This is a genomic window from Streptococcus sp. LQJ-218, assembly GCF_003428885.1.
GTDB lineage: Bacteria > Bacillota > Bacilli > Lactobacillales > Streptococcaceae > Streptococcus.
The window spans coordinates 115344-173014 of the sequence record NZ_QQRU01000002.1; the positions used below are offsets into that span (position 1 = coordinate 115344).

The 57671-nt window shown below is 40.5% G+C and carries 50 protein-coding genes and 2 pseudogenes (2 of these 52 cut by a window edge); 11 read left to right on the plus strand and 41 right to left on the minus strand.

What is annotated here, in order from left to right:
- The 9 genes from mnmG to D2908_RS02270 all read right to left on the minus strand — a co-directional run.
- Window positions 1-1055, minus strand: partial view of a tRNA uridine-5-carboxymethylaminomethyl(34) synthesis enzyme MnmG gene (gene mnmG / locus D2908_RS02220; protein ID WP_117304515.1) — the 5' portion only. The gene continues 859 nt to the left of window position 1, outside the view; only the first 1055 of its 1914 coding nucleotides appear in the window; the start codon lies at window positions 1053-1055; its stop codon lies off the left edge, out of view.
- A 9-nt stretch (window positions 1056-1064) separates the two neighbouring features.
- On the minus strand, window positions 1065-1520 hold the full coding sequence (locus tag D2908_RS02225) for an NUDIX hydrolase (RefSeq protein WP_165847416.1): 456 nt from the start codon (window positions 1518-1520) through the stop codon (window positions 1065-1067).
- A gap of 140 nt (window positions 1521-1660) precedes the next feature.
- Entirely contained in the window at window positions 1661-2782 is a 1122-nt protein-coding gene (mnmA, locus tag D2908_RS02230; protein WP_049543159.1) for a tRNA 2-thiouridine(34) synthase MnmA, read from the minus strand.
- 717 nt (window positions 2783-3499) lie between these two features.
- On the minus strand, window positions 3500-3805 hold the full coding sequence (locus tag D2908_RS02245) for an SPAR17_0115 family bacteriocin-like peptide (RefSeq protein ID WP_000424423.1): 306 nt from the start codon (window positions 3803-3805) through the stop codon (window positions 3500-3502).
- A 413-nt stretch (window positions 3806-4218) separates the two neighbouring features.
- Window positions 4219-4431 carry a hypothetical protein gene (locus D2908_RS02250; RefSeq protein WP_117304521.1) on the minus strand — a complete coding sequence of 71 codons (213 nt, stop codon included), beginning with the start codon at window positions 4429-4431 and terminating at the stop codon, window positions 4219-4221.
- A gap of 7 nt (window positions 4432-4438) precedes the next feature.
- Window positions 4439-4810: an SPH_0218 family bacteriocin-like peptide gene (locus tag D2908_RS02255; RefSeq protein WP_117304523.1), complete on the minus strand. Its 372-nt coding sequence runs from the start codon at window positions 4808-4810 to the stop codon at window positions 4439-4441.
- Between the two features lie 145 nt (window positions 4811-4955).
- Entirely contained in the window at window positions 4956-6308 is a 1353-nt protein-coding gene (locus tag D2908_RS02260) for an HlyD family efflux transporter periplasmic adaptor subunit (protein WP_117304525.1), read from the minus strand.
- The gene (locus tag D2908_RS02265; protein WP_117304527.1) at window positions 6305-6772 is read right to left on the minus strand and encodes an AraC family transcriptional regulator; all 468 of its coding nucleotides are present in this window, start codon (window positions 6770-6772) and stop codon (window positions 6305-6307) included. The genes D2908_RS02260 and D2908_RS02265 overlap by 4 nt, the downstream gene beginning before the upstream one ends.
- Window positions 6765-8984 carry a peptidase domain-containing ABC transporter gene (locus tag D2908_RS02270; protein WP_117304529.1) on the minus strand — a complete coding sequence of 740 codons (2220 nt, stop codon included), beginning with the start codon at window positions 8982-8984 and terminating at the stop codon, window positions 6765-6767. The genes D2908_RS02265 and D2908_RS02270 overlap by 8 nt, the downstream gene beginning before the upstream one ends.
- 464 nt (window positions 8985-9448) lie before the next feature.
- Here D2908_RS02270 and D2908_RS02275 point away from each other — a divergent pair, with 464 nt between their 5' ends.
- The gene (locus tag D2908_RS02275) at window positions 9449-10312 is read left to right on the plus strand and encodes a helix-turn-helix transcriptional regulator (RefSeq protein ID WP_117304531.1); all 864 of its coding nucleotides are present in this window, start codon (window positions 9449-9451) and stop codon (window positions 10310-10312) included.
- 290 nt (window positions 10313-10602) lie between these two features.
- On the opposite strand, the pseudogene argH reads toward D2908_RS02275, so the two are convergent.
- The 6 genes and pseudogenes from argH to D2908_RS02305 form a co-directional block, all read right to left on the minus strand.
- A pseudogene (gene argH, locus D2908_RS02280) lies at window positions 10603-11622 on the minus strand (argininosuccinate lyase); the annotation flags it as partial.
- Window positions 11623-11727: 105 nt separating this feature from the next.
- Window positions 11728-12369, minus strand: coding sequence for an ABC transporter ATP-binding protein (locus tag D2908_RS02285; protein WP_117304533.1), 642 nt, complete (start codon window positions 12367-12369; stop codon window positions 11728-11730).
- Entirely contained in the window at window positions 12366-14474 is a 2109-nt protein-coding gene (locus tag D2908_RS02290) for a bacteriocin-associated integral membrane family protein (RefSeq protein WP_117304535.1), read from the minus strand. Before D2908_RS02290 ends, D2908_RS02285 begins: the two co-directional genes overlap by 4 nt.
- A 54-nt stretch (window positions 14475-14528) precedes the next feature.
- The gene (locus D2908_RS02295) at window positions 14529-14813 is read right to left on the minus strand and encodes a lactococcin 972 family bacteriocin (RefSeq protein WP_117304537.1); all 285 of its coding nucleotides are present in this window, start codon (window positions 14811-14813) and stop codon (window positions 14529-14531) included.
- Window positions 14814-15228: 415 nt separating this feature from the next.
- Complete coding sequence (locus D2908_RS02300; protein ID WP_117304539.1) at window positions 15229-16086, minus strand: helix-turn-helix transcriptional regulator; 858 nt, start codon at window positions 16084-16086, stop codon at window positions 15229-15231.
- A 138-nt stretch (window positions 16087-16224) separates the two neighbouring features.
- A complete protein-coding gene (locus D2908_RS02305; RefSeq protein WP_117304541.1) occupies window positions 16225-16875 on the minus strand; it encodes a LysM peptidoglycan-binding domain-containing protein in 651 nt (216 codons plus the stop codon).
- A 241-nt stretch (window positions 16876-17116) separates the two neighbouring features.
- Here D2908_RS02305 and sdaAB point away from each other — a divergent pair, with 241 nt between their 5' ends.
- From sdaAB to D2908_RS02320, 3 genes are read left to right on the plus strand one after another with little or no spacing between them, the layout of a single operon-like run.
- On the plus strand, window positions 17117-17788 hold the full coding sequence (sdaAB, locus tag D2908_RS02310; protein ID WP_117304543.1) for an L-serine ammonia-lyase, iron-sulfur-dependent subunit beta: 672 nt from the start codon (window positions 17117-17119) through the stop codon (window positions 17786-17788).
- 8 nt (window positions 17789-17796) lie between these two features.
- Complete coding sequence (gene sdaAA / locus D2908_RS02315; protein WP_117304545.1) at window positions 17797-18669, plus strand: L-serine ammonia-lyase, iron-sulfur-dependent, subunit alpha; 873 nt, start codon at window positions 17797-17799, stop codon at window positions 18667-18669.
- 21 nt (window positions 18670-18690) lie between these two features.
- The gene (locus D2908_RS02320; protein WP_117304547.1) at window positions 18691-19320 is read left to right on the plus strand and encodes an HAD hydrolase-like protein; all 630 of its coding nucleotides are present in this window, start codon (window positions 18691-18693) and stop codon (window positions 19318-19320) included.
- A 110-nt stretch (window positions 19321-19430) separates the two neighbouring features.
- Here the strand turns inward: D2908_RS02320 and D2908_RS02325 are convergent, their stop codons facing one another.
- From D2908_RS02325 to D2908_RS10260, 3 genes and pseudogenes are all read right to left on the minus strand, one after another.
- Window positions 19431-21281, minus strand: coding sequence for a nucleoside-diphosphate sugar epimerase/dehydratase (locus D2908_RS02325; protein WP_117304549.1), 1851 nt, complete (start codon window positions 21279-21281; stop codon window positions 19431-19433).
- Window positions 21282-21366: 85 nt separating this feature from the next.
- Window positions 21367-22167: a glycosyltransferase gene (locus D2908_RS02330; protein ID WP_346426289.1), complete on the minus strand. Its 801-nt coding sequence runs from the start codon at window positions 22165-22167 to the stop codon at window positions 21367-21369.
- Window positions 22147-22294: pseudogene (locus tag D2908_RS10260) on the minus strand (glycosyltransferase family 2 protein); the annotation flags it as partial. The pseudogene D2908_RS10260 and the gene D2908_RS02330, both read right to left, overlap by 21 nt.
- 57 nt (window positions 22295-22351) lie before the next feature.
- Here D2908_RS10260 and D2908_RS02335 point away from each other — a divergent pair.
- From D2908_RS02335 to D2908_RS02355, 5 genes are all read left to right on the plus strand, one after another.
- A complete protein-coding gene (locus tag D2908_RS02335; protein WP_117304553.1) occupies window positions 22352-23518 on the plus strand; it encodes an MFS transporter in 1167 nt (388 codons plus the stop codon).
- Between the two features lie 138 nt (window positions 23519-23656).
- Complete coding sequence (locus tag D2908_RS02340) at window positions 23657-23983, plus strand: PadR family transcriptional regulator (RefSeq protein WP_000273855.1); 327 nt, start codon at window positions 23657-23659, stop codon at window positions 23981-23983.
- On the plus strand, window positions 23970-24563 hold the full coding sequence (locus D2908_RS02345) for a DUF1700 domain-containing protein (RefSeq protein WP_117304555.1): 594 nt from the start codon (window positions 23970-23972) through the stop codon (window positions 24561-24563). The genes D2908_RS02340 and D2908_RS02345 overlap by 14 nt, the downstream gene beginning before the upstream one ends.
- Window positions 24556-25467 carry a DUF4097 family beta strand repeat-containing protein gene (locus tag D2908_RS02350; RefSeq protein ID WP_117304557.1) on the plus strand — a complete coding sequence of 304 codons (912 nt, stop codon included), beginning with the start codon at window positions 24556-24558 and terminating at the stop codon, window positions 25465-25467. Before D2908_RS02345 ends, D2908_RS02350 begins: the two co-directional genes overlap by 8 nt.
- A gap of 57 nt (window positions 25468-25524) precedes the next feature.
- Window positions 25525-26598, plus strand: coding sequence for a DUF6574 domain-containing protein (locus D2908_RS02355; protein WP_117304559.1), 1074 nt, complete (start codon window positions 25525-25527; stop codon window positions 26596-26598).
- 207 nt (window positions 26599-26805) lie between these two features.
- On the opposite strand, the gene D2908_RS02360 is transcribed toward D2908_RS02355, so the two are convergent.
- The 15 genes from D2908_RS02360 to D2908_RS02435 all read right to left on the minus strand — a co-directional run bounded on the left by D2908_RS02360 (window position 26806) and on the right by D2908_RS02435 (window position 43561).
- A complete protein-coding gene (locus D2908_RS02360; protein ID WP_240628267.1) occupies window positions 26806-27105 on the minus strand; it encodes a cysteine peptidase family C39 domain-containing protein in 300 nt (99 codons plus the stop codon).
- Window positions 27098-27679: a hypothetical protein gene (locus D2908_RS02365; RefSeq protein ID WP_117304561.1), complete on the minus strand. Its 582-nt coding sequence runs from the start codon at window positions 27677-27679 to the stop codon at window positions 27098-27100. The genes D2908_RS02360 and D2908_RS02365 overlap by 8 nt, the downstream gene beginning before the upstream one ends.
- An 8-nt stretch (window positions 27680-27687) precedes the next feature.
- On the minus strand, window positions 27688-28380 hold the full coding sequence (locus tag D2908_RS02370; protein WP_117304564.1) for an ABC transporter permease: 693 nt from the start codon (window positions 28378-28380) through the stop codon (window positions 27688-27690).
- 23 nt (window positions 28381-28403) lie between these two features.
- Complete coding sequence (locus D2908_RS02375) at window positions 28404-29267, minus strand: ATP-binding cassette domain-containing protein (protein WP_117304566.1); 864 nt, start codon at window positions 29265-29267, stop codon at window positions 28404-28406.
- A 31-nt stretch (window positions 29268-29298) separates the two neighbouring features.
- Window positions 29299-29520: a hypothetical protein gene (locus D2908_RS02380; RefSeq protein WP_117304568.1), complete on the minus strand. Its 222-nt coding sequence runs from the start codon at window positions 29518-29520 to the stop codon at window positions 29299-29301.
- 94 nt (window positions 29521-29614) lie between these two features.
- Window positions 29615-30538 carry an XRE family transcriptional regulator gene (locus D2908_RS02385; RefSeq protein ID WP_117304570.1) on the minus strand — a complete coding sequence of 308 codons (924 nt, stop codon included), beginning with the start codon at window positions 30536-30538 and terminating at the stop codon, window positions 29615-29617.
- A 179-nt stretch (window positions 30539-30717) separates the two neighbouring features.
- Entirely contained in the window at window positions 30718-31581 is an 864-nt protein-coding gene (locus D2908_RS02390; protein WP_117304572.1) for a DUF4299 family protein, read from the minus strand.
- A 235-nt stretch (window positions 31582-31816) separates the two neighbouring features.
- Window positions 31817-32803, minus strand: coding sequence for a rhodanese-related sulfurtransferase (locus D2908_RS02400; RefSeq protein ID WP_117304574.1), 987 nt, complete (start codon window positions 32801-32803; stop codon window positions 31817-31819).
- 267 nt (window positions 32804-33070) lie between these two features.
- Window positions 33071-34552, minus strand: coding sequence for an ABC transporter substrate-binding protein (locus D2908_RS02405; protein WP_117304576.1), 1482 nt, complete (start codon window positions 34550-34552; stop codon window positions 33071-33073).
- Window positions 34553-34655: 103 nt separating this feature from the next.
- Window positions 34656-35579 (minus strand): carbohydrate ABC transporter permease, encoded by a 924-nt coding sequence (locus D2908_RS02410; protein ID WP_049495411.1) that lies wholly within the window; start codon window positions 35577-35579, stop codon window positions 34656-34658.
- A gap of 13 nt (window positions 35580-35592) precedes the next feature.
- Window positions 35593-36522 (minus strand): sugar ABC transporter permease, encoded by a 930-nt coding sequence (locus D2908_RS02415; RefSeq protein ID WP_117304578.1) that lies wholly within the window; start codon window positions 36520-36522, stop codon window positions 35593-35595.
- 209 nt (window positions 36523-36731) lie between these two features.
- A complete protein-coding gene (locus tag D2908_RS02420; RefSeq protein WP_117304580.1) occupies window positions 36732-38612 on the minus strand; it encodes a beta-N-acetylhexosaminidase in 1881 nt (626 codons plus the stop codon).
- A complete protein-coding gene (locus tag D2908_RS02425) occupies window positions 38606-39475 on the minus strand; it encodes an ROK family protein (protein ID WP_165847422.1) in 870 nt (289 codons plus the stop codon). Before D2908_RS02425 ends, D2908_RS02420 begins: the two co-directional genes overlap by 7 nt.
- Window positions 39476-39558: 83 nt before the next feature.
- Window positions 39559-42204 (minus strand): alpha-mannosidase, encoded by a 2646-nt coding sequence (locus tag D2908_RS02430; protein ID WP_117304583.1) that lies wholly within the window; start codon window positions 42202-42204, stop codon window positions 39559-39561.
- Window positions 42205-42280: 76 nt separating this feature from the next.
- Window positions 42281-43561 (minus strand): glycoside hydrolase family 125 protein, encoded by a 1281-nt coding sequence (locus D2908_RS02435; protein WP_117304585.1) that lies wholly within the window; start codon window positions 43559-43561, stop codon window positions 42281-42283.
- A 170-nt stretch (window positions 43562-43731) separates the two neighbouring features.
- Between D2908_RS02435 and D2908_RS02440 the strand changes: the two genes are divergently transcribed.
- A complete protein-coding gene (locus D2908_RS02440; protein ID WP_117304587.1) occupies window positions 43732-45816 on the plus strand; it encodes a GH92 family glycosyl hydrolase in 2085 nt (694 codons plus the stop codon).
- Between the two features lie 45 nt (window positions 45817-45861).
- On the opposite strand, the gene D2908_RS02445 is transcribed toward D2908_RS02440, so the two are convergent.
- The 3 genes from D2908_RS02445 to D2908_RS02455 all read right to left on the minus strand — a co-directional run bounded on the left by D2908_RS02445 (window position 45862) and on the right by D2908_RS02455 (window position 52402).
- A complete protein-coding gene (locus D2908_RS02445; RefSeq protein ID WP_117304589.1) occupies window positions 45862-47544 on the minus strand; it encodes an alpha-L-fucosidase in 1683 nt (560 codons plus the stop codon).
- A gap of 1 nt (window position 47545) precedes the next feature.
- Complete coding sequence (locus D2908_RS02450) at window positions 47546-51334, minus strand: sugar-binding domain-containing protein (protein ID WP_117304591.1); 3789 nt, start codon at window positions 51332-51334, stop codon at window positions 47546-47548.
- Window positions 51335-51517: 183 nt separating this feature from the next.
- Window positions 51518-52402 carry an SPFH domain-containing protein gene (locus tag D2908_RS02455; RefSeq protein ID WP_165847423.1) on the minus strand — a complete coding sequence of 295 codons (885 nt, stop codon included), beginning with the start codon at window positions 52400-52402 and terminating at the stop codon, window positions 51518-51520.
- 257 nt (window positions 52403-52659) lie between these two features.
- Between D2908_RS02455 and D2908_RS02460 the strand changes: the two genes are divergently transcribed.
- Window positions 52660-53517, plus strand: coding sequence for a 5'-nucleotidase, lipoprotein e(P4) family (locus tag D2908_RS02460; protein ID WP_117304596.1), 858 nt, complete (start codon window positions 52660-52662; stop codon window positions 53515-53517).
- Window positions 53518-53805: 288 nt separating this feature from the next.
- On the opposite strand, the gene adcA is transcribed toward D2908_RS02460, so the two are convergent.
- The 5 genes from adcA to dltD form a co-directional block, all read right to left on the minus strand.
- Window positions 53806-55311, minus strand: a complete 1506-nt coding sequence (adcA, locus tag D2908_RS02465) for a zinc ABC transporter substrate-binding lipoprotein AdcA (RefSeq protein ID WP_117304598.1) — start codon at window positions 55309-55311, stop codon at window positions 53806-53808.
- A gap of 9 nt (window positions 55312-55320) precedes the next feature.
- Complete coding sequence (locus tag D2908_RS02470) at window positions 55321-56127, minus strand: metal ABC transporter permease (RefSeq protein ID WP_000950030.1); 807 nt, start codon at window positions 56125-56127, stop codon at window positions 55321-55323.
- Window positions 56120-56824, minus strand: coding sequence for a metal ABC transporter ATP-binding protein (locus tag D2908_RS02475; protein ID WP_049495400.1), 705 nt, complete (start codon window positions 56822-56824; stop codon window positions 56120-56122). The genes D2908_RS02470 and D2908_RS02475 overlap by 8 nt, the downstream gene beginning before the upstream one ends.
- Window positions 56824-57264 (minus strand): zinc-dependent transcriptional regulator AdcR, encoded by a 441-nt coding sequence (gene adcR / locus D2908_RS02480; RefSeq protein WP_117304600.1) that lies wholly within the window; start codon window positions 57262-57264, stop codon window positions 56824-56826. Before adcR ends, D2908_RS02475 begins: the two co-directional genes overlap by 1 nt.
- A 149-nt stretch (window positions 57265-57413) precedes the next feature.
- A protein-coding gene (dltD, locus tag D2908_RS02485) for a D-alanyl-lipoteichoic acid biosynthesis protein DltD (protein WP_117304602.1) crosses the window boundary here: on the minus strand, window positions 57414-57671 show its 3' portion. The gene runs 1011 nt beyond the window's last position; only the last 258 of its 1269 coding nucleotides appear in the window; the start codon falls outside the window, past its right edge — the gene reads right to left on this strand; the stop codon is at window positions 57414-57416.

The window sequence follows — 57671 nt, forward strand, 5'->3', positions numbered from 1 at the left end:
AAGACCATGTCATACTCAATGGCATAACCTGTTCGCATCATTTCAGCATTTTCCAACCCTTTGATGGAATGAACCAAGTCACGTTGCACATCTTCAGGCAGACTGGTTGAAAGACCTTGCACATAGACTTCCTCTGTATTGCGCCCCTCTGGCTCAAGGAAGAGTTGGTGGCGTTCCTTGTCTGCAAAGCGCACAATCTTGTCCTCAATCGATGGACAGTAACGAGGCCCCACTCCCTTGACCACACCTGTAAACATAGGCGCACGGTGGAGGTTATTTTGGATAATTTCATGACTAGTACCATTGGTATAGGTCAACCAGCATGGCACCTGATCCTTGACATAATCCTCATCACGTGAAGTATAAGAGAAGTGATTAGGCGCTTCGTCTCCTGGCTGAATCTCTGTCACATCGTAGTTGATAGAAGAAGCTTTGACACGTGGAGGGGTTCCCGTCTTGAAACGACCGATTTCGAGGCCCAATTCCTTAAGATTATCAGCTAGGTTAATCGAAGCTAGGCTGTGGTTAGGACCTGACGAATACTTAAGATCTCCGATGATAATTTCCCCACGGAGGGCTGTCCCTGTGGTCACGATAACAGCCTTGGCAGCATACTCTTGATGGGTCGCTGTACGAACACCGACAACCTTGCCATCTTCAACCAAAATCTCATCAATCATGGTTTGACGAAGGGTCAGATTGTCTTGATTTTCAACTGTCTTTCGCATCTCCTTAGAGTAAAGCTCCTTGTCAGCCTGCGCACGAAGGGCACGAACAGCTGGACCCTTACCTGTGTTGAGCATCTTCATCTGGATGTAAGTCTTGTCAATGGTTTTGGCCATCTCGCCACCGAGGGCATCAACTTCACGCACAACAATCCCTTTGGCAGAACCACCGATAGAGGGGTTACAAGGCATGAAAGCCAGCATTTCAATGTTGATAGTCGCAAGTAAGACCTTACAACCCATACGGCTAGCGGCTAGGGATGCTTCTACCCCAGCGTGTCCAGCACCAATTACAATAATATCGTATTCTTCAGTAAAATGATAAGTCATATTTCTCTCCTATTCTTCAAGATGAATGTGTCTTAGTTGGCCGTCCCAATCTGGTAGGGCTGTTTTTAAAAAGGCTGGAACTAGTTGAATATTCTGGAGCTGATCCAAGTCAATCCACTCACAATGCTGCCTTTTTTCGTCTTCCTGCATGGTCAATGGGGCATCCTCAAGCAAGTCCACCAGATAATGAAACTCGATATTGTGATAGGAAACACCGTCCTGTTCAAAACGATTTTCAACCACAAAAGCTAGCTGCAAAGCCTCAGCTTTGACACCCAGTTCTTCCCTCACTTCACGGACTACCGCGTCTTCCGTGCTTTCATTGACTTGAATCGCACCGCCAATAGTGTAATACTTACCCTTATCTTTGGTAACTAGAAGCTTGCGATTTTGGACAATCAAGGCTGTCGCCCGAACACCAAAAACCGTATTTCCCACTTTTGTCCGAAAGTCTTGCTGAGTCATTTTTGTCCTTTCCTCTAAACGACACAAAAACAGTCAAAACTCCAAAGAAGTGCAGGACAAAAAAGCCTGCAACATCCATGAGCTTTGACCATCATTTCTATTGCTTTTATTATTGTAGCAAATTGAGAAAATTTGTCAATCTAAATGTACTGACAAACTTGTCCATCGCGGTAAGCATTGTCAATCAAACCGCCACCTAGACACTCTTCGCCATCATAAAAGACAACTGCCTGTCCTGGTGTGATCGCGCGTTGCGGTTCTGCAAAGATAACCTCTGCCTTGTCTCCTTTGACATGGACGGTCACCTTAGAATCAGGCTGACGATAGCGGAATTTAGCCGTGCATTCTAGCGTAAATTCCTCGGGCATGTCACGAGTAAAGTGGACTTGGCTAGCCTCTAGGCTGGTTGACATGAGCGAATCATGGTAGAAACCTTGGCCGACATAGAGGATATTCTTGCTGAGGTCTTTTCCGACAACGAACCAAGGAGCATTATCTCCACCGTGTTGTCCACCGATACCGAGTCCACCACGCTGACCAATCGTATAGTACATAAGGCCTGCATGCTCGCCCATATCGCGACCATCTACAGTCATCATGCGACCAGGCTGAGCTGGCAGATAGTTGCTGAGGAAATTTTTAAAGTTCTTTTCTCCGATAAAACAAATCCCTGTCGAGTCTTTCTTCTTAGCAGTCGCAAGGCCTGCTTCTTCTGCTAGTTTTCGAACTTCAGGCTTTTCCAAATGTCCCAAAGGGAACATGGTTTTTTGAAGTTGTTCTTGTGAAAGTTGGCTAAGGAAATAGGTCTGATCCTTGCCATTGTCCACGCCACGAAGCATGTGAACTGTCCCATCCTCATCACGCGCTACTCGGGCATAGTGCCCAGTCGCTACATAGTCTGCCCCCAAGGTCATGGCATAGTCCAAAAAGGCCTTGAACTTGATTTCCTTGTTACACATAACATCTGGATTTGGCGTGCGCCCTGCACGGTATTCCGCTAGGAAATACTCGAAAACGCGGTCCCAGTACTCTTTTTCAAAGTTGACAGAGTAGTAGGGAATGCCAATCTGGTCTGCTACCGCAGCCACATCCTTATAATCTTCGGTCGCCGTACAGACGCCGTTTTCATCTGTGTCATCCCAGTTCTTCATGAAGATACCGATCACATCGTAGCCCTGCTCCTTGAGCAAAAGAGCCGTCACCGACGAATCAACACCACCACTCATCCCCACAACAACACGTGTTTTAGAGTTATCACTCATGGTAAGTCTCCCATCTATTCGTTTATTCACGATTGAAGGTCGTGTGTGCCTCACGATTGAAGGTCGCTTGAGCAGTTTTCATTATAACATGCTTGGTTAGAGAAGACAAGGAAAGGAGCCAATCTTGACTCCTTTGTTGAAAAAATTGTTTTAACCTTGTCCTTTCTTTTCTAAACCGAAAATGAAACGGTAATCGATAAAGATGCCCATGGTTGAATAGGCACATAAAAACATCCTACACTTACTTTGCATTATTCCGTGATTGAATGTATTTAACAACAATATAGATAAGAAAGGCAAGCATGACTGCCAGATAGCTCACTATAAGGAAAACATGCTTAAAAGTACTAGTATCAAATAAACTCACGATAGCTAATAATAGATTTATAATAGATTTATAATAAATACTATAACCGCAAATAGTTGTACTTTTTTATCTTTCATAACTAGCTCCAACCTAAATTAGACTTCCTTCCTTTATCTTATTTTAAATATTTAAAACCAGTTACTGCTTGAAGCTTAACAGTTTACTTAATTCAAATAACAGCTAATCACTGATTCCCTGATTTTATCAAATATACTAATAACAACAATTGTGATACGATCATCATTATAAGAACAACATTTAACGAATCAAAGTTTTTCCGAGATAATAATAAAGCAACAGCAAGCAGTATTATTACTAAAGATTGAATAACTACTATTACTCTTAACATTTTATCCTCTACCAGTAACCAAAGCATAGTATCTATTTTCAAAACCGAGCATAACTATTGCACCTATTGCTCCAAATGCAACCAGCATTGCTCCCCTAATACCCCACTTATTTTTTTGATAATCAGAGTTTTTATATCCTGAATAGTAGACTCTTTCTCCTAACACATATCCTGTGCTATACGATGCGCCACCAATTGTGATAGCCAAGGCAACAATGGCCGAAATTGACATTGGTTCTCCGCCATCAAGATACATCATCTCTTCTTGTTCAAGATCAACATAATTATTTGGCAATACGAGTTCCATTTATTTTCTCCTTTTTTATTAAGCATAGTTAGGATAGTTTCCTAACAGGTAATCGTCGACTTTGTTTATAGCACTTAGTTACCTAGATAAGATATCCTTTAGCTTGCTTCCAAAATTTAAGTCCGCACCTATAATATAAATGTGCATTACTACTGCTAAATCCTATCTATAGTAATATCAAACACCTAAATAAAGTCATCTCTCCAATGCATTCAAGAAATGAAGAAAGGCAAAAAATCTTTAAATAAGAAAAATGCATATTATCAGGTGTTCAAAAATCTTGATAATATGCGTTATATAATAGAAAAATTTACTCAATTTCATTTTCAAATTGAGTTTTTTCCCAGCCTCATTTTTAATTTATATCTTCAATAGAATCTAATGACCGAGCTACTGTATTACACAGATTAATATTATTTAGTCTGTAATTTTTTTAAAAAACTTAATAGTAAATTTGCTCCACTGATTGCTATCAATATTTCAATTGGTAAAAAATAGTAATTCCAAATAAAATGAGAAATAAGAAATGATAGAAAAATAACAATATCAATTTTCCTGTTGTTGACATACTCTGTAATTTTATGGTACAGGAATGCAACAATAACTGAAATTAAAATAATCAACATAAGATTATTAACCTATTCTCAATTGATTATCACGTCGCCCATCCCAGCCATCAATAATATTGGTAAAAATCCAATCAGCTCCAGCACCAATTCCACCAGATGCAATACTTCTAATAACAGTATTTGCAAAAGCATTTCCAATATGAATTCCTAATACTCCTAAACCTTTAACAATCCCAGCTACCAGTGCGGAGCGTAACCCATAAGATGCAAGAACTAGTTGAAGTCCTCCACCTCCTGCTGCTGCTAATGCTGTATATGCTGCACCAGTAATGGCTCCTGTAATTGCCCACTTGGGTATATATATAGCCCCCCCATCAAGATACATCATCTCCTCTTGCTCAAGAGCAACATAATTATTTGGTAATACGAGTTCCATTTATTTTCTCCTTTTTTATTAAGCATGGTTAGGATAGCTTCCTAACAAGTGATCGTCAACTTTGTTTATAGCACTTAGTTACCTAGATAAGATATCTTTCCTTTATCTTACTTTATTTTATAGGTAACTTAATGTTTAAAACCAATTATTGCTTGAAACTTAACATTTCCAAAATCCAATCAAGATAGGTTTCTTTATCATAGACAATCCGCACTTCAACTGGCATATCCTTTTGGAGGACGACTGTCTCACTTCCATGTTTTAGAGTTAAGGTTTCTAATTCTATCATGACTTTATAAAGGCTAATATTCCCCTCTTTCGTTTCTTGGGAAATTGTTCCTGAATCAATCTGTCTGACTTGTCCCTTTAGTGTTCCATATTTTTGACTATTTACACCAGTAATAGCAACATCAACTTTTGCTCCTTTTGAAACACGAGAAATATCACTCGCAAGTACAAAAGCCTCCACATAGTAACCTTTTTCTTTCCCTGAAACTTCTGCTATCGTTTGCCCCTGCTGAATAGACATTCCTTGTTTCAAAGGTACCAGATAATGCAGAGTACCTTCATTTGGCGCTAATATACTATGAGCTTTATCTTGACCTGTTGCCACTCCAAGATTAGCCTCAAGCTCTGTAATACTTTTATTGTTGTTTGAACGAGCAGTACCTAACTCACTAATTAATTGAGCATAAATATTATAAGCCTGAGAAGTTGGATTATTATAGGTACGGTTCATATCCTTAATATTGCTTTGTTGACTATCAATCTCGCTATTTTTAGATGTAATATTTGTTTTTAATGCTTCGATTTTTGTTGTTATTTCTGATATCTTAGTTTCTAACTTAGCTTTGTTATCAGCTGATGTCGTATCTGATAGAGGAGGTGAGTCTCCTTGCTGTTGAAGTTGAAGCAATTCATTTTGTAGAGTTTGCAAGTCGGCATCTAACTGATTTCTTTCAGCTGTTATTTTATTCAACTTCGTATATTCATCCTGAATCTTTGAATACTGGGTACCATTATTATAATTTTCCGAATTTAACTGAGATAGGTAGTATTCAACTTTCCCATAATATTCCTGTTCTTCACCAGAATTAGACATATGGTTGTATTTCTCATTTAATGATTGTTCAAATTTTTGAAAGATAGCTTCTTTTGCGCGTAACTTCTCCAATTGTTTATTTAAAGAGCTCGCTTGTAAACCTTCTTGTCCACTTGATAACGAAATAATGACATCTCCAGCATTTACCATATCTCCTTCTGACTTATGTAAAGTAACTACCTTCCCTGAACTAATTGCTGATAGGAACTCTGTACCTGTTATAACTGAATTCCCATTCGCTTTTACAATATAGTTTTTGGGTATATAAGCTGCGCCAATCAATGCACCGCTTAAGACAATAGCAGTTGAAATAATGAGAATAAACGCAAAAGCTGGTGGTCTCTTATCAAAGAAAATACGAGAATAACGCAATTCTGATTTATTATATAATTTCATAGGCTTACAATAGGTCTAAAAATATCTACTACCATTTTTTCAGGAGAAGAATTAACATAAACTGTATAGACAATCCCGTCCGTTTGAATATCATTTTCATAGACATATAGGTCCAATTTAGAATACGCATACTGCAGATACTCAGGGCTATCTTCAAAACGAACATATAAACAATATGGAACAGAGATGGAATCTTGTACATCATAAATGTTACTGTACTGTTGAGCATTATAGGCTTGAATATAAAACTCAAAATCAGTCGTTATTAATCCATCATCATGAATAGTAGTACCACAACTTTTTACAATTAATGGACCAAAAATTTGTGCTTTTAACAACTGCAAATGTTGATAAAACTTTTCAATCTCTTGATTTATATTTTCTACTTTTATATCATACAACTTTTTACAGATAACTGACTTTAGTACTAGTTTTTTATTATCTTGAATCTCTAGTTTAGCCATAAGTAACCTCCTCTGCATCTAACATAACCGACGGTTCTACTTGTTGCTTCATATAAAAACTCTGTAACTCGACCATTCTAGCATATTTTCCATTTTTAGCCATTAATTCCTCATGAGTCCCATATTCTACAATGGAACCATTCTCCAAAAAACATATCTTATCACATCGAAGAATTGTAGACAGCCTGTGGGCTACTACAATTGTTGTCTTATCTATTATTTTATTAAAGATTAAATCCTGAATAATCTGTTCACTAAATGAATCTAAGTTAGAGGTTGCCTCATCAAATATATACAAGTCAGCTTTACTCAGCAGTGCTCTTGCAATAGCCAATCGTTGTTTCTCTCCACCCGAGAAATTTTGACCGCCTTCTTCTACGAAGGAACCATAACGATTTTGAAGACGTTGAATCGTATCATGAATACCAACAATACGACAAACTCTCACCATATCCTCATATGTGACAGAAGGATTACCAATTTTTAGATTATCAATAATTGTCCCTGTAAAGAGTTCTATGGTCTGTGGAATGTAGGAAATTTTCTTACGTAGTTTACCATAGTCAAGATCTGATAAGTCATTTTCTCCTATACAAATTTTCCCCTCACTCGGATTTATAAATCTTAATAACAAACGAACTAGCGTACTTTTTCCTGCTCCGCTTTCTCCAACAAAAGCTATTTTTTCTCCTTGTTTAATTCGCAAATTAAAGTCCTTGATAACAGGAGGGCGTGAACCATAGGCAAATGTTACATCTTTAAATTCAATGTCATCACATAAGGTGAAGTCTCTAATACTATAATCCAAGGAGCAATCTTCACGATTTACTTCCATCAATTCTTGAAGTCGACTAACCGCAACCTGTACCTCTTGAAAGGTTAACTGCAAGCCAACTAGATTCTGAATAGGTTCTGTAAAATATTGACTTAATGTCTGAAAAACCAAGAGGTCCCCAATAGTCATTTTTCCATCAATGATAAATAAGGCGCCCACTCCCATAAATAATAACCCACCCATGGTTGAGGTCATTGAGGATATTGTAGACTGAATATTCTGCAAAACACCTTCTTTATAACCAATTTCTAAAGTATGAACAAATTTTTCTTCAATTTTGTTTAAACGTTGTTCCTCGTCATGTTGAGACTTAATGGTATCAATGTTACGAATGGATTCAATTAACTGTGAATTAAGAAGTCCATTTGCTTCCATTTGTTCATGATTAATTTTTTTATAAGGCTTTTTAAAACAGTATATAAGAATGATGTTAACAATAACCATAAAAACTAATATCAGAAATAAAGATTGATTAATAGTCCAAAGGACAACCGCACTAATAACTGACAAGGTGATATCCATGACTAATGAAATAGAGACTGACGTAAACACATTCTTTATCGTCATCGCATCTTGAAATCTTGTTAAAACATCACCAACTCTACGACTTCCAAAAAAACTATAAGGAAGATGAATAATATGGTCATAATATCCCATTAAAACTGGTATATCAATTTTTCGAGATAGAAACAAAAGAACGTGCTGACGAAATGCAGATAGAAGAGTCTGTAAGAACGACACTATTCCAAATACTATCAAGAACATATACAGACTATTTTTTAAAGCATATGGAATCACCTCGTCCATGATAACTTTTGAAAAGAGACTCGATAAAATACCAATGATACTTAAAACAAAGGAAGCTAATATAACTGTACTAATCAAGCCTTTTTGATTAAAAATTAACCTTCCAAATAAATCAAGAAGTCCTTTTCCCTTTAGTTTCCCTCTTTCAAAATCCGAATTTGGAACCATAAAAAGAGTAATACCTTGATAAATTTCTCCCAATTCGTCACTTGACATCTTGCGTATGCCACTAGCAGGGTCTGCTACGTAGAATTTACTATTCCTTTTGATACTATGTAGTACCACAAAATGATTTTGACCTAAATCATTCTTAACTTGAAGAATCGCAGGAAATGTTAATTTTGGAGTCAAATCTTCCAGTGCTACTCGAACAGCTTTTACTGTAAAATTCAACTTATTCAGACCTGAAACAATACCACTGACAGTCGTTCCATACATGTCTGTACCAATAATTTCCCGAATCTTCATGATTGATAGTTCCTTTTTGTAAGATAAAAGAACTGTTGAAACAACTGCCGCAGCACAATCTGACTGATCATGTTGCATCGTACAAGGATATTTTTTTAACATAGAAATACTCAATTCTTTAGAATTAATCTAACTTTTCTTTGATGTCACCCAAACCTCAATCACTGCCCAGTAGTTCTTGAATCAGTTTATTTTCAACCGTATCATTCTTTGTTCTTGATATCTTTCCAAGCATTGTAGTACAGCAGATTTTTGTCCAAGGACTGAGCTTCCTTTAACAACCCAAGCTCCCTTATATTATATCGGCCAGCCCCATGGAAAGATTATGGCCAGACTAATCAATGATATAATACATACTAGAATACAAAATATTTTTTTATTCATACTTTTCTCCTATCTTTATTTTCTACCTACATAGTACCTCTTATTAAGCTCATTTCAAAATTACGTTAACTTTTTTCACAACTTTATTTCGACTTTCTTTTTTACTTTTTACACTGCTATGATACAATATTTTTAACAAGATTTTATTGTTTGTTAACTTTTTTCACGGAAAGGAGAAAATCATGCGTTATGATTTCGGAAAGGTCTATAAAGAAATACGTGAGTCAAAGGGGCTGACCCAAGAAGAGGTCTGTGGGGGTGTTCTCTCAAGAACCAGCTTATCAAAAATCGAAAGTGGCAAGACAACCCCAAAATATGAAAATATGGAATTTCTTCTCCGGCAAATCAATATGAGTTTTGAAGAGTTTGAATATATCTGTCAACTTTATCAACCAAGTCAACGTACAGAAATTATGCAAGCCTATCTCAATATGCGTTCCATTATCGGAACCAGCGATCTTGCCAATTTATTTCAAAAATGCCAAGACTACCTCAAGACCCACCACGATCTCCCTATAGAAGAAATCAGAGACATGCTTGAAGTTGTCATTTATATCCGTCAACACAGGACAGGGGAACTATCAGATCACGCAGCACAGGTTGTCAAGAAACTTTGGAGGAAAATTGAAAAACAAGATACATGGTATGAGAGTGACCTAAAAATCCTCAATACCATTCTTTTCAGTTTTTCCATTGAATACCTCCATCTCATCACTGGAAAAATATTGCAACGCCTAGAAGTCTATAAAAACTATCAACATTTATATGAATTGCGAATGACAATTCTATTAAACCTTTCTACACTCTATCTATACAATCAAGATAAAAACATGTGTAAGCAAATCTGCTACACTTTACTGGAGGATGCCAAGAATAAGAAAAGCTATGATAGGCTTGCTATCTGCTATGTCCGTATTGGGATTTGTACAAACGATTCTAAACTTATCCAAAAAGGGTTCTCCCTTCTGGAGCTAACCGAGGAAACTTCTATGCTGTCTCATCTCAAAAAAGAAGTAGAGACCCATTATCAACCAAAGAAATTATAAAAAAGTCGAGGGGGTTCCTCGACCTTTTCATATTATTCCATTCATTATTTCTTAATACCAGCTGTTGTTAAGCCAGAAGCTTTTAGCTCTGCCAAGTCACATAGTTTGCTTACTACTACGTGTCCATGTCACCATGAATCGCCGAACGATTTAACGAGAAAGTATGACTTTTACGTTTATCCCAACTCAATTATGACATTTTTTTCAAAAGTCAATATATCTCACTTTTTTAACGACAAGAAAGAGGCTGATAAATCATCTCAGCCTCTCTTTCTTACTTTGCAAACGAATCAATTTTTCCCTTTAAGTTCTTTCTTAGCTTGTTCTATCTGGTATTTCACTTGGTCAAATCCTGTACCTCCCAAAGAATTTCGTCTTTGAACAGCAGTTTTAGGTTGCAAGTAGACATAGATATCCTCGGCAATGAGGGAATGATAGGTTTGTAATTCCTCCAAAGTCCAATCTTGAATATTTTTAGCAGACTTGATAGAGTCTAGCACTAATCTTCCTACAACCTCATGAGCTTCTCTAAATGGCAAGTCTTGCCCTGCCAAATAATCTGCCAACTCAGTCGCATTTGAAAAGTCCTTCTCTGTCGATTCTTGCATTTTTTCCTTGTTTACCTGCAAGCTAGATAACATACCTGCCAATACATCAAGGGAATTTAAAATCGTTTCGACCGTGTCAAACATTCCTTCCTTATCCTCTTGCAGATCCTTATTATAAGCTAAAGGCAAGGACTTCATGACTGTCAACAGTCCAAACAGATTCCCATAGACTCTACCAGTCTTTCCTCGAATCAACTCAGCCATATCTGGATTTTTCTTTTGGGGCATAATAGAGGAACCTGTTGTAAACGTATCTGACAAGGTAATGAATTGGTACTCAAAACTACACCCGTTTATCATTTCTTCACAAAAACGGTTCATATGCATCATGAGTATACTGGCATTGGATAGAAATTCTAAGATAAAATCGCGGTCACTAACAGCATCCAAAAAATTTGTATACGGTTGCTTAAACTCCAACAAATCACTAGTCAAGTAGCGATCAATGGGGAAAGTCGTCCCTGCCAAAGCTGCTGTACCTAGAGGGCATAGGTCTGTATGCTTCTGGTTGAATTCAAAACACTCACTGTCTCTCTGAAACATATTGTAGTAAGCCATCAGGTGGTGGGCAAAACTAATAGGCTGGGCATGTTGCAGATGGGTATAGCCCGACATGATAGTCTCCACATGATTTTCCGCCAAGTCTAATAAAACACCTTTGAGATGAGCCAGTTTATCTAGGACATGGCCAAGTTGTTCCTTAAAAACCTAGGAAAACTACATAAAAATTTCATTCCTAGGCTTATTGATGCTATTTATCTATGGGGAAACATGAGTATTCAGTCAGTCAAAATAAGCAGAGCTAACTCATTTCCCCTCGCCCAATTCAATGATACGATGACATTGTTGGGCTACATAAGCATCGTGGGTCACAATAATAACTGTTTTCCCTTCTCGATTCATCTCTAAGAGAAACTTCAAGACCAAATCTCTATTTTCAGGATCTAGCGAACCTGTCGGTTCATCGGCTAAAATCAGCTGGCTGGGTTTTAAGATGGCTCTAGCAACTGCAATTCGTTGTTGTTCCCCACCAGACAACTCGGAGACCTTTTGATGCAAAGTAGCTGACAAACCTACCCTCTCTAAAATCTCTTCCACCTTTTTGAGCTTGTCTTTCTTGGACAATTTCACATATTTCAGCGCCAGCATGAGATTGTACTCGACCGTTTCATCATCAATCAGGGCAAAATTTTGAAATAGATAAGAGATATGTTCACGGATTATTGTTTGCGACTTAGCAGAATTAACCGCTAGATTTGTCTGACCAAAAATCTCATACCGTCCGCTATAATCACCATCTATCAAACCTAATAAATTTAACAAGGTCGACTTACCACTACCACTCTTGCCAACAATGGCTACCAAATCACCCTGATCAATCCTAAGAGACAAGTGATCCAAAATCACTTTTCCCCCAATGGTTTTGGTAATATTTTTCAACTTTATCATAAGTGATCCCCTTTCAATAACTGCACTACATTTCGTTTTTCCATCTTAGAACCCAAGAAAAGTACAAACAGAATATCTAAGCCTGTAAATCCTGCAAAAAGTAGGAGCGGAAAAAGTGCCTGTGTAAAGAATAGCAGGACTACAAAAGGAAGGCTATATACCAATAAGAGAAGCCTCAAGAAAGAACGATACCGATCTATCAATTTCCAACCCATAAACTTCTTGGTGATGATATCTGTTCGCTTCAATAAGAAAGTTGTTACTAGTAAGAAGTAGGAAATCATCATGCTAAGGAGACCAAACAAAGCAAAGAGTATATTAAAATTGCGAACTGCATCTCGATAAGAATCCACTTTCTCTTGTTGAATGGCTTGAATAGATGAAAATTTTAAATAATTTCCATCTGACAATTTCTCAACTAACTCTGTAATCTCTTTTTGATGTTGAACCGTATTTTCAATTTTAATCGGATTATTTAAGCCAGTTGTTGACAGGGAGGCTTTCTCATCCCACATCATATCAGAATCATTGACCAAGCTAATAATTGGATTGGAGAGATTTTTCTTTCGCTTATCACTATATGGGAAAAATGACCAATCTCCTTCATAATAGGCAATCTCGACATCCATCTCCTCTATCGTTCGTTTTTGCTGCTCTTCATACTTCATCGAATGAAAGGCAATTAACTTCCCCAAGAGCTGATTTTTATCTTCTTGTCCTTTATCACTGGCTGGCATCAAAATAACTTTTTTAATACCGGTATCTGGTAGCTTGAATCCCTTGCTCTTTAGAAAATTGCGATTGGCATAGTAAACATCCACCGTATCTGTTAACTGATATTGCTGAATCTGTTCTGATTGGACAAAATTTTTTACAGGAAGACTGCTACTCTGCACATAGCCCGCCTGCGTTTTTTCTACCAAATCCTGATAAAATCGATAGAAATAATCTGTAGATTTCCCTGAACCGGCTAGCTCTTCTTGCCACAGGTTATCATTGAGTTTGAAGGTTTCTAAGGTCAGGTAATTACCTTGGCTTACCCACTGTTGCTGATAAGCAAGTTCTTTGTTTTCTTGTTCTAAACTTCTGCCCACCCCAATCAGTAAGGCCGTCAGTAAAATAGTGGTTCCAATTTTCATCACATAATTGAAGATTAAACCAAATTTGAAAGATGAAAAACCTTTCAACAGAGAGCTGATTGTCATTTTTTGGATCAAGAGATAAGTCAACCAACTAATAAAGAGATAAAGTTGCAAAAGCAAAAAATACGACAACCATAACATTGGGAATAAATCTTTTGGCTTGTAATCAAGTAAGAAACACACTCCCAGATTGATCACGAGCGCCCCACCTAGGAGGAGGTAGAGGTTGCCTTTAACAACATCAGCTAAAACAGCCCGATCTTGAAACCCAAGTAACTTTTGAACCCCAACTCTTTTCATCTCCATCATCGGCTGATACACTGTTACTAACACAAGAAGTAAAATAGCCAAGACAAAGACAATGGCAGATAAAAGCAAATCTCGATTTATGACTTCCACTGCACTTTTGTAGGTTGGCTCTAGCAAGGTCGCCTGGTCTATCTTGAAAAAATCGCTCCATTTCTGTACAATCCTGTCCTTGTCCATCTCTTGTGTAGAAGTTATCGTATAGCGACCATTTAAACTACGAGATGTATCCTTGATATAGGTTTGAAAAGTCATAAGCTGAATAGGCTTGGCTTTTAGAAAGGTCGGAATCGTACCAAGTTTATTGGAAATTTCTTTATTACTGTAGACTCCTTCACCATCTGTAGTAAAATCAAGAGAAGAAATCCCAAACTCTTGGTAGGGGAAGGTATCTTTATCAAAAACACCAGACTTGATTACCTCATCACCACTGTCTGTTTTGATGATGGAGACCTTGTACTCCTTTGATACATCCTCAAAAAATCGAAGAACAGACGCTGCAGGTTCGTTAATATCTTTCAAATACAAATCCAAAGAATCTACAGTCTTTCCCATTTCCCGAATCCGAACCGCTTCACGTGTGTAGTTTACATTAAAAACAAAAAAAGTGGTACACAGCAACAGCAGAAACATACAAAGATGACTGATTTTTTTCATAAAAGTACCTCCACTAAAGTTCTCCCTCCCCTAATAGGAGAGGGAAAATTTCACTTAAAATCCATAGAAATATTCTAATCCTGTTGGCGGAATTTTATTAAGGGAAGCTTTAGCCCAAACCTCGGGATCTTCACGATCCTTAGAGATTCTACCTCCATGCTTGACAGTTGCTGTATGAGATCGAGTAGAATGTAAATAATCAGAATATCCAAAAGTTCCTGTCCAACCTACTCCATAGTTCCATTGACCACCATCAACCCATACTGCTAAAGCATTTGTAGTAGCAAGTATACCACATACCATTAAAGATGCAACACCAATTTTAACTAATTTTCTCATGATTTATTTCTCCTATTATCGAGAGCTGTTCCGTAAAAACAGCTATAGTAATTTATCAACAAGTATCGTAGTCCATTGGAGTCACCTTCCTTCTATCTCATTCTTTAACAACGAACTTATTTTTAACCGGGAGAATAGTACGCTCCTGTATCAATACCTTGAGTAACTAGAGTAGTACTAATAAAACTTCGACTATTACTCAGTAGAATTAGCACAATAAGCAACAGAGATAGCGCTTTCAAATATTCGAATTTTAATTTTCCCATCTTGCCACCTTCTTTCACCTATATTATAAATCAACATATATAAATTGTCAAGCAATTTAAGTAATAATATAAATATTTTCAAAAAGAAGAATTATAGTTATATTTGCATATAAAAAAGATAGCTTTTGCTATCCTTATACATTCTCTGACTACTTATCCATCAGATATTGTTCTACCTTGAGTGCCATAACTTCACTATTTTCAATTAGATAGAGCACCTTAGCTTTCATATAATAGTCCTTAGCAACAGAGATATCAAGATCTTCTGTTACATTTCCCAACAAACAATATAAATCTGCTAACCTAAAGCTACTATGATATTTGTTACAAAATTCAATTATCTCCAATAATAGCGCTCTGGACTTATCCATCTCCTCCTGTTTCCAAAGGTGGTAACAATAATTGTATTTTATTTTGATATACAACTCAATTTGTTCACGCACATTGGTATCGATTTTTGAAAGAGCTACGGAAACCTGATTATATAGTTGTTCAAATTTCTCCTTATCCTCATCATAGCCTAAGAAAATCAGCAGGGTATTCAAAATGTACAAATAGTCCACTTTATCAATACTAATCCTACTGAGGATGCCCTCTATTTTTGAAATAGCTAGTTTTAATTGATGTTCACATTGATAGGTTAGAATGGCATCTATCCAGTCCAGATAAATCTTTTCATCAAAAGATAAAGAAGTCTGTTGCTTTCTCTCTCCCTCAAAAGCATATTTCAAAGAGGCATAATCTTGATTTTCCAACAATGTTTCAGACAACCTCTTGAAAGCAGACAAGCCTAGAAACTCTTTCGAAATTTCCCCTGAAAAGAAATAGTCCATATTTAATCCCATTTTTTCAGATAATTTATATAACAAATCTGCTCCTGGCATATATTTGCCTTGTTCCATGCGACTTATCTGAGTTTGTTGGCAAATTCCTTCTGCCAACTCTTTTTGCGACCAGCCCAGCTCTTTTCGCTTATTTTTTAATCTTGTTGCTAATAATGCATGCATGCTAACCACCACTATTTATATTCTATAAAAATATTATACTACTTTTTTGAGAAGATTATGACATCTTGTCTACAAAGAGTGAACAGGATTCTAAAAAGGAAAGAAAAAAGAGCTATTCAAAGCTCTTTCCCCTATTTCTTAATACCAGCCGTTGTTAAGCCAGAAGTTTTTAGCGGCTGACCATGAACCGTAACGTCCTGCAACGTAGGCATCTGCTACACGTTCTTGGTTTTCAGCTGAGTAGTCACCATTCAAGTATGAATCTGTCAATTGGTAACGTCCGATGTAACGGCCATTTGTAGCTGTATAGCTACCGCCTGATTCTTTTTGTGCAATCCATTCTTTAGCTTCTGCTTCAGATCCGCTTACAGTTACAGCTGGTGCTGAAGTTTCTGCTGCAGCAACAGTTGCTTCTTCTACAGGAGCGCTTGCAGCTGGTGTTGCTTCTTCTACTACTTCTGTAGTTTCTGCTACTGGAGCTGAAACAGTTTCATCTTGAGCAGCTGGTGCCGCATAAGTAGCTGGCGCTGGTGTTGTAACAGGCGCTACAGGACCATCGATAACCAACTCTTGACCAACATAAATCAAATGAATGTTGTCAATGTGGTTGTTTTCTGCTAATTTCTCAACAGTTGTGTTGTGAGTTTCAGCGATTTCTGAAAGTGTATCACCTTCTTTAACAGTGTAAGTTGATGATTCTTGAGCAGATACAAATGATGGAGCAAATACTGCAAGCAAGGCAGCTACTCCTGCAAGAGTTGTTTTAATCTTTTTAGTTGTTGTTTTCATATTTGAAAATTCTCCTTCTTTCTATAGTTCTATCATACTCTTTGAATATTACCGTTTCTTAACGCCTTTATGTAGAAATATTACAAAATTATTTTTTATTTCCCTAAATAAGGTATTTTTTGTCATAAAAGATACTATTTTTATGCTACTTGAGGTATTAGAAAGGTTTTCATCCACAATTAAAGTCAAGACCTTTATTCTTTGATATAATAGAGATAAGAATTTATGTAAGGGGAAACTGATGAAATCACTTCGTTTTCAATCTGTCTTTGATATCATCGGACCAGTTATGATTGGCCCATCTAGTAGTCATACCGCTGGTGCTGTTCGTATTGGGAAGATTGTCTCTTCCATTTTTGATGATACTCCGACAGAAGTCGAATTCCAACTATTTAACTCATTTGCCAAAACCTATCGTGGTCACGGGACAGACCTAGCCCTTGTTGCTGGTATTTTGGGCATGGATACAGATGATCCTGAAATCCCAAACAGCCTGGAAATTGCCCACAAGCGTGGTATCAAGATTGTCTGGACCATTCAAAAAGACAGTAATGCTCCTCATCCAAACACCACTAAAATTACCGTCAAAAATGCTCACAAGACCATCAGTGTAACTGGTATTTCTATCGGTGGAGGAAATATTCAGGTCACCGAACTCAATGGCTTTGCCGTCTCTCTCAGTATGAATACACCGACTATCATCATCGTTCATCAAGATATTCCAGGTATGATTGCCCTCGTAACAGAGGCCCTTTCCCGCTATGGTATCAATATCGCTCAGATGAATGTTACTCGTGAAAAAGCTGGTGAAAAAGCCATTATGATTATCGAAGTTGACAGTCGCAACTGTGATGAGGCTATCGAAGAAATTCGAAAAATCCCTCATCTCCACAATGTCAATTTCTTTAAATAGGAGGAAGCATGTTTTATTCTATCAAAGAATTGGTCGAGCAAGCAGATCTGGACTTCCAAGGAAATGTCGCAGAACTCATGATTACAACAGAGTTTGAATTGACCGGTCGCGAACGTGAAGAAGTCTTCCTTCTCATGGAACGTAATCTGGAAGTCATGAAAGCCTCTGTCCAACTTGGCCTCAATGAAAATAAATCTCGTAGTGGCCTGACAGGTGGAGATGCTGCCAAATTGGATCACTACATCAAAAACGGAAAAACTCTGTCAGATTACACGATTCTCTCTGCTGCCCGGAATGCCATTGCAGTCAATGAACACAATGCCAAAATGGGCTTGGTTTGTGCCACTCCGACCGCAGGAAGTGCTGGCTGTCTGCCTTCCGTTCTCACTGCTGCTATTGAAAAATTAGAGCTCAGCCACGAACAGCAGCTGGATTTCCTCTTTGCTGCTGGTGCCTTTGGACTAGTCATCGCAAACAACGCCTCTATCTCAGGCGCTGAGGGTGGTTGCCAGGCTGAGGTTGGTTCGGCCTCTGCTATGAGTGCTGCCGCCTTGACTCTAGCTGCAGGCGGAACACCTTATCAAGCCAGTCAAGCTATTGCCTTTGTCATTAAAAATATGCTGGGCCTCATCTGTGACCCTGTAGCAGGCTTGGTTGAAGTTCCCTGCGTCAAGCGCAATGCCATGGGAGCTAGCTTTGCCTTCATCGCAGCAGACATGGCCTTGGCAGGTATCGAATCTAAGATCCCTGTGGATGAGGTTATCGATGCCATGTACCAAGTAGGAGCAAGCATGCCAACTGCCTTTCGTGAAACAGCTGAAGGTGGACTCGCTGCTACTCCTACTGGTCGTCGCCTCCAAAAAGAAATTTTTGGAGAATAACTTATCAAAATAGGAGAAACCATGACCTCTATCACAGCTATTTTTTTCGATCTGGATGGAACCCTCGTTGACAGTTCTATCGGGATTCACAATGCCTTTACCCATACCTTTAAGGAGTTGGGGGTACCTAGCCCTGATGCCAAAACGATTCGTGGTTTTATGGGGCCACCCCTCGAAAGTAGTTTTACGACCTGCCTGCCCAAAGAACTAATCTCTGAAGCCGTGCAGATATACCGTTCTTACTACAAGGCAAAAGGCATCCATGAAGCTCAACTCTTTCCTCAAATTGTAGACTTGCTTGAGGAGCTATCGAGCAAATATCCTCTTTATATCACCACGACAAAAAATACTCCAACTGCTCAAGACATGACTAAGAACTTGGGAATCCATCATTTCTTTGATGGCATTTATGGCTCCAGCCCTGAAGCACCTCATAAGGCAGATGTCATTCGCCAAGCCTTACAAACACATAAACTAGGACCAGAACAAGCCATCATCATCGGAGATACCAAGTTTGATATGCTGGGTGCTCAAGAAACAGGCATTCAGAAATTGGCCGTCACTTGGGGATTTGGAGATCAGACAGACCTACTAAACTATCAACCTGATTATATCGCCCACAAACCCTTAGAAGTTTTGAAGTATTTTTAATAACATAGACTGGATAACCACTCCATTTCAGAAAAAATGAGGCAAGCTTCTACATAACAAACCGCATATTATCAAGGCTCTTCATCCTTGATAATATGCGGTTTTCTTTTTTATTCAACGTGGGTGGTTTGATTGGCAAAGGCGATAATGGCTTGCTTCAACTCATCTCCACTAAGAGTGCGGAACTCTTCAATCTTTTTATCGATGGCTTCTAGAGGCATGACATTAACCTTACCAACGAAAATCTTATCCATAACTTGGTTATCAATAAGTTCTGTTGATACCAGGAGTTCTTCATAAAGTTTTTCACCTGGACGGATTCCCACTTCAACGATTGGAATTTCGCTCTCAGTGTGTCCACTTAGAAGGACCATTTTCTTAGCCAAGTCATAAATCTTGACTGGTTTGCCCATATCAAGGATAAAGACTTCTCCATCTTTAGCATAAGCGCCAGCATGGATAACCAGACGGCTAGCTTCTGGAATAGTCATAAAGTAACGGGTCATACGAAAGTCTGTCACCGTTACAGGCCCACCTTCAGCAATCTGGCGTTCAAAGACTGGAATCACACTACCACGGCTACCAAGAACATTCCCAAAACGAACTGCACAGTAGGTCGATTGGCTACTTTGGTTAAAACCAGTGACAATCAACTCAGCCACGCGCTTGGTTGCTCCCATAACATTTGGTGGATTAACCGCCTTATCTGTCGAAATCATAACCATCTTAGGCACTTTGGCTTCATCAACAGCCTTAGCAACGTTGTAGGTTCCACGAATATTGTTTTTGAAGGCTTCTTTTGGATTGCGCTCCATCATAGGAACGTGCTTATGGGCAGCTGCATGATAAACAATAGCTGGCTTGTACTGTTTAAAGACTTGCAAGAGACGGTCATAATCTTGAATGTCCGCAATCACAGGCACATAATCAATCCCTTGGAACTTACGAATCAATTCATGATAAACAAGGTAGATTGAATTTTCCCCATGTCCGAGTAAAACGATGCGTTCAGGATTGAAACGACTAACTTGGCGACAGATTTCAGAACCGATTGAACCACCAGCACCTGTGACTAAGATTGTCTTACCTGTCAGTTCTGCTCCTAGACGCGATTCGTCAAGACGAATTTCCTGACGACCCAAAAGGTCTGTGATATCAATCTTCTGGAATCCTCCACCTGCTTGGTGAAGTCCTTGAACAACAGTTTCAACCTTAGGCATCTTGTAACATTTGACACCCAGCTTATTGCACATCTGCAAGATACGCTCATATTCTGACGGGTCAAGTGACGGAATCGCAACGATAACTCGCTCGATTTGGTGACGTTTGGCTAATTCAGGCAGATTGTCATAAGAGCCTAAAACAGGGATTCCACCAAGCTTTTGACCCTTTTTCTTTTCATCCTTATCCAAAATACCAACAAGTTCCAAATCACTGGTTGGATGTTGGTAGCTGTTCATAAAGAGGGCTCCACCATCGCCAGCTCCAATCAAGAAGGTCCGACGGTGTTCTCCATCACCACTGCCTTTTTTGCGTTTAGAGTAGATTAACTGCCAAGTAATCCGTGGCAATAAAATCAAGAAGGTACTCAACAAGATAAAGAGAACGATAAAACGGATAGAAAAGAGTGGCAAGAAGGCATAGCAGATACTATATGACAAGATACTGCTCACAGTCACACCAAAAAAGATTTTCATGAAATCCGTAATCTTGCTGTAACGACTAATACTAGCGTTCAACCCCCAAAATCCAATCATCAATTGATAGAACAGGAAGGCCAAACTCGTATAGATGATGTAGTCAACAGGTGCTGGATTAATCAAGCCGTAGAATAAGATATAAGATACAATGATGGAAACCACCATACTCAAAATATCAAATATTCCCCAAAAAACCTGTTTTTGTTGTTTATTTAAAATTTCCACCAGATCAATCACATAATCTGTGAGTTTTTTATTCATAGAAATTTACTCCTCCTTAAAAGAGCTGAATAGTTATATTGTTATTATAACACTTTTTCTCTAGTTTACGATTTGCTACAATCTTTTACTTGCTTTTTCGTAACAGTTTCATAAAAATAAACTGTCGGATAAATCCTGGACAAAGGGCGACCACCATCTGAATGGCAACACTCTTGGCATACTCCATGTAAGAAATTTGCCCTCGCTTCAGCATGCGCTGACGAGCTTGACGATAGAGTTTGAGGTAACGCAGTCCCCCACGACGCTCAAACATCCCTGCTCCGACACGAACCTTACACAAGATTTGATCTAGATTTCCAGTCCTAGCTCCTGCAGCAATCATATTGAGCCAGAGGAGGTCATCCTCCATATAAAGGCCGTCCTCATAGTTGCCTGCCTTGAGAACCATGTTCTTCTTGAACATGACAGTCATGTGGTTAAAAGCACTTCTCATCCTTTGATAAGCTACAATATCTGCATGCTGGGTTGGAACACGACGGTAAGAAACAATCTCATCAGGATTATCAATAAACTCTGCAATATGTCCACCTAATAGGTCGAGCTTGTCCTTCTCCATTAGCTGAACCTGTTTCTCAAAACGGTCTGGAACAGCTATATCATCCGTATCCATACGGGCAATAATATCATACTGACACTGCAAAACACCGTATCGAAGAGCCAGACCTAAGCCTTGATTCTGCTCAAGAGGATAGCGCTTCACTGGAATATCAGACTCAGCTTCAAGCTGGTCTAATACCTGATAGAGCTCAGGCGTCAAAGGTCCATCCTCGACCAGAACCAATTCGCTCGGTTTCAGGGTCTGATTTCGAACACTCTCAATAGCATCCTTTAAAAATATCGGATTTTCCTTGATATAGACCGACATCAATACGCTGATTTTTTGCTTTTCAGACACAGTTTTTCTCCAATGTATAGATTTCCTTCCACTATTTTATCATAATTTTCAAGACTTTCCCATTTTTATCTTGAAAGCCCAAAACCTTACTTGACATTATAAGGAAAAAACCTTAAAATAAGCTGTTGTTAAAATCAGCTAGAAGAGGTATTATATGAAAAAGCAATCACTCTTTTTTGTTCCAGGAATTATCCTGATTGGTGTTTCCTTGCGGACTCCTTTTACTGTTTTGCCCATTATTTTGGGAGATATTTCGCAAGGGCTGGGAGTAGAAGTTAGTTCACTTGGTGTCTTGACCAGCCTTCCTCTCCTCATGTTTACCCTCTTCTCACTCTTTTCTACCCGACTGGCTCAGAAAATCGGCTTGGAGCATCTCTTCACCTACAGCCTTTTCTTCTTGACTATCGGTTCTTTCATTCGACTAATCAATCTGCCCCTGCTCTATCTAGGAACCTTGATGGTTGGGGCAAGTATCGCAGTCATCAATGTTCTGCTTCCTAGCCTTATCCAAGCCAATCAACCAAAGAAAATTGGTTTTCTGACCACCTTATATGTAACTTCTATGGGGATTGCGACGACTCTGGCTTCCTATCTAGCGGTGCCTATTACACAAGCCAGCTCCTGGAAAGGACTTATCATCCTCCTCACCCTACTCTGCCTAGCAACTTTTTTGGTCTGGCTGCCTAATCACCGCTATAATCACAAACTGGCTCCACAAACCAAACAAAAAAGCAAAGCAAAGGTCATGCATAATAAACAGGTCTGGGCCATCATTGTCTTTGGCGGACTTCAGTCCTTACTCTTCTACACCGCTATGACCTGGCTACCGACCATGGCCATCCACGCAGGTCTATCCAGTCACGAAGCTGGCTTGCTGACTTCTATCTTCTCTCTGATTAGCATTCCTTTTTCAATGACCATCCCAAGCCTGACAACTAGTTTATCTACTCGTAACCGTCAGCTCATGCTCACTTTGGTCTCACTGGCTGGTGTGGTCGGCATTTCCATGCTCTTTTTCCCAATCAATAATTTCTTTTACTGGCTTGCCATCCATCTCCTCATCGGAACTGCAACCAGCGCCCTCTTCCCTTATCTCATGGTCAACTTTTCACTCAAGACAAGTGCTCCTGAAAAGACAGCCCAATTATCCGGCCTATCTCAAACAGGAGGCTATATCCTAGCAGCCTTTGGGCCGACTCTCTTTGGATATAGTTTTGACCTTTTCCACTCTTGGGTACCAGCTGTAGCCGCCCTCTTGCTCGTCGACATCCTGATGACTGTTGCCCTCTTTACAGTGGACAGAGCTGATAAAATCCTCTAAACTTCTAGTTTTGCCTAGAAGTTTTTTATATATAAAAATTTTACACATTTCCCTTGACAGGGCTTTCTTTTAGATGTACAATGTATATGTAGAAAAATTATATATAAAAATCTTACACATTAGAAAAGGAGGTTTCCCATGTACTTTCCAACATCCTCTGCCTTGATTGAATTTCTCATCTTGGCCGTACTGGAAAAAGGGGATTCTTATGGTTATGAGATTAGCCAGACCATTAAGCTGATCGCCAATATCAAAGAATCTACACTCTATCCTATCCTAAAAAAATTGGAAGGCAATAGCTTTCTGACAACCTATTCTAGAGAGTTCCAAGGTCGCATGCGCAAATACTACTCCTTGACAAACGGTGGTATAGAGCAACTCTTGACCCTAAAAGATGAATGGACACTCTATACAGACACCATCAATGGCATCATAGAAGGGAGTATCCGCCATGACAAGAACTGAATACCTGACTCAGCTAGAACTCTATCTCAAAAAACTGCCTCAGGCTGACCAAATTGAAGCCATGGACTATTTCAGGGAACTCTTTGATGATGCTGGAGTCAAAGGAGAAGAAGAACTCATTGCCAGTTTGGGAACTCCCAAAGAAGCAGCCCACGAAGTTCTATCCAATCTTCTCGATAAAAAAATCAATGAAGCACCCGCTCAAAAAAATAACCGACAAATTTTGCATATCGCCTTGTTAGCCCTCCTTGCAGCACCTATCGGCATTCCTCTGGGAATCGCCATCCTCGTGTCCCTGTTCGCAATCCTTGTAGCCGCTTTGACTGTCATTCTGGCTTTCTTTGCAGTTTCCATATTGGGTATCATCGGCGGATTCCTATTTTTAGTTGAAAGTTTCACTGTCTTAGCCCAAGCTAAATCAGCCTTTATCTTGATTTTTGGTGCTGGTTTACTGGCCATCGGTGCTTCTTCGCTGGTTTTATTAGGTATTTCCTATGTAGCTCGCTTCTTCGGTCTACTCATTGTTCGCCTGGTACAATTTGTTCTCAAAAAAGGAAAGAGAGGTGATCATCATGCATAAATGGACAAGAGGATTTCTCATTTTTGGTGTGGTGACTACTGTTATCGGCTTTATCCTGCTCTTTGTAGGTATCCAATCTGACGGAATCAAGAGCCTACTTGCCATGTCCAAGGAACCTGTCTATGATAGTAGGATGGAAGAGCTGACCTTTGGTAAGGAAGTCGAAAACCTAGAGATTACTCTCCATCAACACGCGCTGACCATCACAGACTCTTTGGATGATCAAATCCACATTTCTTACCATCCATCTCTTTCTGCTCACCATGATCTTATCACAAATCAGAACGATAAAACGCTGAGCCTCACTGATAAGAAACTGTCTGAAAGTCCGTTTCTCTCTTCTGGAATTGGCGGGCTTCTCCATATCGCAAGCAGATACTCGAGTCGTTTTGAAGAAGTTATTCTCCAATTGCCAAAAGGGAGAGCTCTAAAAGGAATCAACATCTCAGCCAATCGTGGACAAACTACCATCATCAATGCTAGCCTTGAAAATGCGACCCTCAATACAAACAGCTATATCCTCCGAATTGAAGGAAGTCGTATCAAAAACAGTAAACTCACAACCCCTAATATCATTAATATCTTTGATACAGATCTTACAGATAGTCAGCTAGAGTCAACAGAACATCACTTCCACGCTGAAAATATTAAAGTATATGGTAAAGTAGAACTATCTTCTAAAAATGCGCTCAGTATCATGCTAACTCAAAAAGAAAGCCAAGAAATTAACTTAGACCTCTCGAGTCACCATGGTCCTATTTATCAGTTATCGAGAGATGAGAGTCAACGCCACCCCAACGAATTAAGCAACCCTTACAAAACTGAAAAAACTGATGCAAAAGGTCAACTCATCGCTAAGGCTGATGATTATATTAGTCTTGAAACTACAGCTAACAGACCTTAATAAACCTATTTATATCGACCACTATGACACATAAACCACTAAAAAGGAGGTTCTACCATGAAACAAGAATGGTTTGAAAGTAATGATTTTGTAAAAACAACAAGCAAGAACAAGCCTGAAGAGCAAGATCAAGAGGTTGCAGACAAGGCTGAAGAAACGATAGCCGATCTCGATACACCAATTGAAAAAAATACTCAAGTAGAGGAGGACGTCTCTCAAGCTGAAGTCGAACTGGAAAGCCAGCAAGAGGAGAAAGAGGAGAAAATTGAAGCTCCTGAAGACAGTGAAGCGAAAACAGAAATAGAAGAAAAGAAAGCATTAGATTCTACTGAGGAAGAGCAAGACCTTTCTAAAGAAACAGAAAAAGTCACTATAGCTGAAGAAAGCCAAGAAGCACTTCCTCAGCAAAAACCAACCACGAAAGAGCCCCTTCTTATCAGCAAATCCTTAGAAAGTCCCTATATCCCCGACCAAGCTCCAAAATCTACGGACAGATGGAAAGAGCAAGTGCTTGATTTTTGGTCTTGGCTAGTGGAGGCTCTCAAATCTCCTACAAGCAAGCTTGAAACAAGTAGCAAACACAGCTACACAGCCTTTCTCTTACTCATTCTGTTTTCTGCATCTTCCTTTTTCTTTAGTATCTACCACATCAAACATGCTTACTATGGACATATAGCAACTATGCATAATCACTTCCCTGAACAATTTGCTTCATTAAATCTCTTTTCGATCATCTCTATCCTAGTAGCAACAACACTCTTCTTCTCTTCATTCCTCTTGGGTAGTTTCGTTGTGAGACGATTTATCCACCAGGAAAAAGACTGGACGCTAGAAAAGGTCCTCCAACAATATAGTCAACTCTTGGCAATTCCAATCTTCCTCACTGCTATTGCTAGTTTCTTTGCCTTCTTTGACAGCCTACGATTTACAGCTCTCTTGTGTGTGATGAGCATTGGAATCATTCTACTTGCTAGCCTCCATATCATTACAAGACCTAGTCAAGCAAGTGAAACCGACTCCTTCTATCAATTATTCTTGTCTGTCCTTGTGAACGGAGTCATTATCCTCCTCTTCTTTGTAGCTGAAGTCGCACTGATTGGAGATTATCTTCGTATCTTGGCCTTTCTTTAAACTTCATACTCTTTGAAAATCTCTTCAAACCACGTCAGCTTTATCCCCAACCTCAAAACACTGTTTTGAGCAACCTGCGGCTAGCTTACTAGTCTGCTCTTTGATTTTCATTGAGTAGCAATCCTGTCTTCCATGGCAGGATTTTTTCTATACCAAAAAAGCAAGTCGATTGACCCGCTTCTGCTTTACTCTTCTTGTGCTAATGTTTTAAAATCTTTGTCTAAGATGGGTTTTATTTCTAAAGTTCAGTAGTATGATAACATTGCTATGAAGCTCGTTATTCCAAATATTATGCAAACTAGGAGTATCAATTTGATAAGAATCCGCATCAATACCATAGCTTTTTAGCATGCTTTCTATTTCAAACAAAGACAGTCCTTGGTTATTGTTATTATCAAATTGTAGACTATCTAAATGTTCTAATTTTGGGAAATAATAAGAAATGATTGTCTTTACACAAGCCATTCCACAATCTAGCAAAGTTGCTTGTTTATAGTGACTAACCATTATTTTCTCCTTTTTCAACACTTATCTTACTATAGCCATCAACTTCAATGATGCTATTCGAAGTTTGATTTGTTGTAGGAACCCTTAAAATTTCTCCTGTATTGTTTGTATGTAAAGTATAAATCCCATCAAAATCTTCAGGAACTGTAATAGATACATCGCCAACAAGAGTATCTATAAATATTTTTTCGAAAGTAGCATTTTTCCCTAAGGAAATAGTTACATATAACTTGTCTTTCCCTTCTGAACTCAGAGCCAAATTAAAACCATGTTGCGAAAATGGAATATATAGACTATCTGAACTCATTTTAACGTTTTTAGATATATTATTCGCTGATTCTTCGGAAACTTTTCCTTCTATTTGAACAGTTGTTTCATCTGATTCACTCTTGACAACTTTAACATCAATTGCTTGCTTTGAGCCATAAAACTCTAACGTTTTAATATTTTTAGAAGAAAGAGTCCATGATTGTTTCACACTGATTGTCGTCTCTCCTCGTTTTAAGGTTAATAAAATTCCAGCTACTACAAACAGTAACAACAGTCCAATTACAATTCCTATTTTTTTCATCATTAGTCCTCCTACTTAAATTCTTTTTTACTAAATACAGCTAATGCAAGCACAAGTACTGCTATACTCACCACGATAGGATAGCATACGTTTGTAAGGGTAAATTGACTAAAACTTGGTGATGCTTTCAAATTTAAAGTCATCAGTAAATAGTCTTTCACACTCTCACCAGAATTTGGAAGGACGTAAGCTAATAGGTTATCAAATAGTAAAATGTAGAGTGTATAAATCATACATGATTCATAAACCTTATCAAATATTTGAAAAATCAATAACGAGATACTTATAATGACAAAATAGTATGGTAGTTGGTGTAAAAATGTCGAAACAATCAACACCATGTCCCCTTCCAAATAAACAAGAGCTGTTAAACTATAAAAAATAGTTACATATAGGAAAGACAAACAAAAGGTTCCCAAAATTTTATATAAAAATAACTTCCAACGCTGTTTTTCTTTTGTGAGCAGAATATTGATCGTACGGAAACTATAATCTTCCCCCCAGAAAAATAAATTGGCAGAGATGAAAAGCAAAGGAATAAAACCACTCACATTTGAAATCAACACTCGAAATGCCGGCTCATTTTCATTTGATGACTTAAAAAACAAGGAGAATAACAAAATCAATAATCCTATCAACAAACTAGGAAGCACTCCTCTTTTTTCCCAGTAAAATTTATACATATCTGCCTTAAGAGAATTCATGACTCTCCTCCTTTCTTAAATCATCAGATAATATTACGCAAATAGTAGTCCTCAAAGCGTTCCTTCTTAATATAAATATCCTGTATCACTAGATTTGATGCGACACTATATTGCAAAATAGTCATTAATTTTTCCTTTTCTGTAACAACCAGATAGTCATCTTGCTCAAAATGAACAATGCCCTCTTCTTCTAAAAATATTTTTAGAATCTGATTATCACTTGTCTTTAGGAAAATTTTCTCAGATAAATCATTCGCTAGCTCTTTTGAACTCATCACATTTAGAATCTTTCCTTTTTTCATGATGATATACTTATCTGTTATAAATTCCAATTCTGACAGAATATGGCTCGAGATTAAAAAAGTAACTCCTAACTGATCCCTTAAATTCAAAATCATTTTTCTTAAATCTGAAATCCCTTGAGGATCTAAACCATTCACGGGTTCATCTAAGATAATAAGCTCTGGATTATCCAAAAGCGCAATCGCAATCGATAGTCTTTGCTTCATTCCAAGAGAATAATTTTTTACTTTTCTGTCCCATGATGTTTGGGGTAGGCGAACCAATTCCAACATTTTTATGATGTCTGTCTTTAAACCAAATCTTGTTTTATAATATTGCAGGTGTTGACGTCCAGTCAAGTTTGGATAGAGGGCAGGTGATTCGATAATACTGCCGATCTTATGCTGCGAAACACTCTCGATTTCTCCCTTATCAGCTCGAATTAGTCCTAGAAGAATTCTCATTAATGTTGTCTTTCCTGCACCATTTTCACCGATAAGACCACATATTTCTCCTTGTTCAATATCAAAGGAAATATTATGGAGAACCTGCTCTTTCCCATATGTTTTATCGATATTTTTAAGACTTAAAATCACACGATTCATTGTTTCTCTCCGTTCATTATATCCTTTGCTTTCATGAATTATCCTCCACCTCTGAAATCTCAAAATTCTTAACATCTGTAATCTCCTCAGGCAGAATTACAATTTGCTCTTCACCTGCATCTAAAATTGCTAGGCGAAAGATTTCGTTATTTAATGCTATCTCTACCAACTTTTGCGAAGTCGTGTTATTTCGAACTATCAGACTGTGGCGAGTTTGTGTAAAAGTCTCTAGTAAGATACTAAGATTCCCCATCTCTTCCCTCCTAAACCAAATAACTCTCTTGACTTTTCATTACAGCTCTAGTTTAACGCTTTCAAAAAGAAAAAAACATGACAAAAATGTCATGTCAGCTCTTCATTTCCTCAAAAGTTTTTAAATCTTTTTCTTTTTCTCCTAATATACGCGCTTCTAATACTGAGTCCCCAAATGCTTGAGCACAAACAATAGCTCTGTCATATAATTGGATAGCTTTTTCCTTATCCTGTTTATGAAATAAGGTACACATAGCTTCTAGCATATCAACAATTGGCTTGTTTTGAAAATCCTGCGATATAGTCATCAATGCGTTCATTGCCTTAACATAAGGCTCAAAAGTAGAGTAAGATTTTTCCATCCATTGAACAGCTAAAGAATCAAGCACAGTTCTCTTTAACATATAGGCTGTCTCTAAATCTGATGAATTTGTTTCTCTCATAAGCTTTTTAGAAAGCATCCAAAATAGTTCAGGATTATACTCAGTCGGTCTTGCCAAACATGAACCAAAGTACAGCTTTATCAAAAGCAAATCATTCACCGAATAGTTTTTCCTTATCTTTACTTGTTCAAAATATTCATCAAGCAAAGCATCGCCAAACCCTGCATCCTCACTTACAAAGACATCAAAACTAGCTTGTAAGGCACTAACTGCAATCTGCTCATCCTCAGGTAGACTGTCATAATAGTATTCGTAAACTCTGTCAAATAACTCTTCCTTAACCTGGATTCTATCATCATCCCCATAAGTTTGGAACTTAATGAGTTTATCCTTTAATATTAAGTACTCTGAAGGTAAAACCATATGATCCATATCTACTATATGTGAAATTGGACAACCTAGTTTGTAAGCTATATACTCTACCTTGGATAAACTTGGAGAAGACTGCCCTGATTCAATTCGTGCTAATTGGCGTACCGTTATCTCAGTTTCATCATCACAAAGAGTTTCACGAGTGATATGTTTCATCTCTCGCAACATTCGGATTCTTTTACCTACTTCCTTCTTAATATCCATATGCTCGATCTCCTGATAATTAGTTACTGAACAATATTATATTTTTTATATTATGCTGTTTTTTGTTAAGATAAGCAATGTTTAGAATCTCGTATTACGAAATATCACTAAGCTACTCTATCAATAGAATGAGGTCTCATTCTAAGATATTCTGTGAAAACCTAAACTATAGCTCTTGCCTACTTTTTCACATTTACTAAAGCTTCAAAATCTTCCCCTGAAACAGGGCCTACTTCTACTTGGTTAGCATCTAAGTTCTGATAAAGTTCTTTTGGCAAAGCTCCTAAAAATGCTTGATAATCCAGTCTTGCTATCGCTTCATAGTCTTCTGGTTTAGAGCCATATCCTGTGATTTGAACCAAGTCAATCTCCCACTGGACTTCCTTATCCAGCAATTGCTCCATATAGGCTGCAGGAACAAATGGTTCTCTCGGTAAAACAGTCTTGACTCCTTGAGCCAGATGGTAAACACCGTGCACTTGGCCTTCTCCATCCTGATAGAAGGAAACTCTTGCAAAGTAGGCATCTGTCTCTTGAACCGCACGTACACGCGCTTCAAACTGTGCCAAGCCATCCTCTTCTAAAAAGCTTTTCAAGTCCTCATGACTAAAGAAAACAGGGTGAAAAATTCCTTGGCAAATCGTAAAGCGGGCTGCAGTATCAGCCAGATGGGCTTGAATACCTGCTTGGAAATAAGCTTCAAAGTCGAAACCATCTAGTCCTTCAATCTCAGTTCCTGTATAAGCAAGCAGGGCATCTAAAAATGACTTGATAATCCGCCAGTCTGTCTTCGTTAGTAGGTCAGAAAGATCGACACGATATGCCTTTTGATCATCAGCATAACTAACTTTAAAGAGAAATTGTGATTGCCCCACTATCGCACACTCGATATACTCGAGACGGTTAAGAGGCTGACGGAGATAGACGGCATCATAACTATGCGACTCCAAACCATCTAGCAAGGCCAAGATAGACTTGGCAGTCAAAATTTCCTGTTCTCCTAAAATGCTCTGTTTATTTGGAATAAAAAATGTTTTCGTCATAACTGAACTCCTTTGAAATCGTTTACATATAGTATACCCTATTTTTCTGAAAGATACAGAAACAAACTTTAGATTTTTGAGTAAAAAGCATAGAAAAACAGCCCCTGAGGACTGTTTATACTCTTCGAAAATCTCTTCAAACCACGTCAGCTTTATCCCCAACCTCAAAACACTGTTTTGAGCAACCTGCGGCTAGCTTCCTAGTTTGCTCTTTGATTTTCATTGAGTATTAATCTTATACAGTAGCTGCTTGATCCAAGCTTTCACCGATAGCGGCTAGGCGCTCGATCACTTCAGCTTGTGTCAATTCATTTTCTGAAACATAGCGGTTACGTGGGTGAACACGGCACTCGTGTGAGCATCCACGAAGGTACTTGTCTTCATTTTCTTCTGATGACAAGATACGACGGTTACAGAATGGATTTCCACAGTTGACATAACGTTCACATGGCGTTCCATCAAACCAATCTTTCCCTACGATAGTTGGATTGACATGATTGACATCGACTGCAATACGCTCGTCAAAGACGTACATTTTTCCATCCCAAAGCTCGCCTTGGACTTCTGGGTCTTTACCGTAAGTTGCGATTCCTCCGTGCAATTGGCCAACATCTTTATAGCCTTCACGCACCATCCAGCCTGAGAATTTCTCACAGCGAACACCACCTGTACAGTAAACTACGACACGCTTGTCCATGAATTTTTCTTTGTTATCACGGACCCATTGTGGTAACTCACGGAAGTTGCGGATATCTGGGCGGATAGCCCCACGGAAGTGTCCGAGGTCATACTCATAATCGTTACGTGTGTCAAGGACAACTGTATCTTCGTCAAGAAGGGCTTCTTTGAACTCTTTTGGAGACAAGTAAGCCCCTGTTGTTTCAAGTGGGTTGATGTCGTTGTCAAAGTTATCATCCTCTAAACCAAGGTGGACGATTTCCTTTTTATAGCGAACAAACATCTTCTTGAAGGCTTGTTCATTTTCTTCGTCAATCTTGAACCAGAGGTCTTCCATGCCTGGGAGGCTGTGAACGTAGTCCATGTATTTTTGAGTTGTTTCGTAGTCACCTGAAACTGTTCCGTTAATTCCCTCGTCAGCAACTAGGATACGGCCTTTAAGACCGATTGATTTACAGAAAGCCAAGTGGTCTGCAGCAAATTGCTCTGCATTTTCAATTGGAGTATAAAGGTAGTAAAGTAAGACACGAATATCTTTTGCCATAAGATTTGTTCTCTTTTCTATTCTTAAATTTTCAGAATTTTTCATCTAACTATACTAGTATACCTGCTTGAGAAAACGAATGCAATTTATTTGACTGGAAATTGTAGAGTGTTCTCGAAATTTCCTGAATGATTAAAGTAAAGATAAGAGAAAACATGGCTATCTATATCCTTGTGCCAAAAAATCACTGCCTCCCCCAGATAAGTCTGAGGAAAACAGTGATTCAGTTTTTAGGAGTTAGGAATGAATACACGAAATCAATTGATCTTATGATTTTTTGTTTTTCAAGAATTCATCGTATTGTTTTTGCATTTCGTTCAATACTTTATCGTAGGCACCTTCAGATTTCAATTTTTCCATCAATTCTGGAATAGCTTTATCTGGGTCTACAGTACCAGTGTTGATAGCTGTATCGAATTGTTGCATTGTGTTAGAGATAGCTGAGATTTCAGATTTCACACTGTCAGTGTTAAAGATGAATCCAAGCGCTGGAGATTCTTTAGCTTCTGCCAATTGTTTCTTAGAATCTTCGATTTGTTGGTCTGTAACGTTTTCGTTGATGTAAAGGATCCAGTTGTTACCAGTGTTCCATCCACCCATGTGAGTGTTTCCTTTATAAGCATCAAGGACGCGAACACGGTTTTCTTTACCTTCAATTTTCTCCCAGTTCTTGCCTTCTGGACCGTAAACAAGACCGTTCAAGAGTTCTGCGTTCGTGTTCAAGAGGTTCAACACTTCCATTGATTTTTCTTTGTTCTTAGAGTTGTTTGAGATGACAAAGTTTGCAACTTGTGTTGTTTGGTTTTTCTTGATGAAATTAGTGATTGGTTTGATTTGGATATCTTTATTAGCAACACGTGAGAGCAAGCTGTTACCGTAGTCAGCTGGCCCTACTGTTTCTTCACGAACAAACCAAGTATCTTGTTGAAGGTCAAATGAAGTATCGCTGGTTGCTACGTCTTTTGGAATGTATCCTTCTTCATAGAATTTGTGAAGAGTCTTCAAGTGTTCTTTGAAACGAGGCACTTCGTAACGGTTTACGATCTTAGTAGTGTCCCCTTCAAGGTCGATAACGAATGGAAGTCCATTTGGAACTGGGTAGTCAAAGTTATCAGATGGGATGAAGTTCTTAGTAACCGCAAATGGCACTACATCTGGAGCTTTTTCTTTGATTTGTTTCAAGACTGGTTCAAGTGTTTCGTATGAAGTGACACCTGAAATATCGATACCGTATTTAGCAAGAAGAGTTCCGTTGAAGGCGAAGTTTTGAGATGATGCAACGTTGGCTGCAACTGGAACAGCGTAAATTTTACCGTTAATGCTGTTACCTTTGATGTAAGCTGGGTCAAGTGCTTTGTAAAGTTCTGCCCCTTCTTTCTTATACAAATCAGTCAAGTCCGCATAGGCACCCTTTTGAGCATTCACAACATAGTTAGATGCAAAGGCGATATCGTAGTTTTCACCAGATGATGTGATAACTGACATTTTCTTATCATAGTCACCCCATCCAAGATATTGGATATCCAATTTAGCACCAACTTTTTCTCCGATGATTTTGTTAGCATTTTCTAGCAATTCATCCAAGTTATCTGGTTTGTCACCGATTTGGTACATTTTGATAACAGTTTGTTCACCTGAAGCTGAGTCAGCAGCTTTCTTGTTACCTGAAAGGTTTCCACAAGCAGCGAGACCAGCAGCCAAAGCGACTACGCTAGCAGATGCAAAAGCATATTTTTTCCAGTTTTTCATGACAAAAACTCCTTTTTTTATTTTTAAACTTATAAACGATTTAATGATCTTAACTTCACACAAGGGAAGTTGGGAAACGAGAAAGGGTATTTCTCAACAAGCACTATTCTTTCACACCACCGATAGTCAAACCTTTTACAAAGTAGCGTTGGAAGAATGGATACAAAATCGCGATTGGAAGGGTTGCGACCACAACCATGGCCATACGTCCTGTTTCTTTTGGTAGAGCAACTCCTAGTTGACCAGAAAGGCCGACTGCTTTAGCGATGTAGTCCATATTTTGCTGGATTTGCATGAGCAAATATTGCAATGGATACAAGTTGTCACTCTTGATGTAAAGAAGGGCATTGAACCAGTCATTCCAGAAACCAAGAGCTGTCAAGAGCGTGATAGTTGCGATACCTGGTAGTGACAATGGCAAAGCGATTTGGAAGAAGATACGGGCTTCACTAGCACCATCGATACGAGCGGATTCTAGGATTGCTTCTGGGATGGTCTTCTTGAAGAAGGAACGCATCAAGATGATGTTAAATGGTGAGAGAAGCATGGGAACAATCAAGGCCCAAACGGTATCACCAAGTTGAAGCAAACGAGTGACCACGATATAGCCTGGTACCAAACCAGCGTTGAACAACATACTAAGAAGGGCAAAGATTGTAAAGAATCTGCGATATTTAAATGTTCTCCGTGAGATGGCGTAGGCATAGGTTGTTGTGATAAAAACGTTTGTAATCGTCCCCACCACTGTTACAAAGACTGAGATGAAGAGGGCTTGGAGGATTTTATCCTTAAACTGTGCCAAAAATTCAAAACCGTCTAATCCAAATTGGGATGGGAAGAAGCTATATCCATTTTGGAGAATACTCTTTTCATCTGTCACCGAAATAATGATAACGAAGATAAAGGGCAAGATACAAGAAAGAGCAATCAAACCTGAGATGATACTAAAGAAGATATCCGCCTTCTTACTAAAGGAGTGAATGCCGACATTATCGATTTTTTCTTTTTTAATTTTCTTTTCTGCCATATTCTCCTCCTTTCTAGAATAAAGCTGAGTTTGGATCGACTCGTCTTGCAAGTAAGTTTGATAGAATAACCAATATCAAACCGACAACGGATTGGTAAAGACCGGCTGCTGAAGCCATCCCGATATCTGCTGTCTGAGTCAAACCATTAAAGACATATACGTCCAAAACGTTAGTTACATTGTAAAGCTGACCAGCATTGTGCGGGATTTGGTAGAAGAGACCAAAGTCTGCACGGAAGATATTTCCGACTGCAAGGATGGTCAAAACTGTTACAAGTGGAGTCAACTGAGGAATGGTTACGTTGCGAATGCGTTGCCACTTGCTAGCTCCGTCCACTGTTGCTGCTTCGTAGTAGGTTGGGTCAATTCCCATGATAGTCGCATAGTACATAACACTGCTATATCCAAATCCTTTCCAAATACCTAGGAAAAGGAGAAGATATGGCCAAATGCTTAAGTCAGCGTAGAAGTTGACCTCCTTCATGCCGATAGATTCTAGGAAATGGTTGAACACCCCTTTATCAATGTTTAGGAAGGCATCTGTAAAGAAACTGATGATAACCCAAGACAAGAAGTAAGGGAACAACATAGAAGTTTGGAAGATCTTAACCATTTGCTTAGAACGGAGTTCACTAAGGATAATCGCAATCCCTACCGATACAATCAAACCAATAAAGATAAAGCCGAGATTGTAGAGGACAGTATTTCGTGTGATAATAAAGGCGTCTTTTGAACTAAACAAGAATCTGAAATTATCGAGTCCGACCCATTTACTATTCACTATACTATCTATAAATCCATTACTGGTCATGTGGTAGTCTTTAAAGGCAACCACGTTCCCAAATACCGGAATGTAGAAGAATAGAATCAACCAGAGTGCCCCTGGAAAAACCATCAAGAGAAAGATCCAGTTGTCTCTCAAGGTTTTTGAAAACTTATTCATAATTTCCTCCCTTTTTATTTTGATATCCATCTAAAAATTTCTTTTTAGACTTTTGATAACGATTACATTATTAGTATACTCCTATTTGAAGGCTAGGTTAAACTACTAATTATAGAAAAAACTCCACAAATTATTTTATGTGGAGAAGTTTTTTATATAAGAAGTGTGTTTCACGAGAAACACTCTGAGTAAAGCACGGTGTTCTTGTTTTAGGTCGTATAAATCGTCGATGCTGTTGCAATGGTATGCCACTGGTTGGCTGTTGTGGCTGCGAAGTCCTTATCTGCGTAGAAGTCAGTAAATGGCAGAATTTCTACTTCTAACTCGTCGATGCGGTCAAGCTGACCAGCCAGATAAGCTTCGATACGGCTTTCTGCTCGCTTGATGCGTTGCAAGAGTCCGCCCATGCGGATATCAACCGTATCCAAGCCAAAGACCTTATTTTCTTTCAGCCATTGGTGGCTAAAGAGGGCATGGAAGTCTTCAATTTGGCTTCTGAGTTCTGGCAGTTCTTCTCTAGCGATTTGTTTCAAGCTTTCTTTATCATCCGCTTGATAGGCCTGACGAATACGTCGTCCCACATCGACTTTGCTACTTAAAATCTGGTTCAACTGGGCCTGAGTTTCAAAGAGGTAAGCATAGTTGCCAGCTTTTTCTTTAATGTTAGTAAGCGTATCAGCAGCCTGAGCGAAGTGGGGCTTGTCCTGTTCAGGTGTCATGTGTTGGTCAAGGAGCGGACAGAGAACATCCTGATAAAAGACATAGCGGTTGGGATTGATGCCACTGAGATTATTTGGTAGATCTGGCAAGAGATTGGCAAGATCAAGTTGCATGAAGTCCTCAACGGATAGACCTGTATTGGTCTGGAAATGAGCAGACAGGCGGTCTAGATCATTGCGGTAGCTGAGTTCTGCCCAGATTTGTAGACTTGGCAGAATAGAGAACTGAGCTGTTTCCCCACCATTGTCCCCCCAACCCGTCACGATGACTTCTTTGATGTCATTAGCACGACAGGCTTTGTTGGCTTCAAGAGCAATAAGACGGCTGAAATGGTTGTTGGGTGTAAAACCGATCCACTTCCAAGCACCACCTGCAAAGGCAATATCTTGGCTAATCTTGTGGTGATTACGGAAATTACGATTGTACTTTTCTTCGCTATCCTGGTAATAGTCCCAGTAAACCAAGGTCACACGGTCTTTGAGACGGTCTAGGTAGACACGAGTTTCCTCTGGAATTTCCACATCACGGTCGTACTGGCCATCTGCTGACATAAGTTTAAAGAACATATCACTCCACATCTGACAGTGGAAACCATATTTGTCTGCAATATCCAGCACGCGCTCCAAGTGTTGGCACATGAGGAGACTACGGTCCACCACACCGTTTAGAATCAGGTAGCGTCCCAAGCCAACCAAGTGGGCTTCATCCATCCCAATATTGACCTTGCGAGTCTTCAGTTTAGATAGCGTTGCAAACATGCCGTCAATCAGATCATAAACTTTTTCTTCGCCGATGAGGAGAATGTCCTCTACATCACGAAGTTGCTGGACTTCTTTGACACCCCATTTGACAAAGGCTGACAAGTGAGCCAAGGTCTGGATGCAAGGCACAAAGGTCATGTCAAACTGCTGGGCATAGGCTTCGATTTCCTGTAATTCTTCAGCTGAATAAGCCCCGCGGAAATAGCCAAAATAAGGTTGTCCCTCGATTTGATAAGTGTCTTCCATGTAGAGCTCAAAGGTTGAGTAGCCCATGAGAGCCAAAACTTCAATCATCTGCTTGGCAGAAACCACATTCAGCACCGCATTGCGCGAACAGTCAGCCATGTAGGCTAAATCTTCATAAGCCGCTTGCTCCTCAATCTCTACCTTATCACCTTCTACTAGAGCTGTTGCCAATAAGGACAAGGCGCGGTAGAGTTGGTGAGGTTTGCGGTAGGTCAATTGATAGTGGCCACCCTCACCCTTGATAGAGATAGAGGCTTGGTCAGACTGAGAGACTGCCACCTCTACATCTGGTAGAGAAATGTGCTTTTGAAGTAAGTCTATAGTTTGCTCTTGTTTGGAATTAATTCCTGTAAATCTTACCATTGATTTTCCTCCTGTAGCCAGTTGACAAGGGCACCGTAGAGATTGGCATCTGCCTGATAGGTGCAGGCTTGGATGACTGGTGCGACCGTGTATTCTTCGTAGGTTTCAACAAATACATCAACAGCTTTTTTGACACCTTGGATAAAGTCGGGATTTTGACTGATAGAGCCACCCAGATTAATAACATCTGGATCGATCAGATACTGGATATTGAGCAAGCCTTGCGCCAGATTACGATTCATGCGCTCAATGGCTTCTTGGCAAAGGGCATTTCCTGCTGCGGCCTCTTGGTAAATCTTGCGACCATCCCAATCAGTCTGACCAGATTTTTCAATCACGTATCGCACCATATTTCCAGTTGACGCTAGTTGCGACCAGTTGTTAAGTTTTTCAGCAGGGGCAAGGGTTGTCATATAACCAAATTCTCCACCTAGACCGTGGCGACCTCGGTGAAGTCTACCATTGATAATCATAGCTCCGCCGATTCCTGTACCAATGACGACACAGGCTGCATTTTCAATCTCAGGATGAGCTAGCAGTTCACTAAGTCCAACGCAGTTAGCATCATTTTCCAGATGGACAGGAATCTGATAAGAGCTAAGCACCTCATACCAAGAAAATCCGTGAATGTAGGGCACCGCACTGAAGCCATCAATCACACCTGTCTCTTGATTGACCGCGCCTGGAACGCTCAGAGCAATCCCGCTATAGTCCTGTTCTGACAAGCGTTGGTCTAACCAAGCTAGCAAATCCTCCAAATTTTCTGGTGTTGGGATGCTTGTCTTATCTAGTATGTTCCCATCAGGAGTTAGACTGGCAAACTTTATTCCGGTCCCTCCGATATCAATCGTTGCAATAGTCATTGTTTTTACCATAAAAAGGGGCGAATCAGCAGTTAGTTCTTACCTTTTCGCCCCTCCTTTCTCTTTATGTTTACTTTTTGAAATTAAATTTCTTCTTTTTTGATCAATTCTGTACGAATCTCTTGTGGTGCCAATAATCCTGAATGGACTGGATATGGGCGTTCCAACAAGTCAAGAATGGTTTGTTGTTTTTCAGACATACGGATATTTTCTTGACTCATATTGTAGTAGCGAAGAACATAGCCTTCTTCATTTTCAGCTACCTTAAAGGCTGTCGGACAGATTTGCGGTATGCTGAGAACAGAATGACTCAAGAGGCTACCAGTCGCAGCCACGCTTCCTTCTTGTCTAGCAAGCTGAAGGCTGGTAAACGGTGTCTGTAAGGCTTTAGCACGACGATAGGCTGAGAAGCGTTCTTGGGCTTGGTGGCATTCGAGAGCATACTCGACTTCAAACTCACGCAAGCATTGTGCTTCTGGTGTTGGGAAGTAACCCCAGTCACCCAGCTCACCGGATGCACGCAAAATGGTCACTGCAATGGTGTCGTCTCCAAGGATTTCGTATTCGTTTAATCCCTTGTTGGATACAGTCACACCTTTTTCATCGTCATACAGACTGACAAAGGCCTGTTGGTGTTGAGGATTTTCAGGATTTTCCCATGAAGCAGCTGGTTTGTTTGGTCGTGTCACCACCTCATAGATGCTTTCAGAATCATTACTTGGACACGTGTTATGAGTCTTGACCAAGAGACGGATACGGTGGTCTTTGGCAGTGTTGGTAAAGCGAGTTTTAAAGCGAATTTGTGGATTATCAACAAAGATAGTCATCTCAGTTTCAAGAGGAATGCTTGTCAATTCTTCTGAACGTCCAGCTTCACGCTTCATAAACTCGATGATGCCTTTTTGCTCTTCTTCTAGCTTTTCATCTGCACTGACAGGCACGGTCAATTCATGTTTGAGCAAAATCTTAGCGTAGCGAGCTGTGTTTTCCAAGACCTCATAACCCTTAAGCTCTGCATAGATTGGCTCTGTTCCTTTGGGTTGGAAATAGATATACTCGTTTCCGATGTCACCACGGTCTTCGAAGCGGATAAAATCTTCATAGGCTTCGTGAGTTGTCTTGTCATAGACTGTAATATTGTCATCCACACTTACCGTTACAAACGGTGTATCAATCACTCCGTTTTGGTAAATACCCTCACGGTGTTCTTGCTCTCCTTCCAGCAATTGGAAGGTTGTCCAAGAAAGCGGCGCTAGGTGAACTGGAATGGTCACGCGCACTTGGCGAGCGATACGAGCTTGGCGAAACTGGTCTTTTGGTAAATCGTACTCAAAATTAGCTCCAAGGTCTTCGATTTTAGCCTCTACAGGACGCCCATCCAAGTCCTCCACACGATAACTTGGCAAGGTTAAGGCAGCCATCTTCTTGTAACCTTCTGTTGGGTGCAATTCCTTGAAATCACAAGTCGCCACATCAATCACTGTGCTGACAGTATCGACCTTATCATGCAAGCCTGTGTTAATGACAGTAAAGAGATAGTCACTTTGAGCCTTAGCTGTAGCGATTTTACCCTTCCATTCGTTAAGAAGATTGCTCTTAACAAAGTTTCCGACTTGATTGACCTTGGCAAAACGCGTTTCCATCTCGCGGTGAACTTCGTCCACGCTACAGCCACAGATGCTATCATGTGGCGCATTCTGCAAAAGTGTTTTCCAAGCATAGGTCAACTGGTCCTTGTGGTTGTGACCCCCAGTGATAATCGTCAAGGGTTCTACCACTTGCTCTAGTAGGTTGCTATTTTCTTGGAAGGCTTGCTTGAGATAAATGCGAGATGAAGAAGTGTTGGCAAGTGTGTACCAGCCGTCTGTTTCCTGACTGGTCAACTCACCTGTAACCGTTGATAATTGTTCCGGTAGGGCATTTTCCACGGCTTGGACATATTCATCAAAAGAACTGTGAACAAAGGTCACATCTGGGAAGAGTTCATTTGCCACACGAATGGCTTCACTCAGATTTTTCTGGACAGGCTGGTGGTCACAGCCGTTCATCATCAACCATTGGTTAGTCGAAGCGTAGTCACGCACGTCTGCCAGTTTTTGTTTCCAGAAGGTCAAGGCCTCGTCTTTATCCACTGGAATTTCATTCCCGTTACTGTACCAGTTGGCAAAGAGAATGCCGAGGACACGGCTACCATCCGCACCCTGCCAGTACATTTCGGAAAACTGAGAAGTAAACTGCTCATCTTCGAGAACTTGGTTGTCAAATCCGATTGGTTTGACACCACGCCCAAAAGCGGCAACGTGTATGCCTGATTTTTGAAGGATTTGAGGAGCCTGCCCCATATTTCCAAAGGTATCTGGGAAGTAGCCAATTTGAGTTGATTTGCCCCATTTGGCACATTCCGCTTGTCCAATCAAGGTATTACGAACATTGGCTTCGCTGGAAATCAAGTAATCATCCTGCAAGATATAGAATGGTCCAATCTTGAGTTTGCCTTCGTCGATATAACGCTGCACCTTGTCACGGTTTTCAGGGCGAATATCCAAGTAGTCATCAAGGACAATGGTTTGACCATCCAAGTGGAAGCTCTTGAACTCAGGATCATTTTCAAAAAGATCAAAGAGATTGTCAAAAAGTTCCACCAATTGCATACGGTGACTTTCAAAAGGTAGATACCACTCACGATCCCAGTGGCTGTGAGAAATAATATGTACAACAACATTTTCCATGAGTAAAACCTCATTCTAACTTAAATTTAAAAATAGATTTGCGATTCTTTACTAGAATCTATCGAGCGATCGCTCATTAACGAATATCCAAGTAATCCAAGACCAACTCACAGAACATCATATTGGCCCATGAGAACCATTCACGAGAGTAGAGTGTCGGATCGTCTACGTGGAAGCTTTCGTGCATCACACCTGTTCCACCATCGCAGGCAACCAACTGATCTAGCAAGAATTTTTTCTCAGCCTTATCTCTCGTTGTCAAACCTTGGATAGAAAGGGCGATTGGCCAGATATAGCGATAGAAGGTATGAGAACTTCCGAGGCCACTAGCGTATTCTCCTTGGTAGAAATATGGATTTTCAGGGCTCAAAATGGTACGACGAGTTGCTTGATAGACTTCGTCGTCAATATCACAGTAACCAAGATAGGGAGCAGCTAACAAGCTTGGCACGTTAGGGTCGTCCATGATGCTGGCATTTCCTAGACCATCCACTTCAAAGGCGTAAATCTTTTCACCCTTGCTGTTAGTCGTGTAGGCATAATTTTCGATCCCTTCTTGGATCTCAGCCTGCAGGCGTTTAGCATCAGCAATGATGCTCTTGCTATCAGCTAGATTCAATTCTGCAAAGATTTCTTGGACATAACCTAAGACAACGACTGCGAACATATTGGATGGAATCAAGTAACTATACTGACAGCAGTCATCACTCGGACGGAAGGCTGACCAGGTCATCCCTGTCACCGCAAAATCAGGACCAAAACCATCATTAACCAAGGTATCTTCCTTGCGGTCCGTATCACGAACAAAACGATAAGGAGAGTTGCTGTGGTCTTGTTCTACTGTCCAGAGATGGAGAATTTCCTTGGTCGCTGCGACAAAAGTCTCCTCAAACTGACTAGTCTCACCAGTCTCTTTCCAGAGGAGATAAGCCAACTGCAATGGGTAACAAAGCGAATCCACTTCATACTTGCGCTCCCAAATCCAGCCATTCAAGTCTGTATGGTCTGTCTCGTGGTGACCCTTCCAGTTTTCCTCAATGTTGAAGGAATTGGCATAATGATCTTTGAGAATCAAAGTCATCTGACGTTTGACCAGACCTGCAATAGTTTGACGCAAGAGGGCATCTCTTTTAGCCACATGCAGGTAGGGTCTGAGTTGGGCTGTCGAATCCCGAAGCCACATAGCAGGGATATCTCCAGTCAGTACAAAAGTTGAGCCGTCTTCTAAGATCTCAACTGTATTATCCAAGGTGTCTGTGTAGCAACGCTCGAAAACATCCACCCACTCTGGGTGGTCCTTAGCCCGCTCTGCCACTTCATCTAGCCATTCTCTGACAATTTCTTTTGAATAAATCATCGTGCAGTATCCTCTTTCAAACAAGTTTCATTTTCAGTATATAGCTTTTGGGACAGAAAATACATACACAAATGATAGTCATTTTTCTACAAAATTGTTATCTTTAAAACTTCTTTTCTAAAGGCCCTCTTTTTCTGATATAATGTAGAAAAACAGCTAAAGGAAAGGCTATGAAACCACTACTTGAAACCATTGATACGCGTTTTGGAACAGCCAGTAAACATGCATTTTCACGAGGAAACACCCTACCCTACACAGGCGTGCCTTTTGGCATGAATTACTTTGTGCCTCAGACCAGTGACCAGGAGGGCTCTTGGTTTTTCGATCCGCATCTGCCTATCTTTCAGGGGATTCGACTAACCCACCAGCCCAGCCCTTGGATTGGGGACTACTCTTGGCTCTTACTGACACCTGTCACAGGTCAGCTAGGGGGAGACAGCCTCTTTCATCGTCAGTCTTCTTATGATATGGACAAGGCCTCTTTCCAACCCCATTATCTGAAGATTTTCTCCCTGCGCTATCAGATCGAAACTCAGTTAAGTCCTACTTGCTATGGTGCTTCTATTCAGCTAAGACAGATACAAGGAAAAGCTCTCTCCCTCTATCTTCACGCTGCAGATGAACTGACAGTAGAGCAAGTCGATAAGCGAACTCTGGCCCTGAGACAAGAAGGTGAAACCGAAACCAACAAAAGTCCTCTCGTCATGTTCACTGCCCTCGCATTCTCTACGGATATTCTATCTATCAATCAAGTGGAGCAAGATTGGCGTATTGACTTGGCTGGAGCAGAAGTTCAAGTTCAACTAGCAACTTCTTTTATTTCTAAAGAACAAGCTCGCTTTAATCTGCCTAAAAAAGACTTTGAAGAAACGAAATCAGATGCTAAAGCAAGTTGGGAAGATCTTCTAAGCCGTTTTGATGTCGTGGAAACTGGGCCTGTGGACCGAACATTTTTTGATTATTGTCTATACAGACTCTTTCTCTTCCCGCAAACCTTTTATGAGGTAAATGAACAGGGAGAAGAGATTCATATAGACCTCGCTTCAGGAACGATCAAGCCTGGTCTATTCTTTACCAACAATGGTTTTTGGGATACCTTCCGTACTTCATTCCCACTCTTTGCTCTGATTATTCCAGAGCACTATCGTCAATTCCTTGAAGGCTTCCTCAATAGCTACCGCGACACTGGATATCTTCCTAAGTGGCTTGCCCCTGATGAAAGAGGAATGATGCCTGGCACTTTGATTGATGGTCTTATTGCAGATAGCGCCTGCAAAAACATGGCACCTGAGCTGGAGGAAGAATTTCTCAAAGCCATGATCAAAACTGCAACCAAGGCAGATCCAAAAGCCATCAACGGACGACACGGCCTGGCTCAATACCAAAAGCTAGGATACCTATCCACGGACTTCCATGAAAGTGTCAGTCATACACTAGACTATGCTTACAGTGATTTTTGCATCTCTACCTGCGCAGCAAAATTAGGTCAAGAAGAGCTAGCTCAAACCTATGCTCAATATTCTAAAAACTATCAGAATCTATTTGACCCTGAGACAGGCTATATGAGGGCGCGTGATGTAGATGGCAACTTTCGTCCTGACTTTTCTCCCTATAGTTGGGGGCGAGATTACGCCGAATGCTCAGCTATTCAAGCCAGTCTAGGCGTCCTCCACGACATCCCAGACTTAATCCAACTTATGGGTGGAAAAGAAGCCTTTAGCAACTATCTTTTGAAAACCTGTCAAGATGCTCCCCTCTTTGAGACAACAGGCTATGGTTACGAGATTCACGAAATGAGCGAAATGGCTACTACTCCTTTTGGGCAACTCGCCATTTCTAACCAACCTAGCTTCCACATTCCTTATCTCTTCCGTTACAGCGATTACCCTGACTACACTGCCCTTCTCATCAAGATTCTCCGTCAGAAGGCCTTTCACCCAAGTTGGGAAGCCTATCCTGGCGATGAAGACAATGGCAGTCTCTCAGCCTGGTACATCTGGTCAGCTCTCGGATTTTATCCGACCTGCCCAGGAAAAGCAAGCTATGATCTCGGAATCCCTCTCTTTGACCATCTTCGTATCTACCTGGCTAGAGAAGATAAATGGCTGGATATCTATGCGAAGCAAAACCATAGCCACTTCAACTTTGTCAAAGAATGCCGACTGGACCAAATAATCGTATCAACTATTCAACACCAAGACCTCTTAAAAGCTGAGCAACTAACCTTTACACTTAGCTGGTTGCCAAGTCACTAGCTAGTAGACAAAAGAACCTTTGTATCGTGCAAAGGTTCTTCTATTTTATGAAACTTGTATGTGAGCTTGATCAATCAGCTGTCCATCCACAGTCAGATTCAGATAGAAATCCAAGGTCTTATCAGCAGCAAAATACAAGGTTGGTATAGTCAAATCTTTCTTGCTTTCCCCTGCTTGGAATTGAAGAACTTGAATCTCGTCCTGATAGGCGACACCATGGACACCTGTCCCCGGTTGAATCGAAATCTTAGCCTCCAAAGGAGTATTACTTTCGCTACGTTTAATCCTAAAACGAAGAGTCTCTCCCTTTGTCACAGCTAGACCTTTTTCTGCAAATGCTAGTCTCTGAACAACTTCTTTTTTTGATAAACTAGGAGTTTTATAAAGTGAAATCTTGGTTAATACAGGCATAGCTTGTGCCTCTGTAATCCGCACGCGCACCTTCTGTGCCTCTACTAGCGGCCCTCGCAGAAGGAGCTTATGACCAACTGTGAAGCCCGTGCCAAATTCCTGCCAGAGACCATCCACCTCTACTTGCACATGAAAAGCAGTGATTCGTTGCCCCAGCTTCAAATCTTCTCTTAACTCAATTACATCAAAAGTTTTAGGTGACCCTAAGTCGAGTTCTAACTGGATTGGGAAGCCTACGTCGCTTGCCCAAGAGCTGGTCTTAAGGCTATCTGTCAAATGGTGACAGGCAAAGTCTGCGGAAAGAGCAGGACCAAATACCTCAGCTCCCAGAGCCAAATCTTCTTTATAGAGCTCATTGCGATAAGCCGCAAATTTATAAAGGCGTTCAATATCCTTTGCATCAAATAGCCCAGCTTGATTCGGCGGAATATTGAGTAAGAGAGGTGTGCCTCTCCCCACTGAGTGAAAGTAGATTTCGACCAACTCCTCAAGAGACTTAGGATCCTGCTCTTCATGGTAAAACCAGCCCGGTCGGATGGAAACATCTGCCTCACCGATTGAAAAAATCATGCCTGAGGGATCTCCGTGCTGAAGATAGTCCAGTTCTGCTTCTGTTCCTAGTTTATCAGGATTCACCTTTTGCCATAGAGGATCACCTGCATACCCTCGTTCATTGCCAATCCAGCGTATACTGGTGCCTTCTGTTGAAAAAATCAAGCAATCGCCCTGCAGGTCACGAATGGTTTCAAACCATTTTTCAAATTTATAATTGACCTTTTGGGCTCCCTCTCCTCTGGCACCATCCATCCAGACCTCAGCAAATTTTCCTCCATTTCCATAGGAAGGATTTGATAAGATTTCCTTCAGCTGGGCCAGATAATAGGCATTATAGTCCGCTTCTCGGTCCACATGATAGAGTGGACTATGGGCATCCCATGGCGATAAATAGACCCCCATATCCATATCAAACTCAGTGGCAGCTTGGGATACTTCAAGGAGCAAATCCCCCTCTCCATTCCTCCAAGGGCTAGCCTTGACCGAATAATCTGTGTGAACTGTCGGATAAAGGACAAAGCCATCATGGTGCTTGACCACCAAAATCAACTTCTTAAAGCCCGTTTCCTTGAGTACACGAACCCACTCACGCGCGTCTAACTTTGTTGGATTAAAGCGTTCAGGCTCCTCCTGACCTGTCCCCCATTCCTGGTCATAAAAAGTATTGGGACCAAAATGGATAAAGGCTGCTAGTTCATCCTCTAAATACGCTAGCTGGGCCTGACTAGGCAAGGGGCCATGCGGTTTTATTTCTCTTACCATACTATTTCCTATCTACATTTTTCTTCACTTTTTTAGCATGTACTTGTAATTCTGTTAAGGCTAGTGGGCTTGCCAAACCTTCAAATCGAAGACGCAGGGCATAGGTTTCCACCTTATCAAATTCGAAACGGATCTCTTCATCCTTGTCGCTTGAAACTTTTCGGATAGCTGATACAGGTCGCCAATTCTCCTCTTGCTTGAGCAGGGAATCCCTATCCAAATGGTTGGGAGTCCGAGGCAAGGCAGGCTCTTTCCCTGTGTAATAATCAATAAAAGTAGGCTCCACCGCCACGTATTCTTGATTCTCAACATAATACAAGGTCACGTTATCCACAAATCGCGGTTTTAAAATCCCTGCATCTCCAAAAAGAATGCCCACGCTTGCTTGCTCTGACTTGGCAATCCAAGTATTGGCTGTCGATTTCTTCCGAGCAATGACCTTGTCATTGAGGTAAGAGGCTGGGTGATTTGGCTCTGAGTGGGAAGCAAAGACCAGAGGCAGATTGGACCCTGTCCACTGATTGGAAATAACTTCCCCATCTACACTGGCATCTGTCACATGAATGGTGACTGTTGCTGGTAACTCACAGCCCGCTACTTGTCCTGTGAGCACACATTCACCTATCTGAGCAGATACTTGAGGAGCGAGTTCATCCCAATTCACCTTGGCCCTATCTCTTCTGCCATCTGATAAGACTAGCTTGACTCGGTCTGGTAAGTGTGGGGCTTCCTTGACAAGCGTCCAAACCCTTTCAGACTCAATAGCGCAAATCCCTTGGACATAAACCTGAGCAGAAGCCTTTAAATCCAAACCCTCTAGCTGACCAGATACCGTAAATTCATGAAATTTTGTCAAATCATCTTCAGGGATTCCTTCCCAAACAACCTTGACTCGTTTTGCACCCCCGAACTCATAGTCCACCAAAACTGAAGATGGCAACTGTGGATAAATCCCCTTAGCTGTATACAAGCGAAGTGGGCGTACAGAAACTGCCTGCCCTAGTGAGCTATTTTCTGCGACCTGCAAATGAGTTTGATAGATTTTCCCTTGATAAATAGCACTGATAACCAAGTCGCCTGCAGACAAGCAATGAAGCACTCCCTGCTTGATAATGGCGTGGGCATTACCACTCGTCTCCCAAATCACCTCACTATTCCCCACCTTGTTCACAGGGTTATCCACAGTTTGTGGATAAAGTCCAATAGTTGTGGAATCCGCTTCGTGTAATCCTTCTTGCTTATCCACTCGAATCTCAAATAAGCGCTGGTTCTTCACTGGCTGGCAAGACAAAGCCTCTCCCACTAGGAAATCAAAACTTGCCGTCTCTAGACCTCGGGCACTGGCCTTTACTCTCACATGACCTACCTGCTCCAAGCTCTGAACTAAGAGGACACCTCTGCCATGAAAGGCTTTCCGCTTAAACCGACCATTTTTCTGGGCTTGGTAACGTTCACGACTGGCCTGCCTACCATTATCCGCACCTACGATACGAGCAGGACCCTCAATTTTAAAATGAAGCTGATTGGAAGCAGTCGGCACCCAATTTCCATCCTTGTCCAATACATCAAAATAGAGATAGAGGAGGTCTTGCCCATCTGGCTCCAGTTGTGTTTTCTCGGTATGAAGTCCGATTTTGGCTGGCTTACCTGCAGTCACCACCCTATCTTCTGCCACAAGCTGACCTTGATGGTCATAGGCCACAGCATGTAATTGCCCTGGTTGATAAGCCAAATGCCATTCGAGATAGAGTTGGTCAGAACCTTCTCCCTCTTGGTATTTTCTGCCATCTGAAGTCCATTTTTCTTGAAAGGTTTTCAAACCTTGGGATTTTCCATTGAGAAATAGCTCTACTGAACCAGCATTTGAATACACTCGAACAGGGATATCCCCATACTTATCCACAACTTGTTGATAACTCTTGTGGATTTCCCAATTCCAGTGGGGCAGGATATGAACCATGGGATGCTGATCTAGGTCCAACCACTGACTTTGGTAGAGATAATAGTCATTTTTCGGAATCCCTGCTGTGTCCACAAGCCCAAAATAAGAACTCTTGACAGGCGTATCATTTTGATTGTGCCAAGGAGTCGGCTCACCGATATAGTCCACTCCTGTCCAGATAAACTGCCCTGCATAGTCTAGCCGATTTCTATCTGCTATCCAAGAAGCCGTCGCTGTCTTCCCCCAAGGAACCCGATCATTACCGTAGTCTGACTGTTCAAAATTCCTCACGCGACGATTATCTCCAACCCATTCCTTATCTGGACGAAAATAGCTGTCACGCGTTCGGGTAGCCGATGAGGTTTCAGAGCCGTAAAGTCGCCACTTGGGGTGTCTTTTGCGAATTCCATCAATATTGTCTTCCGAGTAATTCAAACCTACCACATCCAGCAAATCAGCAATCTTTTCATGACCTCCAGACCCATCTCCAAAGCGGAATTGATCCATTCCCATGGTCACAAAACGGCTATCATCAACCTCCTTGACCCTTTCTAGCAAGCGTTTGATAGTTTTCAATGAATGAGTATCGCCATTTGCTTCGCTGACTTCATTTCCCAAGGACCACATAAAGATGGCTGGATTGTTCTTGCCACGTTCAATCATAGTGCGCAAATCGTAATCTGACCAGAAATCGCCTGCTTTCGCTTCTGGATGAGTCGCTTCTTCCTCAAAAAAGCGACCATAGTCATATTCTTTCTTGCCTCCATACCAAGTATCAAAGGCTTCTTCTTGGATGAGTAAGCCCATTTTGGCAGCCACATCCAGCAAAATACTACTAGCTGGATTATGGGTGATCCGAATCGCATTGACACCCATTTCCTTCATCTGGCGCAAGCGTCTCTCGGCAGCTGACCTATTTTCCACAGCTCCCAGCGCTCCGTAGTCATGATGCAAACAAACCCCATGAATCTTCAACCAGCGACCATTTAGAAAGAAGCCCTTATCCGCTTGCCAATCCATATAGCGGTAACCAAAGTTCTCCTCTTCTTCATCAACCAAAATGCCATTTTTGTAAAGGCGAGTCTTCAATTGGTAAAGGTGAGGATGATCAATATCCCAAAGCAAAGGTTGGAACATTGATATGGCGTGTTTGAAATGATGTTTTTCTCCAGACTCAATCACTAGAGAGTCTGTCGCCTGCCAGTCTGACAGCTGCTGCCCATCATACCAGATACTCTGCTCCAAATGCACCGACACGGACTGAGGTCCGTCATTTGAAACCTTACTTGTAAGCTGAGTCTCCACCCATCCATCTCTTTGTTCCTTTAGCTTGGGACTTTCTATCTTAATCCCATATAAATCCAGATGCACCGAATCTGTCATCAACAATTTCACTTCTCGGTAAATACCGCTACCAGAGTACCAACGACTGCTAGGTTGCTGATTTTCCACAAAAACCGCAAGCTGGTTGGCCGTCCCATCATTTCTTAGATAAGGCGTGATATCATAAGAAAAAGGTGTGTAGCCATTGGGATAATAGCCCAGCACTTGCCCGTTGATATAGACTTGGGCATTCATGTAAACCCCGTCAAAGAGCAAACGCACCGATACAAGACTGGCATCTTCTTCCAAGTAAAACTGCGTCCGGTACCAGGCTTGACCCCCATTTAACTGACCACCCTCATTTTGCGCTGGCGAATACTGGTCAAAATCATTGTAAATACTCCAGTCATGTGGCACTTGAATAGCCTGCCAATTTTCCCTCTGAAAATCCGGTGCCAAGGCATCTTCTTTCCCCACCTCCTGACTAAAAAACCAGTGATTTCGTAAAACTTCTTCTCTTCTCATACAAGCATTCCTCTTTAAACGACTCGATTTACTTGACTATAGCACAAAACAAAAGCGCTTTCAAGGCTTCCTCCATCACTCCCTAAATACTCAGAAAAGATTCTATAATTTGTGGAGGAGGATTTAGTCCTCAAAGCTACAAGGGTAATACAAAAAGAGCCTGTTGCCAAGCTCTTTAGTCTATTATTTCTTCTCAGCACGGAGGGCTGACAAGATTTGTGTACGGATATCATCCACACCATTTGGCGTATTTGGTAAAAAGATGGTTTGATTTCCTTTAGAAGCAAAGGTATTCAAGGTGTCCAAATACTGGTTGGTCAAAAGGATGGACATGATTTGTTCTTCTGTCATGCCAACATTGGCTTCCTTGAGTTCGGTGATAGACTCTGCCAATCCATCCACAATCGCTTTACGCTGTTGGGCAATCCCCACACCATGAAGGCGGTCTTTTTCTGCTTCGGCTTCAGCTGCAGTGACAATTTTAATCTTGTCGGCTTCTGCCAATTCTTGCGCTGCGACCCGCTTACGTTGCGCCGCATTGATTTCATTCATGGATTGCTTAACTTCTGCATCTGGTTCGACCTTGGTAATCAAGGTTTTTACGATAATATAACCGTAAGTAGTTATTTCTTCTGCTACTTGGTGTTGAACTTCAAGGGCAATCTCATCTTTTTTCTCAAACAATTCATCCAAGGTTAATTTGGGAACAGAAGAGCGAAGGGCGTCTTCAATATAAGATTTAATCTGAGATTCTGGACGCATGAGTTTATAGTAAGCATCTGTCACGCTCTGCTCGTTGACACGGTACTGAGTCGCCACATTCATCATAACGAACACATTGTCCTTGGTCTTGGTCTCAACCACAATATCACTTTGTAGCAAACGCAACTGAATCCGCGCTGCAATCGAGTCAATCCCAAAAGGCAAGCGAATATGAATACCGCTATTAGCAACCTTTTGGTATTTCCCAAAGCGTTCAATAATCGCCACCGACTGCTGACGAACCACATAAACTGTACTCAGTGTGACTATCACCAATAGGAGCACACAAACCACCACAAAAATCATCAAAAATGTTGCCATTATTGCGACCTCCATTATTATTTTTCCTGTATTATAGCACATTTAAAGATGGCTGTGTAGTTTTTACTGCGATTTTTCCTGAAATGTCACTAATTAGAGGTGAAACTGCATTTCAAGTTAGTAATCGCTTTTTTCATTACATTAACTTCTATAGAATCTTCATCCATATCCAGAGAATGACTTGCCTTAATTTTTCTCTCGTGCTATACTATTGATTGAAATGAATAAATAGGAGATATTTCATGAAAACAGCAAAAACTACTGTTACAATCCTTTCTACACTTGCTTCTGTCGTCTTATTGACTAGTTGTGCAACAAAGTCTACAGAAACACAGACAAACAATAATAACTCATCTGATAATCAAATTACAATGACATATGACCAACTACGGTCAAGAGAAAACACTATGTCAACTCTTTGGTACCAAAAATCAGCTGAAACTAAAGCTTTATATATACAGGGTTATAACGTTGCAACAAATCACCTAAAGGAATTGCTCAAAACAGAATCAGACAAACCTTACTCTATCGTTTTAGACTTGGATGAGACTGTCCTAGATAATAGCCCTTATCAAGTACAAAATGTCAAAGATGGGACAGCATTCACGCCCGAAAATTGGGATGTTTGGGTTCAAAAAGCTTCAGCAAAAGCCGTTCCAGGTGCCAAAGATTTTCTTCAGTTTGCTGATCAAAACGGTGTCCAAATCTACTATATTTCTGACCGCGCAGCTAATCAAGTAGATGCTACCATTAAAAATCTTGAAAGTGAAGGAATTCCTGTTCAAGGACGTGATCATCTCATGTTCTTAGAAAGTGGTGTAAAATCCAAAGAAGGTCGTCGCCAAAAAGTTCAAGAAAAAACAAACCTTATCTTATTATTTGGTGATAACCTCGTAGACTTTGCAGATTTTTCTAAGACTTCTGAATCTGACCGTGATAAACAACTTGAAGAATTGCAAAAAGAATTCGGTGAGAAATTCATCATCTTCCCAAATCCAATGTACGGATCATGGGAATCAGCTGTATACGCTGGTAATAAACTAGATGCTAAAGGTCAAGTAGAAGAACGCCAAAAAGCCTTGCAAGGTTTTGATAAATAAAACAAATAAACTGATTCTACATAAAACAAAGCTAACTTACAATCTTCAAAAAGTGGATAGGAAGGAATTCTGATAATCAGAAAACTTTCCTATCCACTTTTATAATTGATATAACATCAAGATTTTATATATCTGATACTATACGTTCTCTGATTTTAAAGATATTTCAAGAATTTTATTTGATTTTGATATTTTTGAAATTCCTTAGGTGTCTGAAAGTTCTATAATGAAGTTAGCTATCTAGTACCCAAAACCCGACTAGCTCCTATGAACTAGTCGGGTTTCTCATCAATGCGCCAACATTTCTTGGGCGATTTCTTGGCCAGATAGGTTATCTGGGTAGTAGGTTGGCCAGTTATCCATTTCTTCAAAGAGGGCTTCTTGGCTTGTGCCTCCAAAGAAGATATGGAAATGTTCTGCCTTAACTGGGGCGATATTGTGGTCACTAAACTGAACATACTTGAACTGTCCAGCATCAGCATCTGTTGCTTCAAAGAGGAAGCGCACGCCACGATTGCCTTTCTTGTAAGTTAAGATTTTCTTACCAACATACTTGTAGGTGAATTTCTTACTTTGTCCACCTTGAACAAATTCCATAGTGTTATCAGTAATGTTAATCTTAGTCACATCTGTCTGATAGCCTTTTGTATAGTAGGCCTTGTACTCAGCCTGAGTCATCTTACCAGTCAACTTAGCCTTGTAGTCAAAGACTTGGTCAAAGGTTCCATCTTCAAGGAAAGGATAAACTGATTGCCAGTTACCTGCATAGTCACTCAAAGTGCGGTCCTTGACATCTGCATCTTCAAAGTAACCATTTTGAACTGTCTTGGTATCCTCTGCCTTTTCAGGCTCGATTGCTGGGCCTTCTTGGTCTGTTGTTTGTTTCAGAGCCTTGAGGTTTTTCTCCATCACGGAGATGTAGTTTTCGCCAGCCTTGGTATCCTCTTCTGTCAGACTTTCTAAAGGATTGAGGACATCTGTTTTGACACCTGCTTCTTTTGAAAGTGTGTTAGCAAGGGCTTGTGAAGCATTTTCTTCAAAGTAGATATAGGCAATTTTATTTTTCTTAACGTACTCTGTCAATTCTGCCAGACGAGCAGCTGATGGTTCTGCATCTGGAGAGAGACCTGAGATTGCGACTTGTTTGAGTCCATAGTCCAAGGCGAGATAGTTAAAGGCTGCGTGTTGAGTCACAAAGCTCTTTTGTTTAGCTTGAGAGAGACCATCTGTGTAGGCCTTATCCAAGGCTTGTAATTTTTCGATATAGGCAGCAGCGTTCTTTTCAAAAGTCTCTTTTTTATCCGGATAATCTGCTGATAAGCTATCACGGATGTGCTCTACTAGTTTAATGGCACGAACTGGTGATAACCAAACATGGGGATCGTACTCATGGTGATGACCTTCTGCTCCATGGTCATGGTCTCCCTCTTCTTCCTCACTACCTGGCAAGAGGAGCATATCACCTGTCGCCTTGATGGTTTTCACTTTTTTCTTATCCAAGGATTCTAGTAATTTTGGAACCCAGGTTTCCATATTTTCATTTTCATAAACGAAGGTATCTGCGTCTTGGATTTTGGCAACCGCCTTGGCAGATGGTTCATATTCATGGGGTTCTGTACCGGCACCAATTAGGAGTTCTACATTAGCAGTATCTCCTGCGACTTGCTTGGTAAATTCATAGACAGGGTAAAAGGTTGTCACAATATTTAGTTTGCCATCTGCCTGCTTTTGATTGGAACAAGCCACTAAAAACAAGGCACATAGACTGGCTAGCAATAAGCTAATTTTTTTCACGTTAGTCTCCTATTTGATAAAACGTCTTACTAAACTGATGAGTAAAAAGACTGTTACAAAAATAATGGTAATACTTGCACTTGCAGGTGTTTCTGCATAGTAGGAAATGTAAAGTCCTGCTACCATTCCCAAAAATCCAATAGCACTGGCAAGCAGCATAACCGATTTAAAGTTTTTCCCCAGACGCAGGGCAATACTAGCTGGCAAGACCATAATGGTCGATACCAGAAGGGCTCCTGCCGCTGGTATCATAAGGGCAATGGCCACCCCTGTCACCATGTTAAAAAGAATGGACATGGTACGAACTGGCAAGCCATCCACAAAGGCCGTATCCTCATCAAAGGTCAGGATGTACATCGGACGAAGGAAGAGGAAGGTCAAAATCAAAACAACTGCCGCAATGACAAAGAGAGAAATAACCTGCTCTTCGCTGATCGTCACGATTGAACCAAAAAGATACTGGTCCAAACTCATAGAACTCGAGCTTTTACCCTTACTCATAACAATCAGAGAAACAGCCAGTCCTGTTGACATGAGGATAGCTGTCCCGATTTCCATAAAGCTCTTGTAAACCGTACGGAGATACTCCAGGAAGACCGCCGCAATCAAGACAATGGCAATAGTAGAAATAGTCGGAGAAATCCCTAGGACCAGACCAAAAGCTACACCTGAAAGCGAGACGTGGCTGAGGGTATCACTCATCAAACTCTGACGGCGCAAGATAAGGAAGGTTCCCAATACTGGCGAGAAAAGGCTCATAGCAATAACGGCCAGAAAGGCACGTTGCATAAAGTCATAAGATAATAAACTAAGCATGACCCACCTCCTGATCACTCTCATGAACATTGAAACAACGCCATGGTGAGTCTTGGTTACGGACTAGATGAATATTGCGGTCCGCATAGTCCTTCACTTCTTCAGGGTCATGGGTAATCATCAAAACAGCCTTGCCATGATGATGGGCGCTGTGGTGCATGAGTTCGTAAAATTCATTTTTACTTCCTGCATCCATCCCCGTTGTCGGCTCATCTAGGATAAACACATCTGGATCAGAAGCAAACATACGCGCAATCACCGCTCGCTGCTTTTGCCCCCCAGATAGAGAACCCAAGCGTTTGTCTCGGTGTTCCCACATACCAACTGAGTCCAGACTAGCCTTGATATGCTCCTCATCATGAGCATTCAGGCGACGGAACCAGCCTTTTCGTGGATAGCGACCTGACTTGACAAATTCATAAACCGTACTTGGAAAACCAGCATTAAAACTGGCAATCTGTTGAGGAAGGTAGGCTATTCTCAATTTCTTACCCTGGGCATTTGTTTTTGAAATGGTCACCTTACCAATGCGTGGTTGGAGGATTCCTAGACTGGCCTTGATGAGTGTCGTCTTAGCCGCTCCATTTTCCCCTGTCAAGGTAACAAATTCCCCACTATCAACACTATAATTGATATGTTCAAGAACGGGCTCCTTATCATAATAGAAGGATAAATCCTCTACCGTAATATATCTCATTATTTGATTTCTCCTACTAAAGCAGTCAAAAACCGCTGAATCACTTTTTGTTCATTTGGAGTAAACTGAGTCACCACTTGTTCATAGGTTAAAAGTGTATGCTCATGGTGATGATGGTGCTCCTCAGCGATTGGACGAGCCAAATCAGTCAACTGATAAAAGATCACACGCGCATCCTTAGGATCTTTAGATGTTTCCAACATCCCTTCCTTGACCAAAGACTTAATGGCCTTGGTAACTGCTGCCTGACTGACATTGAGGCGACGGGCCAACTCAGAGTTTGTTAAAGATTCCTCCGACAAAAGCATGAGGATATGCTCCTGAGTATTGGTCAGAGCCACCTCACTAGTGCAATGACCTATTAGGATTTCATGCTGATTTTCAGACTTCAAGATCACCTCATTTAAAAAATCATCAATATCCTTTGCTAGCTGTCTCATATCTGACTCCTTTCCTTTTAGAATTCTCTTTTTTAAGAGAAAATACTATTCTTTTAAATTATTTACTGGTTAATTATATCACAACCAAAAAAAGAGTCAAGAAAAAACGTGAAAACCAGCTTCATTCTTGAACTCTTCCATACTATTATCTATTGAAATTCTTTGACATCTCCATCATAAGTTGCCCAATCTTTACTGAAAAAGCGCTCATTCAGATGGTAAGTCGGAGCTGGGGTGGGATTGGATAGGAAAGGATCAACAGCCTTATCAAATGCCAACCAACCCAACCAACCAAGGTGAATGGTGTCCTTAACAAAATAAGGATCCCCTCCATTTTTTGAAAAGTCAGCAATATTAGTGAAACCTTGACTTTCTAATTGGTAACGAATTTTCTCCACTGCATGCTG

Coding starts and splice junctions, on each gene's coding strand:
- D2908_RS02455 (WP_165847423.1), bottom strand. CDS start 52,402: ATGATTTTTGTGGTGGTTTGTGTGCTCCTATTGGTGATAGTCACACTG.
- D2908_RS02450 (WP_117304591.1), bottom strand. CDS start 51,334: ATGAGAAGAGAAGAAGTTTTACGAAATCACTGGTTTTTTAGTCAGGAG.
- D2908_RS02335 (WP_117304553.1), top strand. CDS start 22,352: ATGAAAAAGCAATCACTCTTTTTTGTTCCAGGAATTATCCTGATTGGT.
- D2908_RS02470 (WP_000950030.1), bottom strand. CDS start 56,127: ATGCTTAGTTTATTATCTTATGACTTTATGCAACGTGCCTTTCTGGCC.
- D2908_RS02390 (WP_117304572.1), bottom strand. CDS start 31,581: ATGACGAAAACATTTTTTATTCCAAATAAACAGAGCATTTTAGGAGAA.
- D2908_RS02245 (WP_000424423.1), bottom strand. CDS start 3,805: ATGGAACTCGTATTGCCAAATAATTATGTTGATCTTGAACAAGAAGAG.
- D2908_RS02425 (WP_165847422.1), bottom strand. CDS start 39,475: ATGACTATTGCAACGATTGATATCGGAGGGACCGGAATAAAGTTTGCC.
- sdaAA (WP_117304545.1), top strand. CDS start 17,797: ATGTTTTATTCTATCAAAGAATTGGTCGAGCAAGCAGATCTGGACTTC.
- D2908_RS02420 (WP_117304580.1), bottom strand. CDS start 38,612: ATGGTAAGATTTACAGGAATTAATTCCAAACAAGAGCAAACTATAGAC.
- D2908_RS02370 (WP_117304564.1), bottom strand. CDS start 28,380: ATGAATTCTCTTAAGGCAGATATGTATAAATTTTACTGGGAAAAAAGA.
- D2908_RS02375 (WP_117304566.1), bottom strand. CDS start 29,267: ATGAATCGTGTGATTTTAAGTCTTAAAAATATCGATAAAACATATGGG.
- D2908_RS02250 (WP_117304521.1), bottom strand. CDS start 4,431: ATGTTGATTATTTTAATTTCAGTTATTGTTGCATTCCTGTACCATAAA.
- D2908_RS02350 (WP_117304557.1), top strand. CDS start 24,556: ATGCATAAATGGACAAGAGGATTTCTCATTTTTGGTGTGGTGACTACT.
- sdaAB (WP_117304543.1), top strand. CDS start 17,117: ATGAAATCACTTCGTTTTCAATCTGTCTTTGATATCATCGGACCAGTT.
- D2908_RS02410 (WP_049495411.1), bottom strand. CDS start 35,579: ATGGCAGAAAAGAAAATTAAAAAAGAAAAAATCGATAATGTCGGCATT.
- adcR (WP_117304600.1), bottom strand. CDS start 57,264: ATGAGACAGCTAGCAAAGGATATTGATGATTTTTTAAATGAGGTGATC.
- D2908_RS02265 (WP_117304527.1), bottom strand. CDS start 6,772: ATGGCTAAACTAGAGATTCAAGATAATAAAAAACTAGTACTAAAGTCA.
- D2908_RS02475 (WP_049495400.1), bottom strand. CDS start 56,824: ATGAGATATATTACGGTAGAGGATTTATCCTTCTATTATGATAAGGAG.
- D2908_RS02300 (WP_117304539.1), bottom strand. CDS start 16,086: ATGCATGCATTATTAGCAACAAGATTAAAAAATAAGCGAAAAGAGCTG.
- D2908_RS02385 (WP_117304570.1), bottom strand. CDS start 30,538: ATGGATATTAAGAAGGAAGTAGGTAAAAGAATCCGAATGTTGCGAGAG.
- D2908_RS02320 (WP_117304547.1), top strand. CDS start 18,691: ATGACCTCTATCACAGCTATTTTTTTCGATCTGGATGGAACCCTCGTT.
- D2908_RS02405 (WP_117304576.1), bottom strand. CDS start 34,552: ATGAAAAACTGGAAAAAATATGCTTTTGCATCTGCTAGCGTAGTCGCT.
- D2908_RS02330 (WP_346426289.1), bottom strand. CDS start 22,167: ATGTCGGTCTATATCAAGGAAAATCCGATATTTTTAAAGGATGCTATT.
- D2908_RS02435 (WP_117304585.1), bottom strand. CDS start 43,561: ATGATTTATTCAAAAGAAATTGTCAGAGAATGGCTAGATGAAGTGGCA.
- D2908_RS02430 (WP_117304583.1), bottom strand. CDS start 42,204: ATGGAAAATGTTGTTGTACATATTATTTCTCACAGCCACTGGGATCGT.
- D2908_RS02305 (WP_117304541.1), bottom strand. CDS start 16,875: ATGAAAACAACAACTAAAAAGATTAAAACAACTCTTGCAGGAGTAGCT.
- D2908_RS02445 (WP_117304589.1), bottom strand. CDS start 47,544: ATGGTAAGAGAAATAAAACCGCATGGCCCCTTGCCTAGTCAGGCCCAG.
- D2908_RS02275 (WP_117304531.1), top strand. CDS start 9,449: ATGCGTTATGATTTCGGAAAGGTCTATAAAGAAATACGTGAGTCAAAG.
- D2908_RS02270 (WP_117304529.1), bottom strand. CDS start 8,984: ATGTTAAAAAAATATCCTTGTACGATGCAACATGATCAGTCAGATTGT.
- D2908_RS02295 (WP_117304537.1), bottom strand. CDS start 14,813: ATGAGAAAATTAGTTAAAATTGGTGTTGCATCTTTAATGGTATGTGGT.
- D2908_RS02290 (WP_117304535.1), bottom strand. CDS start 14,474: ATGAAAAAAATCAGTCATCTTTGTATGTTTCTGCTGTTGCTGTGTACC.
- D2908_RS02255 (WP_117304523.1), bottom strand. CDS start 4,810: ATGGAACTCGTATTACCAAATAATTATGTTGCTCTTGAGCAAGAGGAG.
- D2908_RS02460 (WP_117304596.1), top strand. CDS start 52,660: ATGAAAACAGCAAAAACTACTGTTACAATCCTTTCTACACTTGCTTCT.
- D2908_RS02260 (WP_117304525.1), bottom strand. CDS start 6,308: ATGAAATTATATAATAAATCAGAATTGCGTTATTCTCGTATTTTCTTT.
- D2908_RS02285 (WP_117304533.1), bottom strand. CDS start 12,369: ATGATAAAGTTGAAAAATATTACCAAAACCATTGGGGGAAAAGTGATT.
- D2908_RS02345 (WP_117304555.1), top strand. CDS start 23,970: ATGACAAGAACTGAATACCTGACTCAGCTAGAACTCTATCTCAAAAAA.
- D2908_RS02415 (WP_117304578.1), bottom strand. CDS start 36,522: ATGAATAAGTTTTCAAAAACCTTGAGAGACAACTGGATCTTTCTCTTG.
- mnmA (WP_049543159.1), bottom strand. CDS start 2,782: ATGAGTGATAACTCTAAAACACGTGTTGTTGTGGGGATGAGTGGTGGT.
- D2908_RS02365 (WP_117304561.1), bottom strand. CDS start 27,679: ATGATGAAAAAAATAGGAATTGTAATTGGACTGTTGTTACTGTTTGTA.
- D2908_RS02325 (WP_117304549.1), bottom strand. CDS start 21,281: ATGAATAAAAAACTCACAGATTATGTGATTGATCTGGTGGAAATTTTA.
- D2908_RS02355 (WP_117304559.1), top strand. CDS start 25,525: ATGAAACAAGAATGGTTTGAAAGTAATGATTTTGTAAAAACAACAAGC.
- D2908_RS02225 (WP_165847416.1), bottom strand. CDS start 1,520: ATGACTCAGCAAGACTTTCGGACAAAAGTGGGAAATACGGTTTTTGGT.
- D2908_RS02360 (WP_240628267.1), bottom strand. CDS start 27,105: ATGGTTAGTCACTATAAACAAGCAACTTTGCTAGATTGTGGAATGGCT.
- D2908_RS02440 (WP_117304587.1), top strand. CDS start 43,732: ATGAAACCACTACTTGAAACCATTGATACGCGTTTTGGAACAGCCAGT.
- D2908_RS02340 (WP_000273855.1), top strand. CDS start 23,657: ATGTACTTTCCAACATCCTCTGCCTTGATTGAATTTCTCATCTTGGCC.
- D2908_RS02380 (WP_117304568.1), bottom strand. CDS start 29,520: ATGGGGAATCTTAGTATCTTACTAGAGACTTTTACACAAACTCGCCAC.
- D2908_RS02400 (WP_117304574.1), bottom strand. CDS start 32,803: ATGGCAAAAGATATTCGTGTCTTACTTTACTACCTTTATACTCCAATT.